Origin of the sequence: Aquamicrobium soli (genome assembly GCF_042646345.1) — a bacterium.
Lineage (GTDB): Bacteria > Pseudomonadota > Alphaproteobacteria > Rhizobiales > Rhizobiaceae > Mesorhizobium > Mesorhizobium soli_A.
This window is the reverse complement of the sequence record NZ_JBHRTK010000035.1, coordinates 1-54,917: the sequence shown is the minus strand read 5'-3', so window position 1 is coordinate 54,917 and position 54,917 is coordinate 1. Positions and strand designations below refer to the sequence as shown.

The window sequence follows — 54,917 nt, the reverse complement described above, 5'->3', positions numbered from 1 at the left end:
CCGCGTAGCGGTATGCCTCGACCGCCTGGTCCTTGTGGCCGTTCTTGTAGGCGGAAAAGCCGAACTGGAACACGGCCCACGGGCTCGACTGCGGCTTCACCCCGGTCTTGTCGTCAAACACCTTGTCGTCGAAGGCCGAGGCCTGCTGGACGGCGCAAAGGGTGGTCGCCGCCACTAGCATCGAACATGCCAACGATCTTGCCAAACCAGGGACGCGCATAAAACGGTACACGTTTCTCCAAGTGCCGTCGGCGGCGCCACCAGGACGCCGCCTCGCGATGCCCGCGACCGACGCACCGACACCGATCACGGTGGAGCGGGCGCCCATGGCCAAGCGGTCTTTGATCGAAATCTGCCTTGCCATTTGGTCCAAAGTACGGCCGGTCGGCGCAGGCGGAATCTCGCGCGGCAAACCGGTCAGGAACACTGTCTTGACGTCCATCTAAGCCCCTGCCGCGATCTTTGCGGCCCGCCTCTTCGCCGCGCCTTCATGGCGCGTGTCCGGAGACACCAATGTTGGTGCCCCCGGTTTATGGCGGGAAATGGGCAAATTCGACCCCGCTGGCGGGAGTGCGGCATGTTCGCAACAAACTGTGGCAGAAACACCACAGGGACATGTCACGGAGGGGGCGTTCCCTCAGGCGGAAACCCGGAGGGATTTGATCAGTTTGGCAAGCAATCTCAGGCGCTTACCACTTCAGGCTATAGCCGAGGTTAAATGCGAAAGCGTAGCCGGCCTTGACCGCTTGGTCACCGTGCCTCCCGTCGGGATCGCTATCGGTGATGTTCGGATCGGCGCCGTACTTGGTCTCGGCGGCGGAGGCCAGATAGGAGAGGCCGACCCCTCCCCGCAATTCACCGCCGATCCTGTCCTTCATCGTGACGCCGACCGCTGCGGTATAGACATCGCCTTGCAGGTCATAGCCGGTGCTGACGCCGCGATCCCAGGTCAGGCTGACGAGGCCGGAAAAGGTGTCGTTGAACTTGTGGCCGAGGCCGCCGGTAACGGTCCAGCCGTCGCGCCAGTAATATTCGTCCGACAGCAGCAGCATGTCGCCCTCGACGGAACGCACGTCGAGCCTGGTCAGCGAACTCCAGTCGGTCCATTTGACCGCGCCGAAAGCCAGCCAGTCGGGAGCGATGCCGGTCTGGAATTTCAGTTCCACGCTTTGCGGCAGGCTGCCCACCCCATAGGCGTCGAGTGGCGTGCTTTGGAGAGGATTGCCGCCGGCGAAGGGATTGAAGACGTCCGGAACGCCCTGATTCTTGAGCGCCAGATACAGGACGCCGCGCGGCGCGGTCGCCGTTCCCTCGGCGCCGTAGTCGGTTCCCGACCGATACATGATCTGTCCGCGAAGCGCGATTTCAGGGATTTCGTAGGCCGCGCCGATACGATAGCCGTATTTTTGTCCCTCGAGGTCGAGAACACCTTCGCCCAGACCGACCGCGGCGTAGGAATCCTTGCGAAGGTAGTCCAGGGTCTCGGCAAAACCGCCGCCCAGCACCCAGAGCCTGCCGGGGCCGACATCGAAACCGAGGCCGCAGGTCGCGGCCGTTTCGTAGGTCGTGAACTCCTCCAGCACCTTGCCGGAAGCCGTCGGAAACTCGTACTTCGCCGAGCCGCCAATGTTGTTGACGAAGGTTCCCGCGCAACGAAGGTTGTCGCTGAGGTTGATCTTGATCGCCGCCGACGGGATCACATAGTCTTCCGTGTATCGGGTGCCGACCAGTTGCGGATTGGGGTTGCGGCTGAACTCGCGGCGGGGGCTTACATAGGTGACGCCCGAGCGCATGTTGAAGTTGCCGTCCTCGTAGAGGATGTCCGTATCGGCGGTGCCGCGCGAAAAGCCGCCGGCATAGGCGGACCCGCCTATCGCCAACGACAGAAGTGCCGTCCCTGTCAGCGTTTTCAAACGCGCGTGCATTGGTCGGTCTCTCCCCGGAAAATCGACGGACCAAGCTAGAACCGGAGATGGTTAACGGGACAATAACGAAGATTACCCAACGTCACCCGCCGAGGCCTTTTCGGGGCGCATCCGCCCTCCGGAATCGACCCGAGAGGGGCGGGAATCGCGCAAAAGCACCCGCCGGCGGCCCCAAAAACCGCGTTTCCGGTGGGAAAACAGCCGATTTTCGTGGCCAAGTGCCGATTTTGTTACTTTAGCGCAACAATAATAAAGAAACTTACGCGCACGTCAGAAATCAGCGCGCAGAGGGCGGTTTCAGCCGCCGCGCGGGGCCGGAAAGCGGCCTCGCGCGGTTCGTGTTACGCAGAATCACCCGGCGTCTTGGACCCTTGCCAGGGCCACCGCGAGCTTCTCCTGCGCCGCGCGATACTCGGCGAGTTTCTCGCGCTCGGCGGCAACCACGTCCTCGGGCGCATTGGCGACGAACTTCTCGTTCGACAGCTTCTTGGCCAGGCGGGCGATTTCCTCGGTGACCTTGGCCACCTCCTTCTGCAGGCGGGCCGCCTCCGCCTTGAGGTCGATCAGGCTGCCGAGCGGCAGGCACACGGTCGCCTCGCCGAGCACGATCTGGGCGGCACCCTTGGGCGCGCTCTCGGCCAGCGAAACCTCGCCGACGCGCGCCAGGCGCTTGATCGCCGAATCGTGGCGCGCCAGACGCTCACGCGTCGTGGCATCGGCGCCGATCACCACCAGCGGTGCGATCGCCGCCGGCGGCACGTTCATTTCCGAACGCACCGAACGGATGCCGGTCACCAGGTCGACCAGCCAGTTGATGTCGGCGGCGGACTCGGCGTCCTCGAAATCCGGGTCCGGCCAAGCCGCATGGCAAAGCAGCGACGAGCGTTCCGCGCCCTCACCCGCCGTCTCGGCCCACAGTTCCTCGGTCATGAACGGCATGAACGGATGCAGGAGCTTGTAGATCTCGTCGAGAACGAAGGCGACGGCGGCGCGGCTTTCGGCCTTGGCGGCCTCGTCGTCGCCCATGAACACCGGCTTCAGCAGTTCCAGGTACCAGTCGCAGAACTGGTTCCAGACGAACTTGTAGGCAGCGGCGGCCGCTTCGTTGAAGCGGTAGCTGGTGATGCCATCGGTGACGGCGCGCGCGGTGCGCGTCAGTTCCGTCAGGATCCAGCGGTTGACCGCCAACCTGGCGTCGCCCAGCCAGAAATTGTCGTCGCGCGCAACCTCGTTCATCTCGGCGAAGCGGGTGGCGTTCCACAGCTTGGTGCCGAAATTGCGGTAGCCGGCGATGCGCGCCGGGTCGAGCTTCACGTCGCGCCCCTGCGCCGCCATGATCGCCAGCGTGAAGCGCAGCGCGTCCGCCCCATACTCGTCGATGAGGTCGAGCGGGTCGATGACGTTGCCCTTCGACTTCGACATCTTGGCGCCGTTCTTGTCGCGCACCAGCGCATGCACATAGACGGTGTGGAACGGCTCCTCGTCCATGAAGTGCAGGCCCATCATCATCATGCGGGCGACCCAGAAGAAGATGATGTCGAAGCCGGTCACCAGGACGTCCGTCTGGTAGTAGGTCTTCAGCTCCGGCGTCTGGTCGGGCCAGCCCAGTGTCGAGAATGGCCACAGCGCGGAGGAAAACCACGTGTCCAGCACGTCCTCGTCGCGGGTGAGGATGTCGCCCGGCTCGAAATTCTCCAGCCTCTCCTCGACCCAGGCCTTCCACGGCCCTTCATGGGCGAGATAGTGCTGGATGGCGGCGTCGAGCGCTTCTTCCTCGGACTTCTCCACGAAGATGGTGCCGTCGGGACCGTACCAGGCCGGAATCTGGTGACCCCACCAGAGCTGCCGCGAAATGCACCAGGGCTGGATGTTCTCCATCCAGTCGAAATAGGTCTTTTCCCAGTTCTTCGGGACGAAATTGGTGCGGCCCTCGCGCACCGAGGCCATGGCCGGCTTGGCCAGCTCGGCGGCGTTCACGTACCACTGGTCGGTCAGGTAGGGCTCGATCGGCACGCCGCCGCGGTCGCCGTGCGGCACCTGGTGGCGATGCGGCTCGATCTTGCCTAGGAAACCGCCCTCCTCCATCAGTTCGACGACGCGCTTGCGCGCCGCAAACCGGTCGAGGCCGTGCAGCGAATTCCACACCGCCTGCCGCTCCGGCGTCGAGTCAACGCCGGCGAGGAAGTCCTCGTTATCGTTGATGTATATCGCGGCCTCGACGGTCAGGACGTTGATCGCCGGCAGCTTGTGGCGCTTGCCGACCTCGAAGTCGTTGAAGTCGTGCGCGGGCGTGATCTTCACCGCGCCGGTACCCTTCTCGGGATCGGAATATTCGTCGGCGACGATCGGGATTTTCCGACCCACGATGGGCAGGATCACGTTCTTGCCGACGAGGTCCCTGTAGCGCTCGTCCTCGGGATGAACCGCGACCGCCGTATCGCCCAGCATCGTCTCCGGGCGCGTCGTCGCCACGGTGATGAAGGTCGTGGGGTCTTCGGCGTCGTAGGCGCGGCCTTCGATCGGATAGCGGAAATGCCAGAGATTGCCATCGACCTCCTTCTGCTCGACCTCGAGGTCGGAGATGGCGGTCAAGAGCTTGGGGTCCCAGTTCACAAGGCGCTTGTCCTTGTAGATCAGCCCTTCCTTGTAGAGCGTGACGAAAACCTCGAGCACCGCCTTCGACAGGCCTTCGTCCATGGTGAAGCGCTCGCGCGACCAGTCGGCCGAGGCGCCGAGGCGCTTCAACTGGTTGAAGATCGCGCCGCCGGATTCGGCCTTCCACTCCCAGACCTTCTCGACGAACTCTTCGCGCGTCAGGTCGCGGCGATGGATTTTCTTCTCCGCCAGCCTGCGCTCGACCACCATCTGCGTGGCAATGCCGGCATGGTCCATGCCGGGCTGCCACAGCACGTTCTTGCCGCGCATGCGCTCGAAGCGCACCAGGATGTCCTGCAGCGTGTTGTTGAGCGCATGGCCCATGTGCAGGGAGCCGGTGACGTTCGGCGGCGGAATGACGATGGTGAAGGCCTCCGCCCCCTCCTCCGAACCCGCCCCGGCGCGGAAGGCATCCGCCTCCTCCCAGATTTTGGCGATCTTCGGCTCGACGGCTTTGGCGTCGTAGGTTTTTTCAAGCATGGAAAAGGCGTCCGCACTGTCGGGATTTTGCGGTCACGGTAAATCGGATGGACCGCGGCAAGTCAACTGCATGTGGAATAGGCAACCCTATGTAGAGTTCGCCAGGCTCCTTAACAACGGCACCAGCGCCTGCGGCAGATCCTCGGCAATCAGGCCCGGCCCGAAGCTGCTGCCGGCCTCGGCGTGCAGCCAGACCGCCGCGCACGCCGCCTCGAACGCCGGCATGCCCTGCGCCAGAAGGCCGGCGACGACGCCGGCCAGCACGTCGCCCGAACCGGCGGTGGCCAGCCAAGGCGCGGCGTTGGCGTTGATGGCGGCGCGGCCGTCGGGCGCGGCGATCACCGTATCGGCGCCCTTGTAGATCATGACGGCATGCGAGCGGGCGGCGGCCTTGCGCGCCTTGTCCAGCTTAGACAGGCTGTCGTCGCCGGCAAGAGAGGAAAACAGCCGTGAAAACTCGCCTTCATGCGGCGTCATCACCAGTTTCGCCGCCCCCTTTGCCCCCGCCGTTATGAACAGCGAGGCCGGGTGGTCCTCGAAGGAGGTGATGCCGTCGGCGTCGAGCACCAGCCCTTCGACGCCGTTTTGCCGCCCCTGCCCGTCGCCGAGCACGGCCAGCGCGAAGTCGCGGGCTTTCTCGCCGACGCCGAAGCCGGGGCCGAGCACGAAGGCGGCAGGACGGCTGTCGTCCAGGATGGCGGCGAGGGTGGCGGTATCGTCCACCTTGCGCAACATGATCGAGGTCAGGTGCGCGGCGTTGACCTGCATGGCGTTGCCTGGCGACAGCACGGTGACGGCCCCGGCCCCGGCGCGTGCGGCGGCGAGCGCCGACAACCGTGCCGCACCGGTCGCCGAAGGTCCGCCCGAAAAGACGTTCACATGGCCGCGCCGGTATTTGTGCGTATCGGCGGCCGGCCGGGGAAATCCGGCCTGCCACAGCGCCGGCGTGTTCTCGAACGTCTTGATCCTGAGTTCGCCGATGACGGCATCGCCGATGCCGATATCGGCCAGCACGACCTCGCCGCACAGTTGCCGGCCCGGCAGCAGCAAATGCCCCGGTTTCTTGCGGGCAAAGGTGACGGTCACCTCGGCCTGGAAGGCACAGCCCAACACCCTGCCACTGTCGCCCGAAACGCCGGACGGCAGGTCGACCGCGATCACCGGCAGCTTTCTTTCGGTGGCGATGTCGACCGCGCGCGCCGCATCTCCCGCCAGCGGTTTCGACAGGCCCGCCCCGTAAAGCGCATCGATGACGACGGTTCCCGGACCGGCCTCGAAGCCGGCGAGTGCCTGCGGCGTCAGCGGGCATTCGGCCGCGGCAAGCGCGGCATCGCCGCCCGGCCGGGGCGCGCCGACTGCCCACAGCGACACCGCAGCGCCGCTTTCATGCAGGAGGCGCGCGGCCCCGTAGCCGTCGCCGCCATTGTTGCCCGGCCCGCACAGCACGTGGAAGCGTTCCGCCGCCGGATGGCGCGCCAGCGCGAGCGAGGCCACCGCCTGCCCGGCCCGGCGCATCAGGCCGATGCCGTCGAACGGGCCGGCGGCGATGGCGCGGCGGTCGGCTTCGGCCATTTCGGCAGGCGACAGAACTTCATTGCTCATGGCGCAAAACATCGACCAGTTTTTTCGCCAGCGCAACGCATCATCGCCGCTTCCGGCAGCGCACATCGTTCGAGACGATGGGGCCGCAGGTCCAGGCCTCGCCACTTTTGTGGGCAACCTGCCTAAAAAACAGGCATAATACCCCCACCAAGCATTCCCCCCTCGCCCTGGCATGCCTTGGAACCGGAGCCGACCCGCCATTCCTGGCGCAAAACGCAAACTGGCACGGTTCCTGCTTTAGATGGGCGAGCGGGCCGACAACCCGTCTTTTCGAACCGGAGGCCCACCCATGAAGAAGATCGAAGCCATCATCAAGCCCTTCAAGCTGGACGAAGTGAAGGAGGCCCTGCAGGAGGCCGGCCTGCAAGGCATCACCGTCACCGAGGCGAAGGGCTTCGGGCGCCAGAAAGGCCATACCGAGCTTTATCGCGGCGCCGAATATGTCGTCGACTTCCTGCCCAAGGTGAAGATCGAACTGGTGCTGGGCGACGACGCCGTGGAAACCGCGATCGAGGCGATCCGCAACGCGGCGCAAACCGGACGCATCGGCGACGGCAAGATCTTCGTCACCAACGTCGAGGAAGTCATCCGCATCCGTACCGGCGAGACCGGTCTGGACGCCATCTGAACCCCAACCCCAACATTTGAAAACGGCATAACAGGAAACAACACACCATGACGACCGCCGCCGACATCCTGAAGCAAATCGCCGACAACGACGTGAAGTTCGTCGACCTGCGCTTTACCGACCCGAAGGGCAAACTGCACCACGTCACCGTGGACGTTGGCGAAATCAACGAAGACATCTTCGCCGACGGCGTGATGTTCGACGGCTCGTCCATCCATGGCTGGAAGGCCATCAACGAGAGCGACATGGTGCTGATGCCCGACCCGGAATCGGCGCATATGGACCCGTTCTTCGCGCAGTCTACGATGGTGATCCTGTGCGACATCCTCGACCCGATCTCGGGCGAGGCCTATAACCGCGACCCGCGCGGCATCGCCAAGCGAGCGGAAGCCTACATGAAGGCCGAGGGCATCGGCGACACCATCTATGTCGGGCCGGAAGCCGAGTTCTTCATCTTCGACGACGTCAAGTTCAAGGCAGATCCCTACAACACCGGCTTCAAGCTGGATGCCTCGGAACTGCCGTCCAACGACGATTCCGACTATGAGACCGGCAACCTCGCCCACCGCCCGCGCGTCAAGGGCGGCTATTTCCCGGTCCCGCCGATCGATTCGTGCCAGGACATGCGCTCCGAAATGCTGTCGGTGATGCAGGAAATGGGCGTGCATGTCGAAAAGCACCACCACGAGGTGGCCGCCGCCCAGCACGAACTCGGCATCAAGTTCGACACGCTGGTGCGCAACGCCGACAAGATCCTGATCTACAAATACGTCGTGCACCAGGTCGCCAACGCCTACGGCAAGACCGCGACCTTCATGCCCAAGCCGATCTTCGGCGACAACGGCTCGGGCATGCATGTCAACATGTCGATCTGGAAGGGCGGCAAGCCGACCTTTGCCGGCAACGAATATTCCGGCCTGTCGGAAACCTGCCTGTTCTTCATCGGCGGCGTCATCAAGCATGCCAAGGCAATCAACGCCTTCACCAACCCGCTGACCAACTCCTACAAGCGGCTGGTGCCGGGCTACGAGGCGCCGGTGCTGCTCGCCTATTCGGCGCGCAACCGCTCGGCATCGTGCCGCATCCCCTTCGGCACCTCGCCGAAGTCGAAGCGGCTGGAAGTGCGCTTCCCCGATCCGGGCGCGAACCCCTACCTCGCCTTCGCCTCGCTGCTGATGGCCGGCCTCGACGGCATCAAGAACAAGATTCATCCCGGCCAGCCGATGGACAAGGATCTTTATGACCTGCCGCCGAAGGAACTGAAGAAAATCCCGACCGTGTGCGGCAGCCTGCGCGAGGCGCTGCAGAGCCTCGACAAGGACCGCGGCTTCCTCAAGGCAGGCGGCGTGTTCGACGACGACCTGATCGATTCCTACATCGAACTGAAGATGGCCGAGGTGATGCGCTTCGAAATGACGCCGCACCCGGTCGAGTACGACATGTACTACTCGGTGTAAGCTGCCCCATCCTCCAGGGAAAAAGGCCTGCCCCCGAATCTTCGGGGGCAGTTTTTTCTGCGGACCTAGCCGACCCGGAACTCCCGCTCAATGCCGACGGCGCTGAGAAACGCCGGATCGTGGCTGACGATCATCAGGGCGCCGTCGAAGGCGCTCAGCGCCTTTTCCAGGAGTTCCACCGATTCGATGTCGAGATGGTTGGTCGGCTCGTCGAGAATGAGCAGCCAGGGCGGACGCTCGCCGGCAAGCGTACAGGCAAGGCCGGCGCGCAGGCGCTCGCCGCCGGACAGCGTGCCGACGGCCTGGCGGGCGTCGCGATTGCGGAAGGCAAAGCGCGCGCAGGCGGCATAGGCTTCCTCCTCGCCGAATTCCGCGTTCAGCCGGCGGAAATTGTCCAGGATGCTGGTTTCGGGATCGAGTATCCCGACATGCTGGTCAAGCAGCGCGATGCGCCCTTCGGCCCTACGCACGCGACCCCCTGATGGGGCGAGCGCGCCGGCGGCGAGTTTCAGCAGTGTCGTCTTTCCCGTGCCGTTCGCCCCCATGACGGCCACGCGCTCCGGCCCGCAAAGGTCGAGGCTCCAGGGTCCGAAGCGGCGCTGCCCGACCTCGACCGTAACCCGATCCAGCGCGAGCAGTTGCACGCCAGTCGGCAGGCCGCTCGGCGGCAGGGAAATCGTCAGCGGCGCCAGCACCTCGACCCTGGAGCGGGCAGCTTCGGCGTTTGCCGTCGCCTCGCCGACGAGCCGCTCGCCCACTCGCCGGGCGCGGCCGCCGCTGTTTTCGGCCCGTTCGGCCCGCGCGCCAAGCAGGATCTTCGGTTCCGCCCCCTTGGCCGCGACCGCGCGGCCGGCCTTGTCGCGGCGCGCCTTGGCCTCCTGCTGGCGCTGGAACGCTTGCCGGGCCGCGCGCAGCGACGCCTGCGACCGCTCCAGTTCCAGCGCAGCCTGCGTCCGCTCGGCCTCGCGCAGCGCCACGAAGGCCGACCAGCCGCCGCCGACGATATGAACGCCGACCGGCGTCAGTTCGACGATGCGGTCCATGGCCTCCAGAAGCTCGCGGTCATGGCTGGCGACCAGCACGCCGCCCTTCCAGCCACGCACCAGCGCATGGATCGCCGCGCGGCCCGCCGCATCGAGATTATTGGTGGGCTCGTCCAGGAGCAGGAAATCCGGCCTGTCCACCAGAAGCCGAGCGATGCCGACGCGGGTGCGCTCGCCGCCCGACAGCGTCCCCATCCGGCGATCAAGCGGCATTGGCGGCAGGCCGACTTCGGCGAAGGCTTCCTCGATCCTTGCCTCGAGCGTCCAGTCGGCATGGTCGAAATCTTCGGCGCTGCCCTTGCCCGCAAGCACGCGCCGGACCACGGCAAGGGCATCGGCGGCGCCCAGCGCCCCCGCCAGCATGAGGTCTTCCGGCCAGTCCTGCACCAGCATGCCGATGCTGCCGGTACGGCGGATATCACCGGAAGCGGGCCCCGCCAGGCCGGCAACCATACGCAAAAGAGTGGATTTCCCGGAGCCGTTGCGGCCGACGAGGCCGACGCGCTCGCGGCCTATCGAAAGGCTGAGATCGCTGAAAAGAAGCTGGTGTTCAGGAGGCTGGGCAGAAACGGAATCGAGCGTGAGAAAGGCAGTCATGGGAACCCGTGCGATCGGATGAAACAAGGCGACTTGCGGTTTTCATCCGGTCGTTCATCGGGCCAACTCCTTCACGCGTAAGAGCCTCTACCTAGGCAACGAAGAAGCATAGTGCAACAGTGCGGGCGTCCCATTCGCCCCGCACCGACCTCCAGACCGACGCTCGCGCGCCAGCTTTTTTCCAATTCCAGAAATCTGGCGGCGGCCGGCCTGCCGTCAGCCCAGCGCTTGCAGCAGGCGGACAGCGGCCAGGAAATCACGGTGGCGGGCGTTGCGGCGGGCGACCGCCTCGGCGTCCTGCCCCCATTGCTCGATCTGCCAGTCCTCGTCGACATGGGCGGCGCGCCATGCGGCCTCGGCGTCCACTTCGCCCGCTTCCACCGCCAGCGCCAGCAGTGCCGAGCCGGTCAGCGAGGTCATCAGGTGCAGGGCCGCCAGCCGCATCGGCTCGCTGCGCTGCCTGAGATGCGCGCCGAGCACGGCGATCGATTCGCGCGGCTGCTCGACGTGGATCACCCCCTCGGCAAGATTAAAGCGCGCCCCGAGGGTCGAGCGCACCCAGTCGAGCACCGGGTCCCAGTGGGTGTTCTGGCGCTCCACCAACCCTTGCGGCGTATCGGCCCGGTAGCAGAGCATGTCGGTCGAGGCGAAGCGCAGGATGTCTTCCAGCACCGCCTGCGGCTCGTTGGCGACGCCGTCCAGCGCGGTGTTGACCAGCCGCATCACCGGCATCACCACCGGGTCGATCACCTCTTTCTGCGCCTCGAACTCCGCCGCCACCAGCGAAGCCGCTTCCTGCGTCGGCAGCGCCAGCAGGGCCTTGGCCGGCGTGCGCACCGGCCTGCCGTCGAGTTGGACGGCAAAGGCGTCCTCCACCGGCGCAACCGCAACGGCCTTGTAGAAGCGCTTGGGCAGATGCGTCTTCATCTGGATCTGCGCGCGGCGCACCGGATCGGGGTCGGACAAATGCGGGCCGTCTTCCAGATCGTTCAGAATCTCGCGCATGAGCGCCTCCTTTCAGACCGGAACCGTGCGGCGCGGCGGCCGGTTGACGACGATGAGGCCGGCGGCGATCAGCGCCAGCGCCAGGAAAAGCCGCGGCGTCAGGGGCTCGCCGAGAAACAGCGCTCCGCACAATACGCCGAAGGCTGGACTGAGGAAAGCGAAGCTCGCCAGGCCGGACGCCGGATAGCGGCCAAGCAGCCAGAACCACACGACGTAGGTGAAGGCGACGATGTAGGTGCCCTGGAACAGCAAGGCAAGGACCGGAACGGCCGCCACGTCCCGGATCGGAGGCCCCGAAAACGGCATCACCAGGATGCCGACCACTGCCGCGCCGGCCAGTTGATAGAGCAGCAGTTTCTCGGCGCTGGTGCGGGCAAGGCTGGTGGAGCGCTTGATGACGAGGTTGGACAGCGCCCACAGCACGCCGGCCCCGAGGCTGAGCACATCCCCGAGCAGGGTCGCCTCGCCGCCGCCGCTGCTCAGCTTGTCGGAAAACACGACGACCAGCCCGGCAAAGGCCAGCAGCAGCCCCGTCAGCTTTCGCAGGGTGAAATGCTCGCCCAGCAGGAAATGCGCGCCAAGCAGCATCCAGAACGGCATGGCATTGACCAGCAGCGTGTTGCGCACCACCGTGGTGCGTTCGAGGCCGATATAGAGCAGCAGGAACTCCAGCCCGAACAGGACGCCGACGACCATGCCGGCGACAAGCGTCCCGTCTCGCCGGAACAGCGGGATGCCGCGCCACAGGCACCAGAGGAAAACTAGCGAGCCGCCGATCGCCGAGCGGGCGATCGAGATGAACACCGGATCGAAGCCGATATAGGACAGCTTGGCCGCGACGTAGTTCAGCCCCCACGAAAAGGTCAGGCCGACCATGATGAGGGCGGCTGCCGTATCGACGGCGTCGCGGCGATCGAGCGCGGCGGAGGAATGGCTCATGGCTCGTGTCCCACCAGGGTCAGTCCTCGGCGCTCGCCTCGTCGAAGCCGAGCAGGTTCCAGCTCTGGCGCATGTGCGGCGGCATCGGCGCCGTCACGTCGATGACGCCCTTGTCCGGATGCGGAATGACGATGCGGCGCGCATGCAGGTGCAGGCGGTTCTGGATGCCACCCGGAAATTCCCAGTTGGTGTCGGCCTCGAAATATTTCGGATCGCCGATGATCGGGCAGCCAAGGAAGGCGGCATGGACGCGAAGCTGGTGGGTGCGGCCGGTATAGGGCTGCATTTCCAGCCAGGTCAGCGCCTGCGCCGCCTGCTCGACGATGCGGTAGAAGGAAATGGCATGGTCGGCGCCCTTTTCGCCATGCCTGGCGATGCGCATGCGGTCGCCGTCCAGGGTCTGCTCCTTGATCAGCCAGGTGGAAATCTTGTCCTCGCGCTTGGGCGGGACGCCCTTGACCAGCGCCCAGTAGGTCTTTTCCGTCTCGCGGGCGCGGAACGCCTCGGCGAGTTTCATCGCCGCAAGCCGCGTGCGGGCGACGACCAGCACGCCCGAGGTGTCGCGGTCGAGGCGGTGGACGAGGCGCGGCTTCTCGCCTTTCCTGTTGCGCCAGGCTTCCAGCATGTCGTCGACGTTGCGGGTAACGCCAGAGCCGCCCTGCACCGCCAGCCCGGCCGGCTTGTTGAGGACAAAAACCTTGTCGTCCTCGTGCAGCAGCATTTTCTGCAGCACGTCGGCATCGCCCTGGTTGCGGATCGAATGGCCGGTGAGGTTTTCGTCGGCCCCCTTCTTGTCGACGTCGAGCGGCGGGATGCGCACCACCTGCCCCGGCTCGACGCGCGTATCGGTCTTGGCGCGACCGCCGTCGATGCGCACCTGGCCGGAGCGCAGCAGCTTTTGCAGATGGCCGAAGCCGAGGCCCGGATAATGGGCCTTGAACCAGCGGTCGAGCCGCATGCCCGCCTCGCCGGCCTCCACCGTGATCTGTTCTACCCCTGCCATTCTTCTTTAAATCCGTTTCAAACATTTCCGGCCGGGCGGCCGCTGCCGCCCTGATGCCGGCGTCGCCTGTTCAGTGCTGCCTGGCCCGCACCAGATAGGCGTCGATGGTGGTTTCGCCCAGCCATTTCGCCGCCTCCAGCCGGTGCAGCCCCTCGACCAGGACGTAGCGCTTGCCGTCGTTGCGCACCTGGATCGGCATCTTCATGCCGTTTTCCAGAATGTCCTCCGCCAGATGCCGCACCGTTTCGGGATGCAGGGTCTTGCGGCGCGCCGTCGGCACATAGATGTCGTCGATCCTGACCTTCTCCACTCTCAGCATGCCGGCTCCGTCGAAGAGGGCTTGTTCCTGATAGGGTGTTTAACGTTGCTGCCGCAACATGGCGATGATGCGATGGACGCTTTCCAGCGTCTCGTCAATCTCGCTGGCCGTGTTGTAGTGCGCAATACCGATGCGCACGACGCCATCTTCAGCCGGAATACCGAGATGGTGGACGACCTCCCACGCGTAATTGTGGCCCGACCATACGAATATCCCTTCCGCATTCATCTGCCGCACGATGGTTTCCGGCACGATTCCCTCGACGGTGAAGGAAACGGTCGGAACCCGCTCGGCGATGCGCGCGGGGTCGGTGATGCCGTGGATGGTCAGCCCGGGTATGTCCGAAAGCCCGTCGATCAGACGCATCGCCAGTTCGTTCTCGTAGGCAATCGAGGCGGCGTAGGCGGCGGCGATCTTCTGCCGCCGCGACCCCATTTCGCCGGTTGCCGCGCCGAGTTTCTCGAAATGGCCCACGGCCGCCGACAGGCCAGCCAACAACTCGATCTGGAGCGTGCCGAGTTCGAACCGATCCGGCAGGGCGTCGGATGAACAACGGCACTTGTACGGCTGCAACGCCGCGACGACGTCGCGCCGGCCCCACAGCACGCCCATATGCGGCCCGAAGAACTTGTAGGCTGAGCAGGCGAGGAAATCGCAGCCGATATCCTGCACGTCGACGAGGCCGTGCGGCGCGAACTGCACCGAGTCGACATAGACCAGCGCGCCGGCCTTCTTGGCGATGGCCGTCAGCGCCTTCACCCGGTTGATCGAGCCGGTCAGGTTGCTGGCGTGGTTCAGCGCCACCAGCCGGGTCTTTTCGTTGAGCAATTCGGCGAGGGCCGCCTCCTCCACCTGCCACGTTTCCCGGTCGAACGGCAGGAAGCGCACGACCAGCCCCTTGTCCTCGGCCAGTTGCAGCCAGGGCGAGACGTTGCCCTCGTGGTCCATGCGGGTCAGGACGATCTCGTCGCCCGGCATGAAGCCGCGGCCGAGCGTGCGCGACATATGATAGGTCAGCGTCGTCATGTTGGGGCCGATGATCACTTCCTCGGGCGAGGCCGCTCCCAGGAAATCGGCCATCGCCTGATGGGCGTCGTCGACGATCTTTTGCGCGGCAAGCGTCGTGGTGAAGAAGCCGCCGAGATTGGCGTTGGTGGCAAGCAGGCAGTCCGATACGGCGTCAGCCACAGCGCGCGGCACCTGCGTGCCTGCGGGATTATCCAGATAGATGCGCCGGCGACCTTCGTCGTTGAGGCCAAGCGCCGGAAAATCCTTGCGCACGCTGTCGACGGGAAATGCCATGAAATACCCCTCAGTGATGGCCGGCGCCACGCGCCCCTGCCGCCTTCATAGCGCAGGAAGCGCCGGTCGAGCAGCCATGCCAGCGGGGATTTGCTTGTGGGACAGTTACCGGCGCTTAGCCGCCAGAGCCTTACGCCTGGCGTCGTCGATCAGCATGTTGGCGATCTGCATGCGCACCATGGCGCGTTGGCGCAGATGCGGCGCCACGCGGTCGGGATGGTTGGAAAACGCGAAGCTGCGGCGAAGCAGGCTGAAATCGACCGGCGTGGCGGCCCCGCCGAGCCCCAGTTCGGCGGCGATCGATTCGGCGTCGACCGGCGGCAGCTTTTCCTCGGGCTGGCCGGGCCCGGCCTCGGCGAAGGGCTGCATGCGGTCCAGGAAGGCGGCAAACTCGGACGCGAGGTCGGACATGGCCTGCGCATTCTCGCGGTATTCGGCATCCAGCCCGTCGGTGGAAACCGTTATGCGTCCCGAATGCAGTTCGTCGGCAACCGCCAGATAGTCCAGCCGCACGGACGGGCCGGCATCGGCCTGCTCGACCAGTTCGCGGGCCTGAAAAAGGCCGTCGAGGACGGCCGCGAAATTCTCACCCCTGCTGGCTATTCCAGCCTCCTCTTGCACCCCGCTGCGCCGGTGGCAGACGCACCCTCGCGACGGATAGAGCCTCGCCGTTAAGAATGGATACGCGGCCTTGCGAAAAATTTAACGATCGCGACCTATGCTGCACTGCACAATCGTCACAAAGCGCCTATATGCGAGGCACGGGAGGAACAACACGGAGCCTAGACATGGCGTTCCTCACTGAATTGTTTTCCCGCCCCCGCCCGCAGGACGAAGCGCGCTACCGCGCCGCCCTTGCGCTGCTGAACGCGATGAGCAACGCCGAGCGCACCGACATCCGGGTCAAGCCCGCCGATTTTCCGCGCATCGCCCGTGAAACGGCGATGCGCGGCTAGTGCTGGGGCAAGGGCTGCTCAACGCGTACCGAGATAGTCGCCCTTGCCGATCGGCACCCCGTTATGACGCAGGATGTCGTAGGCGGTGGTGACGTGGAAGTAGAAATTCGGCATCGCGACGTCGAGCAGGTAGCGCAGGCCGGTCAGGGTCATTTCCTGGCCACCGAGCTTGAGGCTGACCGACTTGCCGTCCGAACCGTCGATGTCCTTCGCCGAGAAGGTGGCCAGATGGGCAAGCGTCTTTTCGATGCGCGCCTGCAGGTCGGCGAAGGTGGTTTCGCTGTCCTCGTATTTCGGCACCTCGCGGCCGGCCAGCCGCGAGGGTGCGCCCTTGGCGTGGTCGGTCGCGATCTGCACCTGCCGTGCCAGCGCGAACATGTCGGGCGCCAGCCGAGCACCGATGAACACCTGCGGATCGATCTTGCGGTCGGCGGCATTCTTCTCGGCAATCGCCAGCACCTTCGAAAGGGCCTTCAGGCGGGTGGAAAATACAGGCACGCTGGCCTCGTACATGGAAATGGTCACGGTAATTTCTCCTGATGCGGCTTGCTTCGCCGCCGCCTCGTCGTAGCGCTTTGGGGCCTGATCCTTCAAGCGCCACGGCCACGCCGCAATCGGCATTACCATCGGACGGACACAGCGGAGATTCGCGATGAACAATCCCCTCGCCGCATCCTTGGCCACAGCGCTCGGCCTGATGGCGGCAACGCCAGTCCTGGCGGCCGAACTGCCCTATCTGGACGACCGCTCCACACCGGAGGCGGTGCTGAACTCGCTCTACAACGCGGTCAACCGCCACGAATACGCCCGCGCCTGGGACTATTTCGGCGAGGACAAGCCAGCCAAGGATTTCGACACCTACATCAAGGGGTTCGATGGCACCGACCATGTCGACATCAAGACCGGCGGCGAGGCCAGCGAGGGGGCGGCCGGCAGCATCTATTTCACCGTTCCGGTCGCCGTGCGCGCCGTCGCCTCCGACGGCAGCGAAAAGATATTCGCCGGCTGCTACACGCTGCGGCAGGTCAATGGCGAGATCCAGAGCCCGCCGTTCAACCCGATCCATATCGAAAAGGGCGAACTGAAGCCCTCGACCGCCGCCTTCGAGGACGCCGTCCCCACCACCTGCGGCGACGGGCCGCCGCTGCCCAAGAAGGATACGGTGCTGGAGCGCGCCAAGGCGATGTTTGCCATCGACTATGCCAGCCAGTGCGACGCGACACGGCCCGATGGTTCGGCCGCCGGCGAGCCCGAGGAACATGTCATCCACTACACCGACACCGCTGGCGACGGCAGCGGCAACGACGAGAAGGCGGCGCGCCTGTTCCGCTTCTTCTGCTCCATGGGCGCCTATAACGAAAGCGCCGTCTACTACCTCTCGACCGATGCCGACACCTTGCGGCAGGTGCAGTTCGCCACGCCGGAACTCGATATCCGCTATGAGAACCCCGACAATCAGGAAAAGGTCGAGTCGGTCGGCATCGTCGGCTTCCAGGCCGACGAGCGGCTGGTCAATTCCAGCTATGACGACGCCACCAGGTCGATCACCTCGAACAACAAATGGCGCGGCGTCGGCGATGCCGGGACCTCGGGTACCTGGCTGTTCAGAAACGGCCAGTTCTCGCTGGTGCAGTTCGACGTAGACGCCTCGTTCGACGGCCAGAACAACCCCGAAACCGTGCTCGACTACAATACCCCGCCCTGAGCCTCAGGGCGCGGCCGACAGCATCCAGTTCAGTGTCTCGCGCCAGTCGGTCATGCGGATCGGCGTGCCGTGCGTGCCGGTTTCGAACCGCACGAAGCGCGTCGGATAGGCTTTCGACTTCGCCAGAATGGAACGGAAGAAGGCTTCCTGGTTCTCGACCGGGAATACCGTGTCCTTGCTGCCCTGGCCGAAAAACACCGGCACCTTGCGCCTGAAGGCGGGGCTGGAAAAGAAGCTCTCGTCCCACAGCGAGCCGAGCAGCATCAGCCCGCTGATGCGGCCGCCGGTGTCTTTGCGCCCGGCGAGCTTCCAGCACAGCGCCCCGCCCATCGAGCCGCAGGCGACGATGATCTTCGCGCCGGGCGATTGCCCGGCATAGTGGTCGATGAGGGCGGCGATCTCGGCCGCGCCCTTGTCTCCGAAATCGGAAAAATCCGGCGACAGATAGAGCCCGCCGTTCGCCGCCATCAGGTTCTTGATGCGGTTGAAATTGCCGCCGAAGGTGAAGTCGTCCACGCCCTGCTTGCGCGAACCGCCCTGCCCGTGCAGGTAAAGCACGATGACGGCAGCCCCGGCGCTTTTGCCTACCGCGACGTGGCGGACGGCGCCCGAATCCGTGTTGAGGACAAGGTCCTTCTGCACCGAGCGTACGCCGGTATCGACATATTTCGCCCATGCCCGCCGCTCGGGGACCTGATCGCGCTCGTTGATGTCGCGCAACTCGCGATAGTCGATCACCCGATAGCGGCCGCTGTCGCCGCTCGACAGTTCCGCGGGATAGGCGAACAGGGCGTCCTTGAAGGGTTTTAGCGCTTCGGCCGAAGCCGGGGCGGCCGAGAATGCCAGCAGCGCGGACACGGCCAAGGCTGCGATCCTTCGCGCGCGCCGGCTGACTTGCCGGTTTTTGCCGGGCGAAAGTGTAGCTGCGCCGGTCCTTACCCCCACCCCTGCCCCCTCCCCACAAGGGGGAAGGGGAAGGCGCTGCGGCCCTACCGGTGCCGATTTGCGGGAATGGGCAACGGAAGACCGTACCGGATTCCCCGCCCCCTTGTGGGGAGGGGTCAGGGGTGGGGGTAAACTGCCGTCCACAAGGCCGCCAGAGCCGGAAACGAAAAAGCGCATGGCCAACGCATGCGTTGGCGGCGCGCGCTTGTCAACGCGCGAAGATCACCCTTGCAGTATGCCGCCGGCGCGGCTCATCGCCTCGGGCGTATCGACATCGACCGCCGCCGCCTCGCCGATCTCCACGTCGATGACGTCGAGCCCTTCCGCCTCGACCAGATGGCGCGCGCCGGTATCGCCTTCCAGATGCGCGACCGCGCCGAACAGGCTTCGCGGCAGGATGACGGGGTTGCCGCGCCGGCCCTCATGCGTGGCGCGCACCACCGACTTGCCCTCGCCCTTGGCGAAAGCGCGGATCAGCCGGTTGATGTCCATATCGGCGATGCCCGGCATGTCGCCGAGCACGATCATCGCCCCGGTGGCGTCCTGGGGCACATTGGCGATCCCCGCCTTCAGCGACGACGCCAGCCCGGTGGCGAAATCCGGATTGTAGGCGAAGCTCACGCCTAGCCCCGCCAGGGCTTCTTCCACCCGCTCGCGCTGGTGGCCGGTGACGACGACGACCCCCGCTGCCTTCGAAGCGAGCGCGGTCTCGGCCGCGCGGCGGACCAGCGGCTTGCCATCGAACGAGGCGAGCAGCTTGTTCGGCCCTCCCATGCGGCTGGAGCGGCCGGCGGCCAGCAGCACCACCGGCACCTGCGGGCGCAGCGGCACCGGCAGCGGCTCGCGCGGCTGCGGCCGGGTCGGAATTTCCATCAGCAGGCCGCCGACGCCCATGCCGGCGATATCGTCGGCGGTAAGGCCGAGGCGCGCGGTCAGGCGGTCCAGCACCCAGTCGAAGCCGTTGGCCTTGGGGCTTCGCGCGCAACCCGGCGCGCCCCAGACCGGCTTGCCCTCGCGCTCGCCCAGCACGAACAGGTTGCCCGGGTCGACCGGCATGCCGGAGCGGTAGACATGGCCGCCCGATGCCTTGATCGCGGCCGGGATGACGTCGTCCTCCGGGTCACTCATGGCGGAAGCGCCGAACACCAGCACCATGTCGCTTTGCGGCGCAAGCTCCTCGATGGCGCGGGCGACATCGGCGGCGGCATGCAGCGTACGCTTCTCAACAACGACCGAACTGCCGGAGCGCGCCAGCCTTTCCTCGGTCACCCGCAGCGTCTTGTCGAGCACGCTCGCCTTGATCGAGGGCAGCACCGTCTGCACCACCGCGACCGACAGCGGCCGGTAGGCGTGGACGGCGAAGGCCTGCCGGCCGCCGGCCAGTTCGAGCACCTTGTCCAGCACCGGCTGCTTGACGGCGAAGGGGATGATCTTCACCGTCGCCACCATCTGGCCGGCAACCACGGGCGCGAATTCGGCAAGCGTCGCCAACGTCACGTCCGGATCGACGCGGTTCACCGCATCGACCAGCGCCCGGTCCACGGTGAAGATGCCGTCGGTGTCGGCGAAGATGTTGACGCGGCCGGTGGCGGCCGGCTTGGCCGTCGCGCCGGAAAAGCTCAGGACCTCGGTCAAGCGATCGGCGGCGGCGTTCTCCTCGATGTCGTCGTCGTCGAGCACGGCGACGATGACCTCCTCGAACCCCGCCTCACGCAGGATTTCGACGTCCTCGGCGGTCAGCAGGTGCGCCTTGCGGTAGCGCTTGGCGCCGGCAACGGTGGAATGCGCGAGGATGGCGCCTTCGGCTTCCCCGACCGGCACTGGCCCGAACTTCATGCCGCTTCTCCCTTGGCCTCGCGCTGGCCGTCGAGGCCGCGCGTGCGCAGCGCCCGGATCGCCTGCGCCAGGACGGCGACCGCGATCTCGGCCGGGCTGGCGGCGCCGATGTCGAGCCCGATCGGCGCATGGATACGTTCGATCTGCTCGGCCGTGGCACCCATGGCGGTGAGGCGCGAAACCCGCTTGGCGTGGGTCTTGCGGCTACCGAGCGCACCGATATAGAAGCAGCCGGCATCAAGCCCGGCCTTCAGCGGAAAATCGTCGATCTTGGGGTCGTGGGTGACGAGAACCAGCCCGGTATAGGCATCGAGCGGCCGCTTTTCGAGCACATCCTGCGGCCATTCGGGATAGAGCGCGATGCCGGGGAACCGCTCCTCGCTGGCAAAGGCGGTGCGCGGATCGATGATCTCGACCGGATAGCCGGCGATCTCCGCCATCGGCGCCAGCGCTTGGCTGATATGCACCGCGCCGATGATGACGAGGCGCGCATGCGGCAGGTGCGCATTGAGGAAAAAGCTCTTGCCGTCGGCCTCGACCACGCCCGACTTGCCGCTGCGGAACGCACTTTTCACCGCTTCGCCGAGTTCGCCGGCAACCGTGTCGCCCTCGTGCACGATGCGGTCGCCGCCGTCGGTGAGGTCGGTCACCAGCACCACCGCGCGGCGGGCGCGGCGCTCCGCATTGACGGTTTTCAGTGTCGCAACATCCATCTCAACCTCCCGCAAAACGCACCCGGCAAAACCACCTGCCGGATCCTATCCCAGCCGCTCGACATAGACCTTGATGGTGCCGCCGCAGGAAAGCCCGACCTGGATGGCGGTTTCGTCGGCGACGCCGAATTCGAGCATGCGCGCCTTGCCGCTTTCCAGCACCTCCATCGCCTCGGTCACCACCGCGCCCTCGACGCAGCCGCCGGAAACCGAGCCCTCGAAATTGCCTTCGGCATCGATGACCAGATGCGAGCCGACCGGGCGCGGCGCCGAGCCCCAGGTCTGCACCACGGTAGCGATCGCCACCTGACGGCCGGCATCCAGCCAGTTCTCCGCGATCACCAGCGGATCGCGGGCTTCGTCCAGGGCTGCATTGTTTTCCATATCCGTTCTCCCAAAGGAAACAGCACTTTATGCCGCGAACCTCGCCGCAGGCTCCAGCCAGCGGCGGGGATCGACCGCCTGCGCCGAACGCTTGTCCAGCGAGGCGACGAGGTCGGCCAGCGCATCGAGATTGTGGACGGCGCGGAACTCGTCGACATGCGGCAGCATGGCGCGCACGCCGCGCGCTCGCGGCTCGAAGCCGTCGAAGCGCAGCAGCGGGTTCAGCCAGATCAGCCGCCGGCACGATTTGTGCAGCCGCTCCACCTCGCCGGCCAGCCCCTCGACATCGTCGCGCTCCAGCCCGTCGGTGATCAAAAGCACGATGGCGCCCTGCCCCAGCACGCGGCGCGACCACAGCCGGTTGAACTCGGCCAGCGCCTCGCCGATGCGGGTGCCGCCCGACCAGTCCTTGACCGCCAGCGCGCAGTCGGCCAGCGCCTCGTCCGGGTCGCGGTGGCGCATCTGGCGGCTGAGGTTGGTCAGCCGGGTGCCGAAGACGAAGGCGTGCACACGCCGCCGCTTTTCGGTGAGCGCGTGCAGGAAATGCAGGAAGATGCGGCTGTACTGGCTCATCGAGCCGGAAATGTCGGCCAGCACCACCAGCGGGGGATGCACCTGCCGGGTCGAGCGGAATTTCGGCAGGATCAGTTCGCCGCCCATTCGCGACGCCGAGCGCATCATGGCGCGCGGATCGACGCGGCGGCCATGCGGGTCCGGCTTGAAGCGCCGGGTCATGACCATGTCGAAGGGCAGCCGCAGTTCTGAGATCGCCTTCTTCGCCTGGGCGATCTCGGCGGCGCTCATCTGCGCGAAATCCTTGCCGCGCAGCACCTCGTCGCCCGAGACCGTAAAGCGCGCATCGACCTCGATCTCCGGCACCTCGCGCGGCGGCCGGTTTTTCTGCTGCCCCTCGAACAGCGCCTGGCTGACGCGGTTTTCGGCGGCGCGCGGCTTCACCCGCTCGCGCCTGTCGGGAGCGACCGGCGAAAACATCGCCAGCATCTTTTCGACCAGTTCGCGCGACTTCCAGTAAAGGCGAAACGCCTCGTCGAAGACGGCATGGTCCTCATGGCGCGAAACCAGCACGGAATGCAGCGTCCAGTAGAAATCGTCGCGGTCGCCGATGCCGGCCGCCAGCACCGCCTCGATGGCATCCTTGACGGAAGCCGGGCCGACCCGCATGCCGGCCTTGCGCAGCGCCCGCGCGAAATAGACGATGTTGTCGGCCATACGGCCTTCGGGATCGGGCCGTGCGACGGTGATGGGTGCAGCGCCTGTCATGCCCCTACCCCTAACCCCTCCCCACAAGGGAGAGAGAAATCGCAAGCGCCGCACCAGAATCCCCCTCCCCCTTGTAGGGAGGGGTCAAGGGTGGGGGTAACAGCCTGCCGCGAACCGGAGCCATGGCCTACTCCGCCGCCGCAAGCTCGGCCTTGACCTCGTCGAGGATGCGGTGGCCTTCGCCCTGGCCGATGCGGGCGATGTCGTCCTGGTATTTGAGCAGTACGCCGATGGTATCGGAGATGGTTTCGGGATCGAGCGCGATCTTGTCGAGTTCGGTCAGCGCACCAGCCCAGTCGATGGTCTCGGCGACGCCCGGCACCTTGAACAGGTCGATCTGGCGCAGCCTCTGCACGAAGGAAACCACCTGCGCCGACAGGCGGCTGTTTGCCTGCGGCACCTTGGCGCGCACGATTTCCAGTTCGCGCGCCGCATCGGGATAATCGACCCAGTGATAGAGACAGCGGCGCTTCAGGGCGTCGTGGATTTCGCGGGTGCGGTTGGTGGTGATGATGACGATCGGCGGTTCCTCCGCCCGGATGGTACCGAGTTCCGGCACGGTGACCTGGAAATCGGAGAGGATTTCAAGGAGAAACGCCTCGAACGCCTCGTCGGTACGGTCGAGTTCGTCGATCAGGAATACCGGGGCCGCACCTGCCTTGCCGGTCAGCGCGTCGAGGACGGGGCGGCGGATCAGGTATTTTTCGGAAAAGACGTTACGCTCCATGGCCGAGCGCTCGACCGCACCGGAGGCTTCCTCCATGCGGATCTCGATCATCTGCGCGGCGTAGTTCCACTCGTAGACGGCCGAGGAGACGTCGAGGCCCTCATAGCATTGCAGGCGGATCAGCCGGCGCCCCAGCGTCTCGGCCAGCACCTTAGCGATCTCCGTCTTGCCGACGCCGGCCTCGCCTTCGAGGAAAAGCGGCCGCTTCATGCGCAGGCTCAGGAACAGCACCGTCGCCAGCGCGCGATCCGCCACGTAGTTCGAGGCGGTCAGCAAATCGAGCGTTTCGTCGATGGATTGGGGTAGCCCGCGCGGCTTCAGTTCAGTCATCGTCTCTCCCGGGCGCCGTCCATGCTAGAGGACGTGATAATCCCGGCCATGGTAGATCAGCGGCTTGACGTTATCCCCGGTGCGCAGGCCTGTCACCTTGCCAAAAAGCACACGATGGGTGGCCAGGTCCTTGGTATCGATCACTTCGCAATCGAAGACCACCAGCGCATCGGCCAGCGTCGGCGCGCCGGTGGCGATGGTGTCCCAGCGGCCGAGTTCGAAGCGCTTTTCCATGCCGAGGCCGGTCAGGCCGGAAAAGGCGACCGACAGGGCCTTGTGATGCGAGGTGAGCGTGTTGAGCGCGAAGCGGCCGTTTTCGACGAACAGGTCGTTGCGGGGGTTCTCGCGGTTGAGGCACACCAGCACCGTCGGCGGCGTGTCCGACACCGAACAGGCTGCGATCACCGTGGTGCCGCGCCTGCCGGCGGGACCGTCGGTGGTCACGATGTGGACGTGTCCGGCAAACAGGCTCATCGCATCGCGATAGGCCTGCGGCCCAATGTCATTTTTTACCAGCACCGGTAATTTCCCGCTATACGCCGTACCCGTTATATACGGCGCGTACCCATCGGCTACAAGCACGGTGCCGTCGGCCACCGGAATTGGCGTGTTGCGCCAGACCCATCCAGCCGTTACCTCTTGCTGCAGGATAGCCAGTTCCGGCTAAAGGAATGTTACCCCGATGCATCTTGCCAAAGCCGTGACATCGGTGCTCGCCGGCCTTCTTCCAGGCATCGCGGCGGCACAGTCGGGCACGATCGGCGTGGCCGCGCCCCTGTCGGGACCGTCGGAACTGCTCGGCCGGCAGATCGAAGCCGGGGCCAGCCTCGCGGCCAATGCCAACGGCGCCACGCTCATGGTCGCCGACGACGCCTGCACGGCCGAGGGCGGAAGTGCTGCGGCGCAGAAATTCGCCGAGGCCAAGGCCAGCGTCGTCGTCGGCTTCCTCTGCACCGAGGCGATCGAGGCGGCGCTGCCGATCCTGAAGGAAGCCGGCATCCCGGTGATCACGGTCGGCGTGCGCACCGAAAGCCTGACCGACCAGCGCGAGAAGACCGGCTGGCCGCTGTTCCGGCTGGCGGCGCGCGGCGACGACGAGCGCAACGCCGCCGCCGCTATCGTGACCCGGCTATGGCGCGACGACCTGTTCGCGGTCATCGACGACGGCACCATCTATGGCCGCGAGCTTGCCGAAACCGTCCGCGCCACGGCCGAACAGGCGGCGCTGAAGCCGGCCTTCGTCGACACGTTCCGGCCGCAGATGGACAACCAGATCGGCCTCGTCGGACGGCTGAGGAAGGCCGGCGCGACGAAAGCCTTCGTCGGCGGCGACGGCAGCGACGTCGCCATCATGGGACGCGATGCGCAGCAACTTGGCGCCGACATCGTGTTTGCCGGCGGCGAGGCGCTGCGCGCTGCCCATGGCGACGTGCCCTACGCCACCGGAACGCTGATGATCGCGCAGCCGGAGTGGGCCGAGGTGGCCGACAAGATGGTGCTCGACGCCTTCGCCGCCGCCGAGATCGAGCCGGACGGCTATGCCTTGCCGGCCTATGCGGCGGTGCAGATCGCCGTCGCGGCCGAAGCGTCCGCGAACGGCAACCTCAGCGAAACGCTTTCCAGCAGCGACTTCTCCACGGCGATCGGCCCGGTCCGCTTCGACAAGAAGGGCGACCTCACCCAGAACCCCTACCGCGTCTACCGCTTCGACGGAACGCGCTTCGTGGCGATGGAGACGAACTGATGGTGCGCACGGGGCCGAAGAACCTGATTACCGACGTCGCTGGCCTTCGCGTCGGCAACGCCGCCGATGCCCGGCTGAAATCCGGCGTCACCGCCATCCTGTGCGACGAGCCGACGGTGGCTTCCGTGCAGGTGCTGGGCGGCGCGCCGGGCACGCGCGAGACCGACCTGCTTGCGCCGCACAACACGGTCGAGGCCGTGCATGCACTGGTGCTGTCGGGCGGATCGGCCTTCGGCCTCGACGCCGCTTCCGGCGTGCAGGCCTGGCTGCGCGAACAAGGTGTCGGCTTCGAGGTCGCCGGCTTTCGCGTGCCGATCGTGCCGGCCGCGATCCTGTTCGACCTCGCCAATGGCGGCGACAAGGCATGGGACCGCTATCCGCCCTATCGCGACCTTGGCTACGAGGCGGCCCGGAATGCCGTGACCGATTTCGCCATCGGCACGGAAGGCGCGGGAACGGGCGCGCTGACGGCCAGCCTCAAGGGCGGGCTGGGCTCGGCTTCGACGGTGCTGGAGAACGGCGTAACCATCGGCGCGCTGGTGGCCGCCAACCCGGTGGGGTCGGTGACCATTGGCGAGACGAGACATTTCTGGGCCGCCCCGTTCGAGGTCGGTGGTGAGTTCGGCGGCCTCTCCTACCCTTCGCCTATGCCGGACGACGCACGCACGCTTCGCACCAAGTTCAATGCCCGCCAGGCCGGGGCGAATACGACGATCGCCGTCATCGCCACCGACGCGGTGCTGCCCAAGGCGACGGCGAAGCGGCTCGCCATCGCCGCCCATGACGGCTTCGCGCGCGCCATCTGGCCGACGCACACGCCGTTCGACGGCGACCTCGTCTTCGCGCTGGCCACCGGCAAGAGCGGCGTGGCGCTGTCGGCCGAGGCCGCCATCCACCTCTATGCCGAAGCCGGCGCGACCATGGCCCGCGCCATCAGCCGCGGCGTCTTTGCCGCCACCCCGGCAGAAGGCGACCTTTTTCCAGCGTGGTCGTCGCTCTGACCCGGTCAGGTCGGATCGTTCTTTTCTTCCTCGAACTCATCGGCGACGACATCGGCGTTGGCCGACAGCCACACCTTGTCGCCGTCGACCTCCGCGATCAGGCTGGCGGGGATGTAATGGTGATGCCCCCGGTGCGAGCCCTGGCCGCTGTCCTTCTTCGTCAGCTTGATTCGGTCGCCTTCGATGCCGTCGACGGTGCCGAGATGGACGCCGTCGGCGCCGACTACTTCCATATGCTCGCGAATGCTCGATGTATCGGCCATGATCGTTCTCCGTTGGAATTTGCGTGTCACAACGGTTGAGCTAGTAATTGGATGCATCGGATCGAAGGACGCGCGCAACCATGACCCCAGCAAGAACCCCAGCAAGAACCAGGCACCTTCTCGCCCTGGCCGGAATCGCGGCTCTGATAGTGGCGAGCATGGGCGGCGCGGCCGGGGCCGGCGATGCGGCGGAGCTCGAAATCCTCGGCTTCAGCAAGGACGGCGGCGTCTTCGCCTTCGAGGAATACGGCATCCAGGACGGCTCGGGCTTTCCCTACGCCAACCGCTATTACATCGACACGGCCACCGACACCTTCGTGAAGGGAACGCCGATCCGCGTGCGCGTCGACGACGAGGCAGCCTCGCTTGCTGATGCGCGCAGGCAGGCCCGCGACAAGGGCGAGGCGGTGGTCAAACAGGCCGAGCTTGCGGCCAATCCGGGCTATACGGCCGGGTTTAACGCGATCACCGAACTGTCCGCCGACCCGTACCGCATGGCGGTCAACCCGCGGCCCGTCTTCCCCGCCATCGACAAGCCGCTCGAATTCCGGCTCGAAGTTCTATCCTTCGGCGAGGCCGAGCAATGCCACGGCATGGGCGAGGCCGCCGGCCTGCGCCTGCTGCGCGTGGACGCCAGCGACGGCGGCAGGACTGTGATCGTGCACGAGGACAAGGCGCTGCCGCAAAGCCGCAACTGCCCGACCGGCTATTCGATCGGGGCTATCCAGACCTTTTCGACGCAAAACCGGCTGAGCCACTATGCCGTTCTGATTGCCGTGCGACAGGTCGGCTTCGAGGGGCCGAACCATCGCTGGATGGCGGTGACCGGCAAATTCTGAGCCCGGCCCGTGCATGGAGCCCGCCAAGGGCCGCATCGCGCGTTGAGCATTGCCGCCCGCTCTGTTAGGAGGCAGGCGACTTTCCGACAAGCTTGAGGACGTAGAGATGATCCCGCGTTATTCCCGGCCCGAAATGGTTGCCATCTGGTCGCCGGAAACGCGTTTCCGCATCTGGTTCGAGATCGAGGCACATGCCTGCGACGCGCTGGCCGAACTGGGCGTGATCCCGAAGGAAGCGGCAAAGACGATCTGGGAAAAGGGTGGCGCGGCGACGTTCGACGTGGAGCGCATCGACGAGATCGAGCGCGTGACCAAGCATGACGTCATCGCCTTCCTCACCCATCTTGCCGAATTCGTCGGGCCCGACGCGCGCTTCATCCACCAGGGCATGACGTCCTCGGACGTGCTGGACACCTGCCTTGCCGTGCAGTTGACGCGCGCCAGCGACCTGCTGCTCGCCGACCTCGACGCGCTGCTCGCGGCGCTGAAGCGGCGCGCCTTCGAGCACAAGGACACCGTCACCATCGGCCGCAGCCACGGCATTCATGCCGAGCCGACCACCTTCGGCGTCAAGCTGGCGGAAGCCTATGCCGAGTTCTCGCGAGCCCGCGAACGGCTGGTGCACGCGCGCGAAGACATCGCCACCTGCGCGATCTCCGGCGCGGTCGGCACCTTCGCCAACATCGACCCGTACGTCGAAGAGCACGTCGCGAAAAAGCTCGGGCTGAAGCCGGAGCCGGTTTCCACGCAGGTCATCCCGCGCGACCGTCACGCCATGTTCTTCGCCACGCTCGGCGTCATCGCCTCATCCATCGAGCGGCTGTCGATCGAAATCCGCCATCTCCAGCGCACCGAAGTGCTCGAGGCGGAAGAGTATTTCTCGCCGGGCCAGAAGGGCTCGTCGGCGATGCCGCACAAGCGCAACCCGGTGCTAACCGAAAACCTGACCGGCCTCGCCCGCATGGTGCGCTCCTACGCCATGCCGGCGATGGAGAACGTGGCGCTGTGGCACGAACGCGACATCTCGCACTCCTCGGTCGAGCGCATGATCGGTCCAGACGCTACCGTCACGCTCGATTTCGCGCTGGCGCGGCTGACCGGCGTGGTCGACAAGCTGTTGGTCTACCCCGACAACATGCTGAAGAACATGAACAAGTTCCGCGGGCTCGTCCACTCGCAGCGCGTGCTGCTGGCGCTGACGCAGGCCGGCGTTTCGCGCGAGGATGCCTACCGGCTGGTCCAGCGCAACGCCATGAAGGTGTGGGAACAGGGCAAGGATTTCCTGGAGGAACTGCTGGCCGACAAGGAAGTCACCGCCGCACTTCCCGAAGCCGAAATCCGCGAGAAATTCGACCTCGGCTACCACACCAAGCACGTGGACACGATCTTCAAGCGCGTGTTCGGGTAGAGAAGGCAGCCGCCCGTTCTTCTCCCCGTTCGCGGGGAGAAGGTGGCTCGAAGGGCCGGATGAGGGGCAACGCCGGGATCCGGCAAGTGAGCGCCACCCCTCCCCTACCTGCCGGCATCCTCTCCCCGTAAATGGGGTGAGGAAAGCAACTCAAGCCGCGGCCACAGCTTTGTCCGCCACCGTCCTGATCACGGTACCCCAGGGGTCGCGCTTTTCGCCGGCGAGCGATGCATCGGCCGACCGCAACTCGACCCACGACAGGCCGCTGCGCGAGGGGTCGCGGGGTCCGGCGCCGGGGCTTTGCCAGATGTTGCCGGCGATGTGGTGGTGATAGCCGCCGGAGGACAGGAACACCGCCTGCTCGCCGTATTTCGCCACCGTGTCGAAGCCGAACGCCTGGTGCCAGAAGTTTTCCGCCTCGTTCGGGTTGCCGACGCGCAGGTGTACGTGGCCGACGACGGTGTTTTCCGGCGCGCCCTGCCAGCCGCTGTCGCCGGCGGGAATGGAGCCGACGACGCCCGGAACGTCCATGCGCGCGGTCGCCATCTCGACCATGCCGTCGTTCCAGGCCCAGCCTTCATGCGGCCGGTCGGCATAGATTTCGATGCCGTTGCCCTCCGGGTCGGTCAGGTAAAGCGCCTCGCTGACGATATGGTCCGAAGCGCCCTCGATGCGGATGCCGTCGGCGATCGCGTGGTTGATGAAGCGGCCGAGATCGGCGCGCGAAGGCAGCAGGAATGCCGTGTGGAACAGGCCGGCGCCGCGCGGATCGTCCGGCCTGGCGGCAGCGTCGCGCTCCAGCACCAGCAGCGGCCGGCCAGGCGAGCCCAGCGTGATCGTCTCGCCGTCGCGCGACAATTCCTGCAGGCCGACGACGGTCCGGTAGAAATTCGCGAGGCTGTCGGCATCGCGGGCCTTGAGCCCGACGCGGGCGACGCTGACGGGCGTGGTAGCGGCAAAAGGCAGTTGGCTCATGACGGGCTCCTTGGGCAGCACGCCCATTGCGCCACCCCCATGGGTAGCTCCTTGCCCCTTTAGATCGACCATCGCCAGCGTTCACACAAGATAGCTAAAAGCGAACATCGTGTTCACCTTTTTGCCATCCTCATCGAGACCGGCGTTGCGCGCCACCCATCGGGCGGCTACATGCGCGCCATGAAAGTCAAGGACGCAGACATCCTCATCGTGCCGGGCTACACCAATTCCGGCCCGGATCACTGGCAGACCCGTTGGCAAGGACGGCTCTCCACCGCGCGCCGCGTCGAGCAGGCCGAATGGTCGAAGCCCGTGGTCGCCGACTGGACGGCCAATGTAGCCAAGGCGGTGAACGAAGCCGTCAAGCCTGTGGTCGTCGTCGCCCATTCGCTCGGCGTGCCGGCAGTCATCCAGGCGCTGCCGCAACTCTCCAACGCCATCGCCGGCGCGTTGCTGGTGGCGCCGCCCGACGTCGCCAACCCGGCTATCCGGCCGCGCCACCTGATGACCTTCGGCCCCTACCCGCGCGGCAGGCTGCCGTTTCCGTCGATCATGATCGCCAGCCGCAACGATCCCTTCTGCGGCTTCGAGGTGGCGCACAACCTTTCGAAGGCGTGGGGATCGCTGTTCATCGATGCCGGCGAGGCCGGCCACATCAACACCGCCTCCGGCCACGGCCCATGGCCGGAAGGGTCGATGGTGTTCGCGCAATTCATGGCGCAACTGTAGCCGGCAGCGGCTTCTTCCGGCCGCCGGCCGCTATTTGCCGTTCACCGATTTCCTGACATCGGCCAGCAGCGTCCTGGCGCCGATCTCGATCAGCGTATGTTCCGCGCCCATGGCCAGCAGCCCATAGCCCATCTTCGCCATCCGGCCGGCAATCGCCGGGTTGACGATGTAGATCGCGGTGTATTTTTCGGCCGCCTTCGCCCGCGCGGCAATCGTGGCGACCGTCTCCATCATGGCTTCCAGCGTCGAATCGACGGTGCCGCCATTGGTCCAGGCGATGGACAGGTCGGACGGGCCGACGAAGATGCCGTCGATGCCCGGAACGGCGAGAATGTCGTCCAGCGCATCCAGAGCGGCGCGCGTCTCGATCATGGCGAAGGCCAGCGTGCGGTGGTTGCTTTCGTGCAGCCACTCGGCCTGGTCGCCCCGGCCGTGGCGCGGGAAGGCAAAGGTCGGCCCCCAGGAGCGCCCGCCGAGCGGCGGATATTTCATGGCGGCGGCGAGGGCCTGGGCATCGGCCACCGAATTCACCATCGGGGCGATCACCGCCTCGGCGCCGAAATCGAGCGCTCGGCTCGCCATGTCGAAGCGCCCGACCGGAATGCGCACCAGCACCGGCTTGCCCGCCGCCTGGAGCACCGGGACCGAACGCAGCACGCTGTCTTCGGTATGGCCGCCATGCTGCATGTCGAGGGTAATGGCATCAAACCCCTGCCGGGCGACGATTTCCACCGTCAGGGCATCGGGCACGCCCGACCAGGCCGTGTAAAGGGTTTCACCGGCCGCCAGCCGTGCTTTCAGCGTCATGTTCGTCTTCCTCGTGAGCCTGGCCTTCCTGAATTGATTCCAGTTTCGCCCGGAAAACCATGGAAAGGCAAAGAAAAACCGCCCGCTAGATGCGGGCGGTGATTGAGCCAGGCAACGACCGCCAGGCGGCCGGGCCGGTTCAGGCGTTCCTGATCTGCTCGACTGCGGTCGCCATCAGTTCCTCCATGGTGCGGCGGATCTGATGGTCCGACTGCGCGACCCCGGCGGCGTCGAAATCCTTGCGGATCTTGCGGAAGACGTCGTGATCGCCGGCTTCCTCGAAGTCGGAATTGATCACTTCCTTGGCGTAGGCGTCGGCTTCGGCGCCGCTCTTGCCAAGCTTTTCGGCGGCCCACAGGCCAAGCAGCTTGTTGCGCCGGGCGACAGCCCGGAATCTCTGTTCCTCGTCCAGCACGAACTTGCGCTCGAAACCCTCCTGGCGGTCTTTCATGTCGTTCATGATGCGGCACTCCAGCTGCTTGCGATTCGGTGACGATAGATATGGTGCTTCAATCAAAAACCAAAAGGCCGCCGATCGGTCAATACGCCCGTGGTGCGCGGTGTCTCGTCTTTGGCCACCGAAAGCGGTGCGTGGGCCCAATTGCCGATTGAGCAAACCGTGCGTTTGGGCTAGACCGCCGATTGAAATACGCCGCCGCATCCATATTTCATGCAAGGCGCCGTCCGTTCGGCGCCTGCCCAGACCTCAGAGACAATTATGAAAAATCGCCGCCGCATTTATGAAGGCAAGGCCAAGGTTCTCTATGAAGGACCCGAGCCGGGAACGCTTATCCAGTTCTTCAAGGACGACGCGACGGCTTTCAACGCCAAAAAGCACGAAATCGTCGACGGCAAGGGTGTGCTCAACAACCGCATTTCCGAGTACATCTTCAACCACCTCAACCGGATGGGCATCCCCACTCATTTCATCCGCCGCCTCAACATGCGCGAGCAGTTGATCAAGGAGGTGGAGATCATCCCGCTCGAAGTCGTGGTGCGTAACGTCGCCGCCGGCTCGCTGGCCAAGCGCCTCGGCATCGACGAGGGCACGATCCTGCCGCGCTCGATCATCGAGTTCTACTACAAGGCCGACGCGCTCGACGATCCGATGGTGTCGGAAGAGCATATCACCGCTTTCGGCTGGGCTTCCCCGCAGGAACTGGACGACATCATGGCGCTCGCCATCCGCGTCAACGACTTCCTCTCGGGGCTGTTCCTGGGCGTCGGCATCCAGCTCGTCGATTTCAAGATCGAATGCGGCCGGCTGTTCGAGGGCGACATGATGCGCATCGTCGTCGCCGACGAGATTTCGCCCGACTGCTGCCGCCTGTGGGACGTGGCGACGCAGGACAAGATGGACAAGGACCGCTTTCGCCGCGACATGGGCGGGCTGGTCGAGGCCTACCAGGAAGTGGCGCGCCGGCTCGGCATCATGAACGAGAACGAGCCGCCCCGCCCGGCCGGCCCGGTGCTGGTCTCGTCCAGCGACGCGCCGAAGGGCACCAAGCATTGAACGGCAACGCGACAGGAAAGTTGAACAGCGTGATCAAGGCCCGTGTCATCGTAACCCTCAAGAACGGCGTTCTCGACCCGCAGGGCAAGGCGATCGAGCACGCGCTGTCGGGCCTCGGGTTCGACGGCGTCGGCTCCGCCCGCCAGGGCAAGGTGTTCGACCTCGAGCTTTCCGGCACCGACAGGGCCAAGGCCGAGGCCGACCTCAAAGCCATGTGCGACAAGCTGCTGGCGAACACGGTCATCGAGAACTACGCGGTGGAGATAGCCTGAATTGAAATCAGCCGTCGTCCTCCTCCCCGGCCTCAATCGCGACCGCGACCTGATCGCGGCGCTGACCAAGATTTCCGGCACGCCGCCGGTCACCGTCTGGCAGACCGACACGGAAATTCCGGACGTGGACCTGATCGCCATCCCGGGCGGCTTCTCCTATGGCGACTACCTGCGCTGCGGGGCGATCGCGGCGCGCATGCCGGTGCTGAAAGCCGTCGCCGAGAAGGCGGCCAAGGGCGTCATGGTAATCGGCGTGTGCAACGGCTTCCAGATCCTGGTCGAGGCAGGCCTTTTGCCCGGCGCGCTGATGCGCAACGCCTCGCTCAAATTCGTCTGCCGGCAGGTGAAACTCCAGGTTGCCAACGCCAACACGGCCTTTACCCGCAACTACCAGCCCGGCCAGGTCATCCGCTGCCCGGTGGCGCACCATGACGGCAACTATTTCGCCGACGCCGAGACGCTGGCCCGCATCGAGGGCGAGGGCCAGGTCGTGTTCCGCTACGCCGAAGGCACCAACCCCAACGGCTCGATCAACGACATCGCCGGCATCGTCAACGCACGCGGCAACGTGCTCGGCCTGATGCCGCACCCCGAGAACCTCATCGAGCATGCCCATGGCGGCTCCGACGGGCGGGCGCTGTTCGAAGGCGCGCTGGGGATCGCGGCTTGAAGGCCATCATCGACAGCCAACGGCCCAGCGCGGGTGCAGCAATGAAGAAATCGCTTTTCGCCCTGCCGGCTGCCGCCGCGCTTGCCGCGCTCGCTCTCGCCGGCTGCCAGTCGAAGTCGAGCCACACGCCCGCCCCGCCTGGCAAGAGCGCCTCGCTGCGGGCCATGGAGCAGGTGGCGATCGCAGCGCACAAATGCTGGATCGCCTCCAAGGACCCGGCTTTCAAGGCCTACCAGATGGCCAACGAGCTGAACAATTTCGGCGGCACGCCGCGCTTCCTGCTGGTGCCGGCCAAGCACTATGGCGGCAAGCCGCTGCTGGTGGTGCAGGCGACGGGCGGCTCCAGCCGTGTCGAGGTGTTCGGACCCCTGATGTCCGAACCGCTCGGCGCGCGCATCGGCGCCGACATCGCCCGCTGGCAGGCCGGCGGCAGCGATTGCGGATCGAGCGCCTAGCCGATGTCGCGGGTGTTGCAGATCGCCGGACTGGCCGCGGGGCTGATCGGGCTCGTCCTGCAGTTCTTCATAACCATACCCATGTCGATGGACGCCGGACGCAGCCTTTCGGGTTCCGTCGTGTTCTATTTCAGCTTCTTCACCATCCTCACCAATATCGCCGCCGTCCTGGTCCATATGTCGCTGTTGTCGCCGGCCGGCTATGCCTGGCTTCCCGCCTTCGCCGGTCCGAAAGTTCGCGCCGGTACAGCGGTGTCGATCACGCTCGTGTTCATCGTCTATGTGACCATGCTGGCGCGGCTTTGGGCGCCCGAGGGGCTGTTCCTCGTCTGCGACATCCTGCTGCACTACGTCACGCCGCTGCTGTTCGTTCTGTGGTGGCTGCTTGACGGCACGGACGGCTCCACGCGCTGGGCCGACATTCCCTTTTGGATGCTTTATCCGGTCGCCTATCTCGTCTACGCACTGGCGCGAGGGAGAATAGCCGGTGAGGTGCCCTACCCGTTCCTCGACGTGGCAACCAACGGCGTTGCGGGCGTCGCGATCTCCGCTGCGCTGGTGACGGCGCTTTTTCTTGTGCTGTGCGTTCTCGCCGTCCTTGCGGACCGTGGCATTTCCCGCTTTAGGGCGGCCTAGGATCAAATGGAAAGTCCAATGACCGTTTCCAACACCGCTCCGATCACTCCCGAACTGATCGCCGCCCATGGGCTGAAGCCCGACGAATACCAGCGCATCCTCGACCTGGTCGGGCGCGAGCCGACCTTTACCGAGCTCGGCATCTTCTCGGCGATGTGGAACGAGCACTGTTCCTACAAGTCGTCGAAGAAGTGGCTGCGCACGCTGCCGACCACGGGCGACGTCGTCATCCAGGGGCCGGGCGAGAATGCCGGCGTGGTCGACATCGGCGACGGCGATTGCGTGGTCTTCAAGATGGAGAGCCACAACCACCCCTCATACATCGAGCCCTACCAGGGCGCGGCGACCGGCGTCGGCGGCATCCTGCGCGACGTGTTCACCATGGGCGCGCGCCCGATCGCGGCGATGAACGCGCTGCGCTTCGGCGCACCCGACCATCCCAAGACCCGGCATCTGGTGGCCGGCGTCGTCTCCGGCATCGGCGGCTACGGCAACGCCTTCGGCGTGCCGACGGTCGGCGGCGAGGTCAATTTCGATGCCCGCTATAACGGCAACATCCTGGTCAACGCCTTCGCGGCGGGACTGGCGAAAACCAACGCCATCTTCCTTTCGGAAGCCAAGGGCGTCGGCCTGCCGGTCGTCTATCTCGGGGCCAAGACCGGGCGCGACGGCGTCGGCGGCGCCACCATGGCCTCGGCCGAATTCGACGATTCGATCGACGAAAAGCGCCCGACCGTGCAGGTCGGCGATCCCTTCACCGAAAAGTGCTTGCTGGAAGCGAGCCTCGAACTGATGGCTTCCGGCGCGGTCATCGCCATCCAGGACATGGGGGCCGCCGGCCTTACCTGCTCGGCGGTGGAAATGGGCGCCAAGGGCAATCTCGGAATCCTGCTCGACCTCGACACCGTGCCGGTGCGCGAGGATCGCATGAGCGCCTATGAGATGATGCTCTCGGAAAGCCAGGAGCGCATGCTCATGGTGCTCTCCCCTGAAAAGGAGGCCGAGGCCAAGGCGATCTTCGTCAAGTGGGGCCTGGATTTCGCCATCGTCGGCAAGACCACGGACGACCTGCGCTTCCGCGTCGTGCACCAGGGCGAAGAGGTCGCCAACCTGCCGATCAAGGATCTGGGCGACAAGGCTCCCGAATATGACCGCCCCTGGGTCGAGCCGGCAAAGCCGCAATCGCTTGCCGCCGGCGACGTGCCGCAAGCCGATGTCGCCGACGCGCTGCTGAAGATGCTGAACGGGCCGGACCTGTCGTCGCGGCGCTGGGTGTGGGAACAGTATGACACGCTGATCCAGGGCAATTCGCTGCAACTGCCGGGCGGCGACGCCGGCGTGGTGCGCGTGGAAGGCCACGCCGCCAAGGCGCTCGCCTTCTCCTCCGACGTGACGCCGCGCTATTGCGAGGCCGATCCGTTCGAAGGCGGCAAGCAGGCGGTGGCCGAGTGCTGGCGCAACCTGACGGCGACGGGCGCCCTGCCCCTTGCCGCTACCGACAACCTCAATTTCGGCAATCCCGAGCGCCCCGAGATCATGGGCCAGCTGGTCGCGGCGATCCGCGGCATCGGCGAGGCCTGCCGCGCGCTCGATTTCCCGATCGTGTCGGGCAACGTCTCGCTCTATAACGAGACCAACGGCCAAGGCATCCTGCCGACCCCGACCATCGGCGGCGTCGGCCTGATCCCGGACTGGTCGAAGATGGCGCGCATCGGATTTACCGGCGAAGACCAGCCGATCCTGCTCGTCGGCGCGCCGGAGGGACGCTGGGGTTCGCATCTCGGCCAATCGATCTACATGCGCGATCTCCACGACCGGGGCGACGGCGCGCCGCCGCCGGTCGACCTCGCCCACGAAAAGAAGGTCGGCGATTTCGTGCGCGGCCTGATCCGCAACGGCGACACGGCGGCCGTGCACGACCTTTCCGACGGCGGGCTGGCGGTGGCGCTCGCCGAAATGGCGATGGCTTCCGGCATCGGCGCAACCATTAGCCAGCCGGAAGGAGGCGACGCGATCGCCGAATTCTTCGGCGAGGACCAGGGCCGCTACCTGGTGGCGTTGGCGTTCCCGACCTCGGACAGGCGCTTCGCCGATCTTGAAGCGCGCGCCAAAGAGTTGGGCATATCCGCCACCGTCATCGGCACCACCGGCGGCCGCGAATTGAAACTCGGCAAGGCGCATGCGATATCTCTGGGAGAACTGAGCACCGCTCACGAATCCTGGTTCCCCCGCTTCATGGGAAATTGATCGAGGAATAAACGCATGGCCATGGACGCGCGCGACATCGAAAAAATGATCAGGGAAGGCATTCCGGACGCCAAGGTGACGATCCGCGACCTTGCCGGCGATGGCGAGCACTACGCGGCGGAAGTAGTGGCCGAAAGCTTTCGCGGCAAGAGCCGCGTGCAGCAGCACCAGATGGTCTACGAGGCCCTGAAGGGCAACATGGGCGGCGCCCTGCACGCGCTCGCCCTGCAGACCAGCGCGCCGGACTGACAGCCAGCCTGCTCCAGCACGGCTCTGTTTTCACCAAGTGAGCAGAGCCGCGCTATCTCTTTGTTTTAGCCGTATTTCCAGGCGCAAGTCCGTTCACGCTTTTGCTGGAAACGCTTCAGCCGGAGAGGGCGGAGGTGACCTTTTGCGAGGGCGCCGGCGCTATCGAGCCGTCCGCTTCCAGCGGCGCAAGGTTATCGGCCGAGAACCTCGCGAAATCCTGCGCGGCGAAGGGGCCGGCGGTCATTAGGGTAAAATCATAGGTGGCGCGCCGATCCGGGCCGAGCACGTACTGGCGGTGCATGCGCAAGAAATCCCGCTTGATGCGGCGATAGCGCTCGGGCGTCACCATGTGCTTGAAGCGGATGAACAGGATTTTGGCCTGCGGCAGCGCCGCGAAGCCGGCCGCCTTCACAACTTCGGTCCTGTAGAAGCTGATGACGTCGGTCAGGCACTGCACCTCCAGCCAGAAGACGTCGGGACACTGCGCGATGACGCCGACGCGGCGGCGCAACTCGGTGGCCGGGCCCAGCAGCGAACATTGAAGCACCGCCCCGCCCAGCGTGGCGAACACGACCTTCTTGCCGGCAAGAAGCTGCGGCTCCCGCTCCAGCAGCATTCCGATGGCGTGCACGGCGACGGACGAGCCCATGCTGTGCGAGGTGACCACATATTCGTCCGCCTCTTCCTGGAACGCAGCGCGGGCAGCCGCCACGCATTCCTCCAGCCGGGCATTGGGCGGCGCGTCGTCCAGCCTGGCCAGCGAAACGGCGAGGCCCCAGTCGTCGAACTGGTGCAGGGTATGGATGTTTTCCGCAACCGGCAGAAACACCCGGAAGAACAGCAGCCCGGCCGCCGGCAGCGACCAGAGGAAATTCCACGCCGGAAAGCCAAGCAGCACCGGCAGCGACGCCAGCAACAGCAACGCTGCCGCCCCCAGCGCGACCAGCAGGAAGGGGAACAGGAAAAACAGGCCGAAGCGCCAGGCGTGACGGAAATAGCCGAACATGCCGCGATGCCAGATCACCTGCGCGGCACTCCGGTAGCCGGCGAGAACGCGTGCGAGCGGCGAGCGCGAGCGCAACGCCAGAATCAGCTCGTTATGGTCCAGCACATGGATCCGGCTTTCGGTCCGCCAGTTCGGGCCCGTCGCATCGACGCTGAAGGACGGCGCGAGCGGATTGCCGCCGAGCGGCGCGGTCTCCACGCGAAAGTTCCAGACCTGGGCGCTTTGCATGGCCGAGCGCGCGTAGCGGCTGCGATGGGCCTCGGCGTCCAGCGGCTCGAAGCCGGGAAAATGCAGGACGACCCGTTTCCTGATATGCGGCATGATGCCCCTTGGGTTGAACATCGACGCACAGCCCGTCGAGGCCTTCTTCCACTCTCCGGCGATTATCTGGTTCTTTTCCGCCTGGAAAGCAACGTATCTGTTCGCGCCTTGAAAATAGCGGCGAAAAGGGCGCGCGAGCGCCTTCCATCAGGGTTTTTGATCCGTCGAAAACCAAAATGCTATGGAATTACCGAGGCTACATGTTATCTAAGGGGCAATCATGCAACCCGGGCCTTGAACCCGGACGATCAAGGGATTCTGCCATGAGCGCCATCAGCGATTATATCGACAGCCAGGTGAAGAGCAGCGACGTCGTGCTGTTCATGAAGGGTACGCCGGGCTTCCCGCAGTGCGGCTTCTCGGGTCAGGTCGTCCAGATCCTCGACCACATCGGTGCCGACTACAAGGGCGTCAACGTTCTCGATTCGAACGAGCTGCGCCAGGGTATCAAGGAATATTCCAACTGGCCGACCATTCCGCAGCTCTACGTCAAGGGCGAGTTCGTCGGCGGCTGCGACATCGTGCGCGAGATGTTCCAGTCGGGTGAATTGCAGAGTTTTCTGACCGAAAAGGGTGTCAGCCTCAAGGGCGCGGCATAAGCAATCGATCGGGCGCCCCCACCCGATCTACGCTTCACTCCCCTTTCGGGACAGACGATGCGCCGGCCAACCGGCGCATTTTCATTTGAAGAATTGGACCGGTTATGGATCAGCGACCGCAAGCGCCGCAACAAGAGACGAGACTGCCTATTCCGCGCTGGGAATTCATCGCGCTGTGTGCGGCGCTGATGGCGCTCAACGCGCTGGCGATCGACATCATGCTTCCCGGCCTGCAACAGATCGGGGCCGCACTTGGCGTCGAGAACCCCAATCACCGGCAGTATGTCATCACCGCCTATATCATCGCCTTCGGCATCGCGCAGTTGGGCTTCGGGCCGATCTCGGACCGGTACGGCCGGCGCGGCCCGCTGCTGATCGGGCTCGGCATCTACATCCTGGCGGCGTTCGCGGCGGCCATATCGACCGACTTCTGGACCTTGCTGGCCTGCCGCTTCATGCAAGGGGCCGGTGCGGCGGCAACGCGGGTGATCGCCATCTCCGTCATCCGCGACTCCTTCGGCGGGCGGCGCATGGCCGAGATCATGTCGCTGGTGTTCATGGTGTTCATGGCCGTCCCCGTGGTCGCGCCCGGCCTGGGCCAGATCATCATGATCTTCTCTACCTGGCACCTGATCTTCGCCGCGATGGGCGGCGGCGCGCTCTTGATCACCTTGTGGACGTTCCTGCGGCTGCCCGAGACGCTGCACCCAGAGTTCCGGCGTGCGCTGACCGTGCAGGCCATCACCGGCGGCTTCGGCATCGTGCTCTCCGACCGGGCCGCGCTTTGCTACACGCTGGCCGGCATGTTCACCTTCGGCGCGCTGTTCGGCTTCATCAACTCCGCCCAGCAGGTCTATGTCGACATCTACGGGCTGGGCGCGTGGTTCCCGGTCATCTTCGCCGCCGTCGCCAGCCTGATGGCGGTCTCCAACTTCCTCAACTCGCGGCTGGTGGGGCGCTTCGGCATGCGCCGGCTGTCCCAGGGCGCGCTACTGGCCTTCATCGCCGTCAGCGCGCTGTGGTTCGTGCTTTCGCTCATCGGCCCGGTGCCGTTCCCGATCTTCATCACGCTGTTCACGCTCGACATGCTGCTGTTCGGCCTGCTCGGCTCGAACTTCAACGCGCTCGCCATGGAGCCGCTCGGCCATGTCGCCGGTACGGCTTCTTCTGTTCTGGGGTTCACGCAGACCTTCGGCGGCGGCGTCATCGGCACCTTCATCGGCCAGATGTTCGACGGCACCGTGATGCCGCTGGCGGCCGGCTTCTGCGGGGTTTCGATCGTGGCCTTCCTGATGGTCGTGCTCGCCGAGCGCGGAAAGCTGTTCCAGCCGCATAACCCCGCGGTCTGAGCCGCTGTCAGCCGGGCAATGCCAGCCCGGCGAAGTCGAACAGGCCTCGGTCGAGCAGATGCGAGGGCCGCACGTTGGTCAGCGCGCGGATCATCGTATCCTTGCGGCCCGGCATCTTCTTCTCGATGTCGTCCAGCATCGCCTTCATGATGTTGCGCTGCAAGCCGTCCTGCGAGCCGCACAGGTCGCAGGGGATGATCGGAAAGCGCATGGCCGCCGCGAGCCTAGCGAGATCGGCCTCCGCGCAATAGCTGAGCGGGCGCAGCACCATCACGTCGCCCTCGTCGTTCAGTAGCTTGGGCGGCATGGCGGCAAGCCGGCCGCCGTGAAACAGGTTCATGAAGAAGGTTTCGAGAATGTCCTCGCGATGGTGGCCGAGCACCAGCGCGGCACAGCCCTCCTCGCGGGCGATGCGGTAGAGATGGCCGCGCCGAAGCCGCGAGCAGAGCGAGCAATAGGTGGTGTTTTCCGCCAGCTTGTCGGTGACGATGGAATAGGTGTCCTGATACTCTATACGATGCGCGACCGCGTTTGCGTTCAGGTAATCGGGCAGGATGTGCTTGGGAAAATTGGGCTGTCCCTGGTCGAGGTTGCAGGCAAGCAGGTCTACCGGCAGCAGGCCGCGCCATTTGAGGTCGAGCAAAAGAGCGAGCAGCCCGTAGGAGTCCTTGCCGCCCGACAGCGCCACCAGCCAGCGCTCCCCCGGCCGCACCATGGCAAAATCTTCGAGCGCCTGGCGCACCTGCCTGAGCAGGCGCTTGCGCAGCTTGTTGAACTCTACCGAGGCCGGAGCCTGCGCAAACATCGGGTGAAAGCCGCCCTCCCCTTCAAGGATGCCTTCATGCTTCACCGTTCGTGCTCTCTCTTCTCGTGCTGAAATAGGCCAGGATCGCCAAGGCGGCAAAGATGGATATCCCCATTTCCAGCGTCTCTTCCACTTTTTCAAGGAATTCAGCATTCGCGACGCTGATCGGAAGGCCAATTCTCTCAAGAGTGCCATAGGCGCCGTCCAGGCCTTCCGACAGCAGGATCATGGCAATCGACAGTGCGGCGGCAACGCCTACCGGGTCGAACCGGCGCAGACGCGCGACGAAAGTCCGGCCATGCACGAAGATGACGTGGAGCACCGCCAGGCCGATCAAGGCCAGAGCAAGAAACGCCAGAACCTTCTCCTGGAGCGGCACGTCGCCGGACAGGAAAAAGCGCGTTTTGGTAATGCTCATCGTGGTGAAGCGTGTGTGGAAATCGAGTTCCCGCAACATCATCGCCAACAGCACCACCATCAGGCTGAGAGCCCGCGTGAAAGCGAACTTCACACCGCCCAGCGCGACGATCAGCACCATGCACAAGGCATAGCCGATCGGCGAAAGCGCTTCGATCGGTCCGCTTTCCCGGAACAGCGGATTGAGGTGGCCGCCGACATCCGAGGGATTCAGGATGATGATCAGCAACTGTACGGCCAACAGCCCCGCCATCAGGGCGAAGTAACGGCCCATGCCCTTATCCAGATTGTCCATTCGATTCAGAATCCTCGCCACCCGCAAACCGGGGCCAGCGACCATGTTTCAGATAAGCCGGCAACAAAATAGTCGATAGTCGACAGGCTTATAAACGACAAAAGCCGCCTTGCGGCGGCTTTTGCACTGGAACCCTATTCCAGCCGAAACGATCAGCGCGAATAGAATTCGACGACCAGGTTCGGCTCCATCTGCACCGCGAACGGCACGTCGGACAGGCTCGGCACGCGCGCATAGGTCGCGGTCATCTTGTTGTGGTCGGCTTCGATGTAGTCCGGCACGTCGCGCTCGGCGAGGCTGACGGCCTCGAGCACGATGGTCAGCTGCTTGGACTTCTCGCGGACCTCGATGACGTCGCCCGGCTTGCAGCGGTAGGAACCGATATTGGTGCGCTTGCCGTTGACGTTGACATGGCCGTGGTTGACGAACTGGCGCGCGGCGAAGATCGTCGGCACGAACTTGGCGCGGTAGACGATGGCGTCGAGACGCGACTCGAGCAGGCCGATCAGGTTCTCCGAGGTGTCGCCCTTGCGGCGGTTGGCCTCGTCATAGGCCTTGCGGAACTGCTTTTCCGACATGTCGCCGTAGTGGCCCTTCAGCTTCTGCTTGGCGCGCAGCTGCAGGCCGAAGTCGGAAAGCTTGCCCTTGCGGCGCTGGCCATGCTGGCCGGGGCCGTATTCACGCTTGTTGACCGGGGACTTCGGGCGGCCCCAGATGTTTTCGCCAAGACGGCGGTCAATCTTGTATTTCGCGGATTCGCGCTTGCTCATCGCATTCCCTTTTCAAAACGGTGCACCCGAAACCTCATGTTTCCGGGTGAAGGAAACGCGCCCTCCTCTGGCCTCCGTTTTCGAGACCTGACAGGGCTTTCACCGCGCGCAGCGGCCAAAACCCACGGGACACGTCAAAAGAAAGCGCCGAGCGCGATGGCCCGGTGCTGGCGGGTGGATAGACTGCCCGCCCGTTCGTGTCAAGCGTATCCGGCAGGTTCGGCAACCGCCGCGGGCGACCGGAATGGTCAGTCGTCCTTCTTCTTCTTCGGCAGCCCCTTGCGCTTGGTTTCGGCGAATTCCTCGAGCTGCTTTTCGCTCATGGATTCGTACATCTCGCGCGAGGCGCCTTTCAGTTCGCTCTTCTTGGTCTCGCCGCGCTTGGCGGAAAGGGCCGCGCCGGCGGCCATCTGCTGGGCCTTGGAGGTGGCAGGCATGGGTTTTCTCCCTTGCTGTTGAGCAAGGGAAACGCCCGGCCCCGTGTGACGTTCCGTGAAAATCAGGCCGGCTTCAACCCGAAGCCATGGATCAGCCGGCGGGTGGCGAAATCCAGCGTCCCCGAGGTGAAGACCGCGATGTCGTCGCCGGCATGGGAGATGCTGGTCGGGCGGCGGCCGCCGAGCAGCGACAGCGCGCGCCGCGCGATGGCTTCCGCCGGGTCCAGCCAGTCCACCGGCCAGGGCGCGGTCTTGCGCATGCGGTTGACGAGAAACGGATAATGCGTGCAGGCGAGCACGACGATGTCCGTGCGCCGCCCGTCCTGCTCGATGAAGCAGGGCGCGATTTCCTGCCGCACCAGATCCTCGTCGACGAAGCCGTCGCGCAGGTAGATCTCGGCAAGGCGGGCCAGGTTCTGGCTGCCGACCAGCCGGACATGGCATTTCGAGGCCCATTGCGTGATCAGGTCGCGCGTATACTGGCGCTTGACCGTGCCTGGCGTGGCCAGCACGGAAACCAGCCCGGAGCGCGTGCGCTCCGCCGCCGGCTTGATCGCCGGCACCGTGCCGACGAACGGCGTTGCCGGGTAGGCCTCGCGCACATCGGCCAGCACCAGCGTCGAGGCGGTGTTGCAGGGGATGACGAACAGCTCGGGGTCGTATTCGCCGATCAGTTCGCCGACCAGTTTCACGATCCGCGTCCGCAGCGCGCCTTCCTCCCAATCGCCATAGGGAAAGGCGGCGTCGTCGGCGACATAGACGAAGCGGCGATCCGGCATCAGCACCCGCGCCTCGCGCAGCACGGTGAGGCCGCCGACACCGGAATCGAACATCAGGATCGGCTTGTCAGCCACGGCTCTTGTCCTTCTCCCCGGAGGGCTCGCCGTCGCCACCGGCCCTGCGCCCGCCCACCGTGCCGCGCGGCGCGTTGGGCGAAAAGCGATCGAGCGAAGCGACGATGCCGTGCAGCACCTTCAGTTCCGGCTCGGCAAAGCCGGGGCGCGTCAGCACGGCGCGCAGGTTGTCCACCATCTTCGGTTTCTTGGTGGGCGGGCGGAAATAGCCGCGCGCATCGAGCGCGGCCTCCAGATGGTCGAACAGGCTGTGCAGTTGGGCCTTGGTGGCGGGCTGCATTTCGGGGGTGGCGAAATTGGTGTCCGTTTCGGTTTCGAGCCCGGCCTTGCGCCACTCATAGGACATCAACAGAACCGCCTGGGCGATGTTGAGCGAGGAAAAGCCGGGATCGACCGGAAAGGTGACGATCTCGTCGGCCAGCGCCACCTCTTCGTTATAGAGCCCGAAGCGCTCGCGCCCGAACAGGATGCCGGTGCGCTCCCCGGCCCTGTCATGGGCCCGCAGCATCCGCCCCGCCTCCACCGGCCCGCGCACTTCCTTGAAGCCGTCGCGCTGGCGCGCCGTGGTGGCGAAGACAAAGTTGAGGTCGGCCACCGCCGTTTCGAGATCCTCGAAAACCCGCGTGCCGTCGATGACATGATCGGCCCGGCTGGCGGAGGCGCGGGCCTTGTCGCTCGGCCAGCCGTCGCGCGGATTGACCAGCCGCAGTTCGGCCAGCCCGAAATTGGCCATGGCGCGCGCCACCATGCCGATGTTTTCGCCGAGTTGCGGCTCGACGAGGATGATGGCCGGTCCGGCGGCCGGCGTTTCAATGGAAGCTTCAGTGGCTGGCATGATGTTCAGAAGACTGCAAATTGCGGCGTTTCGACGTTCCCTGCCACATTCGGCCGTGAAAATGAAGCTTTTGCAAAAGCTGGCGCCCGTGGCCTGCCGGTCGTTCAAAATTTAGGCTGCCGAAGCGGCAAATCTTTACGGCTCGGCGATAGGACCGGGCCATGGCAGATGACATGACGAGCCCTGTCGCCTATCGCCGCCTGGCCCGGCCGTCGTGGCAGACCGGATTCGGTCCGTATCTGCTTGTCGAATCCATGCCCTGGCTTTTCCTGGCCATGACCATGCGAACGATCGCCGTCGCCCAACCGACCCCGGTAGCCTGGCTGCTTTTCATCGGAGCCCAGTTCGTGTTGCTGGTGGCGTTTTCGATCGCCAGCGGGCGAATGATCGCCATTGCGGGCGGCATCACCATGCTGCGCAGCCTTTCGATGCGCGAGCAGTGGCTACTTTCATGGGCCGTGGTCTGGCGCACGTTCGTGGTCGGGATGATCGCAAACTATATCGCGAGGCGGGCCGGCATGAACGTGAACGAGGCCGGACAGCTCGTGTTCGGCTTCGACGGAGTAGCCTTCAACAGGCATTTCGACGTGATGCTGTTGTGGAGCCCCGTGGTAGCTTCGCTCGCCTTCCTGCTGGTGGTCGAAAAAGGCATGGGCAGGCGGGCTACGCTTCGGGGCAGCCTGCGTTCGCTGCTGACGCGCTGGCGCCATATGCTGGCCGCCGTTTTAATCATCATACCCTGCGTTTTTATCCTCAACCTGCTGCAGCGTTTCGTCGGGCCTGGCGTCGGCCGATTCGTGAACGGGTTCCTGCCCGACAGGCTCATCGTCTTCGCCGTAATCTGTTTCCTGTTCGTGTTCGCCTTCGCACGGCTGTGGCTAACGGTCGCCCTGCTCACTTATGCCTTGCGCCGGTCCTACCGCGAAGCGGGCCGAGACAAGCCGGAACAATAGCGCCGCCCTCGCACTTCGTTGCGTTTGCGCCTGCCCGGACGCTTTGCTATAGGGGCCTCACCCTCGGTCAGCCCCTTCCCCGGAAAGACCGTTCCGTTCTCCTTTTTTCAGACAACGAGGCAATTTTTCATGGCGAAGATAAAGGTGGCGAACCCGGTCGTCGAACTCGACGGCGACGAGATGACCCGTATCATCTGGCAGCTCATCAAGGACAAGCTGATCCACCCCTATCTCGACATCAACCTCGACTATTACGACCTCAGCGTCGAGCATCGCGACGCCACCAACGACAAGGTCACCGTCGATGCGGCGCACGCCATCCAGAAACACGGCGTCGGCGTGAAATGCGCCACCATCACGCCGGACGAGGCGCGCGTGGAAGAGTTCAAGCTGAAGCAGATGTGGAAGTCGCCGAACGGCACCATCCGCAACATCCTCGGCGGCACCATCTTCCGCGAGCCGATCATCATGAAGAACGTGCCGCGGCTGGTGCCGGGCTGGACCAAGCCGATCATCGTCGGCCGCCACGCCTTCGGCGACCAATACAAGGCGACCGACTTCCGCTTCCCCGGCAAGGGCAAGCTCTCGATCAAGTTCGTCGGCGAGGACGGCAAGGTCATCGAGCACGATGTTTTCGACGCGCCCGGCGCCGGTGTGGCCATGGCCATGTACAACCTCGACGAATCGATCCGCGAATTCGCCCGCGCCTCGATGAACTACGGCCTGCTGCGCGGCTATCCGGTCTACCTTTCGACCAAGAACACCATCCTCAAGGCCTATGACGGCCGCTTCAAGGACCTGTTCCAAGAAGTCTACGACGCCGAGTTCAAGGCCGAGTTCGAGAAGCGCAAGCTGACCTACGAGCACCGGCTGATCGACGACATGGTGGCGTCGAGCCTGAAGTGGTCGGGCGGCTATGTGTGGGCCTGCAAGAACTACGACGGCGACGTGCAATCCGACACGGTGGCGCAGGGTTTCGGCTCGCTCGGCCTGATGACCTCGGTATTGATGACGCCGGACGGCAAGACCGTGGAGGCCGAGGCCGCGCACGGCACCGTGACCCGGCACTATCGCCAGCACCAGAAGGGCCAGGAGACCTCGACCAATTCGATCGCCTCGATCTTCGCCTGGACGCGCGGGCTCGCCCACCGCGCCAAGCTGGACGACAACGCCGACCTGAAGCGCTTCTCCGAGACACTGGAAAGGGTCTGTATCCAGACGGTCGAGGGCGGCTTCATGACCAAGGACCTGTCGCTGCTGATCGGCCCCGACCAGCCGTGGCTTTCCACCACCGGCTTCCTCGACAAGATCGACGAGAACCTACAGAAGGCCATGGCCTGACCGGCCGGCCTGGCCGCAACGCAAAGCCCCGGAGCGATCCGGGGCTTTTTTCATGAATAGAGCTTTGCTCTGTGAAGGCGCCGACCGGCCATGCGGGCAGCAGGATGCGCCGGCGCACCTCCATAGGTGTGCTTCCCGCCTGCCTCGACTCAGGGTAGCCTCCATAAGGTAAACCCGCCTTTGAGGAGGAAACATGCAAAAGAAGATAGCAGCCGAGTTTCTCGGCACTTTCTGGCTTGTGTTTTGTGGTTGCGGTAGCGCCGTTCTGGCAGCGGCGTTTCCTGATGTCGGCATCGGCCTTCTGGGTGTCGCGCTCGCCTTCGGCCTGACAGTGGTTACCATGGCGTACGCCGTCGGCGGCATTTCCGGCGGCCATTTCAATCCGGCCGTGTCGGTGGGCATGGTCGCGGGCGGGCGCATGCCGGCCGGCGAGCTTCCCGCCTACATCATCGCCCAGGTGGTCGGCGCCGTGGTGGCGGCCACCGTTCTCTATGTCATCGCCTCGGGCAAGGCCGACTTCAGCGCCGGCGGTTTCGCCTCGAACGGCTATGGCGATCTATCGCCGGGCAAATACTCGCTGCTGGCGGGCCTGATGATGGAAATCGTGATGACGGGTTTCTTCATCTTCGTCATCCTGGCGGTGACCAGCCCGCGTAACCCCTCCCCCGGCTTTGCCCCGCTGACGATCGGGCTCACGCTGACGCTTATCCACCTGGTGTCGATCCCGGTGACGAATACGTCGGTCAACCCGGCCCGCTCGACCGGCGTCGCCCTGTTCGCACAGACCGGCGCCGTGGGGCAGCTCTGGCTGTTCTGGCTCGCGCCGATCGTCGGCGCGATCATCGGCGCGCTGGTGTGGCGGTCAGTCTTCGACGATCCGGCCGAGGCCAGCCTGGGCGTCGCGCCGGCGGAATGAACGAGGCCGTTCCGCCAGAGCCAAACGATCTTAGGTCGAATCGACCTGAGATCTGAATCCGTCTCTGAAAGGATGCCCTGAACAAACCGGGAGGCGGCCTGCCGCCTCCCTTTTCTTTTTCAGGCCGACAACGCCGCCTTGACGGCATCGATGGCGGCCTGCGCCTTGGATGCATCGGGCCCGCCGGCCTGCGCCATGTCGGGCCGGCCGCCGCCGCCCTGGCCACCGAGCGCGGCGGACGCAAGCCGCACCAAGTCGACGGCGTTGAAGCGGCCGGTCAGGTCGGCGGTGACGCCGACCACGACGCTGGCCTTGCCTTCGGTATCGCCGACCAGCACGACCACGCCGGACCCCAGCTTGCCCTTGCCTTCGTCTGCGAGCGACTTCAGGTCCTTCGGCGCGACGCCGGAAACGGCCTTGCCGAGGAAACCGACGTCGCCGACCTTCTCGGTCTCCGCGCCGCCCTGTTCCGCGCTGCCACCGCCCATGGCGAGCTTCTTGCGGGCATCGGCAAGTTCGCGCTCCAGCCGCTTGCGCTCGTCCAGCAACGCCTCGACCCGCGCCGGCACCTCGGCCGGCGAAATCTTCAGCACCGCCGCCGTCTGCTTCAGCCGGCGCTCCTGTTCGTCGAGATGGTGGCGCGCGGCCTCGCCGGTCAGCGCCTCGATACGGCGTACGCCTGCGGCGACCGGGCTGTCGGAAACGATGCGCACCAGGCCGATATCGCCGGTGGCCGAGACATGGGTGCCGCCGCACAGCTCGATCGAGTAAGGCCGGTTGGCCTTGTCGCCATGGAGGGCCGTGCCCATCGACACCACGCGCACCTCGTCGCCGTATTTCTCGCCGAACAGCGCCATCGCCCCCTCGGCGCGCGCGTCGTCCACCGACATCAGCCGCGTGGTGACCGGGCCGTTCTGGACGACGATCTCGTTGGCGGTCTGCTCGACCTTTTCCATTTCCTCGGCCGAAATCGGCTTGTTGTGCGAAATGTCGAAGCGCAGCCGCTCCGGCGCCACCAGCGAGCCCTTCTGCGCCACATGGGTGCCCAGCACCTCGCGCAGCGCCTCGTGGATCAGGTGCGTGGCCGAATGGTTGGCCCGCAACCGCGAGCGGCGGGCGTGGTCGACTTCCAGCTCGACCGCCGCGCCAGCCTTCACCGTGCCGCTCACTACCTTGCCGAAATGAATGAACAGGCCGTCGGCCTTCTTCTGCGTGTCGGTGACCTCGATCGAAAAACCGTCGCCGGCGATGCGGCCCGTATCGCCCATCTGGCCGCCGGACTCGCCGTAGAACGGCGTCTGGTTGACGATGACGGCAACGGTGCCGCCGGCCGTGGCCGCGTCGACTTCCTTGCCGTCGCCGACCAGCGCCAGCACCACGCCTTCGGCCTTCTCGGTGTCGTAGCCGAGGAATTCGGTGGCGCCCAGCTTCTCGCGCAGAGCGAACCAGATCGTTTCCGTCGCCGCTTCGCCCGAGCCCGCCCAGTTGGCGCGGGCCTCGGCGCGCTGGCGCTGCATGGCATCGTTGAAGCCGTCGAGGTTGACGGAGATGCTACGCTGGCGCAGCGCATCCTGCGTCAGGTCGAGCGGGAAGCCGTAGGTGTCGTAGAGCTTGAACGCCGTCTCGCCGTCCAGCATCTCGCCGGCCGCCATGCCTTCGGACGCCTCTTCCAGCAAATGAAGGCCACGCGCCAGCGTCTTGCGGAAGCGCGTCTCCTCCAGCTTCAGCGTCTCGGTGATCAGCGCCTCGCCGCGCACCAGCTCGGGATAGGCCTGGCCCATTTCGCGCAGCAGCGCCGGCACCAGCTTCCACATCAGCGGCTCGCCGGCGCCCAGCAACTGGCCGTGGCGCATGGCGCGGCGCATGATGCGGCGCAATACGTAGCCCCTGCCCTCGTTGGACGGCAGCACCCCATCGGCGATGAGGAAGCAGGACGAGCGCAGGTGGTCGGCGATGACGCGGAACGACGCGGTGTTTTCCTTGTCCGGGCCGCGGCCGAGAGCGGAAGCCGTCGCGTCGATCAGGTGGCGGAAAAGGTCCGTCTCGAAAACGGCATCGACGCCCTGCATGATCGAAGCCATGCGCTCCAGCCCCATGCCGGTATCGATGGACGGACGCGGCAGGTCGACACGCTCCTCCTTCGTGACCTGCTCGTACTGCATGAAGACGAGGTTCCAGAACTCCAGGAAGCGGTCGCCGTCCTCCTCCGGGCTGCCGGGCGGGCCGCCCCAGATGTGCTCGCCGCGGTCGATGAAGATTTCCGAACAGGGGCCGCAAGGCCCGGTGTCGCCCATCGCCCAGAAATTGTCCGAGGTCGGGATGCGGATGATGCGGTCGTCGGAAAAGCCGGCGATCTTGTGCCAAAGGCGCGCGGCCTCGTCGTCGGTGTGGTAGACGGTGACCAGCAGCTTGTCCTTGGCGAGACCGAATTCCCGCGTGATCAGGTTCCAGGCGAGCTCGATCGCGCGTTCCTTGAAATAATCACCAAAGGAGAAATTGCCGAGCATCTCGAAATAGGTGAGATGGCGCGCGGTGTAGCCGACATTGTCGAGGTCGTTGTGCTTGCCACCGGCGCGAACGCATTTCTGCGCCGTGGTGGCGCGCGAATAGGCGCGCTTCTCAAGGCCGGTGAAGACGTTCTTGAATTGGACCATGCCGGCATTGGTGAACATCAATGTCGGGTCGTTGCGCGGCACCAGCGGGCTCGACGATACGACCTCGTGGCCTTCCTTGCGGAAATAGTCGAGGAAGGTCGACCGGATATCGTTCACGCCACTCATAAGATGCCGTCCTGTTCGAGAAACCGCCTTCAGCCGGCGGAAATGACAGGGCCTTTTAGCGGGCGCACCGCACCCTGTCCAGAAACACGAAACCGGCCGGCCCGACCGAGCGCAACGGATGCCGCAAAAGCAAACCGCCGACCAAGGCCGGCGGTGCGCACAGTGCAATCATCGGGGAAGGAGCCAGCCGGCAGGCGCTACATCGCGCCGGCATCTCCTTCAAAATCGTCGCCGTCGTCCCTCTCCGGCCCGCCGTTCTCCAGGAATTTTTCGGCGATCAGCCCGGCGTTCTGGCGGATGGCCAATTCGACCTCGCGCGCCGTGTCGGGATTGTCGCGCAGGAACTGCTTGGCGTTCTCGCGCCCCTGCCCCAACCGCTGAGAATTATAGGAGAACCAGGCGCCCGACTTCTCGACGATGCCGGCCTTGACGCCGAGGTCGATCAGTTCGCCGGTCTTGGAGACGCCCTCGCCATACATGATGTCGAACTCGATCACCTTGAAGGGCGGCGCCAGCTTGTTCTTGACCACCTTGACGCGGGTCTGGTTGCCGACGACCTCGTCGCGGTCCTTGATCGAGCCGATGCGGCGGATGTCGAGGCGCACCGAGGCGTAGAACTTCAGGGCGTTACCGCCCGTGGTGGTTTCGGGCGAGCCGAACATGACGCCGATCTTCATGCGGATCTGGTTGATGAAAATGACCATGGTGTTGGAGCGCGAGATGGAGGCGGTCAGCTTACGCAGCGCCTGGCTCATCAGGCGGGCCTGCAGGCCGGGCAGCGAATCGCCCATCTCGCCCTCGATTTCGGCGCGCGGCGTCAGCGCCGCCACCGAGTCCACCACCAGCACGTCGATGGCGCCGGAACGCACCAGCGTATCGCAAATCTCCAGAGCCTGCTCGCCGGTGTCCGGCTGCGAGATCAGGAGGTCCTCGAGATTGACGCCGAGCTTGCGGGCATAGACGGGGTCGAGCGCGTGTTCGGCATCGACGAAAGCGCAGATGCCTCCCTTCTTCTGGGCTTCAGCCACCGTATGCAGGGCAAGCGTCGTCTTGCCCGAGCTTTCCGGCCCGTAGATTTCAATGATGCGGCCGCGCGGCAGGCCGCCGACGCCGAGCGCGATGTCGAGACCCAGCGAGCCGGTCGGCACCGTCTCCACCTCGACGACCTCGTTGGCGCCGAGCCGCATGATCGAGCCCTTGCCGAATGCGCGCTCGATCTGCGACAGCGCCGCGTCCAGAGCCTTCGATTTGTCCACTGCTTTGTCCTCTACAAGCCGCAAAGTATTCTGAGCCATGATACATCACCCCGTGATCGTCAATGAAGGCCGGACAGCGCCGTGAACCTGCCTTTTATGTACTCTTTTTGTTCTCATCTGGCAAGAGATGCCAAGTCATTGATTTTGCATATTTATCAAGATTTGTTCTTTTTTTGTTTGCCGCAACTGCGGCCGATTGGCCGGGGAAGCGGGCGATGACGGCCATCCGAATCGCGTGCCATGCACCGCAGAATCGCTCGCGTGCCGAGGCCACCGAAGAGGCGTCGACGGCATGACAAGGTCCCCTCGCCTGCTGGCGTTCGGCGGCGCCCATATCGACCGGCGCGGCCGTGTGTCGGGCGCCTATGTGCCGGCCGCTTCCAATCCCGGCACGCTGCGCGAGGAGGTCGGCGGCGGCACGTTCAACGCGCTGCGCTGGGCCGTCCGGCGCGGGCTGGCGGCATCGCTCTGCTCGATACGGGGCGGCGACGATGCCGGCGATCGCGTGGCGCGCGCCATCGAGGCCGCAAGCATCCGCGACCTGTCGGCGGTCTTCCTCGATCGGACGACGCCGAGCTATACCGCCCTCATCGACGCCGAGGGCGAACTGATCGCCGGGCTTGCCGACATGGGGCTGTATGATCTCGCCTTCCCTAAGCAGATGCGGCGATCCAAGCTGAGGGAAGCGGCCGCGGGCGCGGATGCGCTGTTGTGCGACGCCAACCTGCCCACCGCCGCGCTGGAACGGTGCCTGGACCTCGCCGGCGGCAAGCCCTGTTTCGGTATTGCCATTTCTCCGGCCAAGATCGTCCGTTTCGTTCCCCTTCTCGACCGGCTGTCCATACTGTTCATGAACCGCCGGGAGGCAGCGGCCCTGACCGGGCAGGCTCTCGACACTCCGGGAGCGGAGTTGGTCGCGGCATTGCGCAAGCTCGATCTTGAGAGAGCCGTGGTCACCGGCGGCAGCGGGCCTCTGCTGGCATATGAGGCGGAAGGCGCTTTCACGATCACGCCGCCGGCGCTGCCCGCCATCGCCGACGTCACCGGTGCGGGCGACGCGCTGGCGGGAACCACGATTGCCGCGCTGATGCAGGGACAGGCCTTGCGCCCGGCCCTGCGCGAAGGCATTGCGGCGTCAATGCTCACGCTGGCGAGCACCGACGCTGCCCCGGGCTTTACCCCGGCTGCCTTTGCCAGGGCGCTCGCCCTTGTGCCCGAACCCGTGGAAGTGGCATGAAGGCGGCAGAACGGAGTTCCCATGGTCCCTGACACCGCACGCCCCTTCATCGATATTCTTGCCCCGGTAGCCGACGCGCTCGCCGCCGGCCGGCCGGTGGTGGCGCTGGAATCGACCATCATCACGCACGGAATGCCCTACCCCGACAACGCCGCCATGGCGGCGAGGGTCGAGGCAATCGTCGCGGAAGAAGGCGCGCTCGCCGCCACGATCGCGGTGGTGGACGGCCGCATCAAGATCGGCCTGTCGGACAGCGAGCGCGAGGCGCTGGCGAAGAGCCGCGACGCGATGAAACTGTCGCGCGCCGATCTCGGCTTCGCCGTCTCGCAGGGGCGCACCGGCGGAACCACCGTCGCCGCCACCATGATCTGCGCGGCGCTGGCCGGCATCAAGGTGTTCGCCACCGGCGGCATCGGCGGCGTCCACAAGGGGGCCGAGACCAGCTTCGACATTTCCGCCGACCTCGACGAATTGGCGCGAACGCCGGTGATCGTGGTTTCGGCAGGCGCCAAGGCGATCCTCGACATCGAAAAGACGCTGGAAGTGCTGGAAACGCGCGGCGTGCCGGTGATCGGCCACGGGACCGAGGTCATGCCGGCGTTCTGGTCGCGGCAGTCGCCCTATCGCGCCCCGCTGACGCTTCATTCGGCGAGGGAGATCGCTGACCTGTTCACGACCCGGCGGGCGCTGGGGCTGGAGGGCGGCATGCTGGTTGCCAACCCGGTGCCCGAGGCGGACGAGATTCCGGCTGCCGAAATGGCCGGCACCATCGCGGCCGCGCAGAAGGCGGCCGAGGAAGAGCACGTCGCCGGCAAGGCGGTGACACCGTTCCTCCTGTCGAAGATCCTCGAATTGACCGATGGCCGCAGCCTGAAAACCAACATCGCGCTGGTGGAAAACAACGCCCGGCTGGCGGCGCGGATCGCCAAGGCGCTGTAGCCGGAAGCAGGAGCGGCGCGGGACTTACGAACCCACGAAGACGCTGTCGGACAAGGAAATCTGCGAGTTCCGTGGGCTTCAGTACTCCCACCCCTCCCCACGAGGGGGCAGTGTTTACATTGGACTCGTGATGAGGTGTCTGTTGAAGAACAGGGCGAGGGTTATGT

56 protein-coding genes (1 of these 56 running past the window's edge) are annotated in these 54,917 nt (G+C 65.4%); 23 read left to right on the top strand and 33 right to left on the bottom strand.

Annotated elements, in window-relative coordinates:
• The 4 genes from ACFOHJ_RS24550 to ACFOHJ_RS24535 all read right to left on the bottom strand — a co-directional run.
• Positions 1-220 carry the beginning of a tetratricopeptide repeat protein gene (locus ACFOHJ_RS24550; RefSeq protein ID WP_378225779.1) on the bottom strand. The gene continues 602 nt to the left of window position 1, outside the view, so 220 of the gene's 822 nt are visible here — the first part of the coding sequence; its start codon is at positions 218-220; its stop codon lies off the left edge, out of view.
• A gap of 469 nt (positions 221-689) precedes the next feature.
• Positions 690-1,925 carry an outer membrane protein transport protein gene (locus ACFOHJ_RS24545; protein WP_378225732.1) on the bottom strand — a complete coding sequence of 412 codons (1,236 nt, stop codon included), beginning with the start codon at positions 1,923-1,925 and terminating at the stop codon, positions 690-692.
• A 351-nt stretch (positions 1,926-2,276) separates the two neighbouring features.
• Complete coding sequence (locus ACFOHJ_RS24540) at positions 2,277-5,060, bottom strand: valine--tRNA ligase (protein WP_378225730.1); 2,784 nt, start codon at positions 5,058-5,060, stop codon at positions 2,277-2,279.
• 87 nt (positions 5,061-5,147) lie between these two features.
• On the bottom strand, positions 5,148-6,662 hold the full coding sequence (locus ACFOHJ_RS24535) for an NAD(P)H-hydrate dehydratase (protein ID WP_378225728.1): 1,515 nt from the start codon (positions 6,660-6,662) through the stop codon (positions 5,148-5,150).
• Between the two features lie 289 nt (positions 6,663-6,951).
• On the opposite strand from ACFOHJ_RS24535, the gene ACFOHJ_RS24530 reads away from it, so the two are divergent.
• Both ACFOHJ_RS24530 and glnA read left to right on the top strand, forming a co-directional pair.
• Positions 6,952-7,290: a P-II family nitrogen regulator gene (locus ACFOHJ_RS24530; protein WP_378225726.1), complete on the top strand. Its 339-nt coding sequence runs from the start codon at positions 6,952-6,954 to the stop codon at positions 7,288-7,290.
• Positions 7,291-7,337: 47 nt separating this feature from the next.
• Positions 7,338-8,747 carry a type I glutamate--ammonia ligase gene (gene glnA / locus ACFOHJ_RS24525; protein ID WP_378225724.1) on the top strand — a complete coding sequence of 470 codons (1,410 nt, stop codon included), beginning with the start codon at positions 7,338-7,340 and terminating at the stop codon, positions 8,745-8,747.
• Between the two features lie 65 nt (positions 8,748-8,812).
• Here the strand turns inward: glnA and ACFOHJ_RS24520 are convergent, their stop codons facing one another.
• The 7 genes from ACFOHJ_RS24520 to ACFOHJ_RS24490 form a co-directional block, all read right to left on the bottom strand.
• Positions 8,813-10,387, bottom strand: a complete 1,575-nt coding sequence (locus tag ACFOHJ_RS24520; RefSeq protein ID WP_378225722.1) for an ABC-F family ATP-binding cassette domain-containing protein — start codon at positions 10,385-10,387, stop codon at positions 8,813-8,815.
• A 216-nt stretch (positions 10,388-10,603) separates the two neighbouring features.
• Positions 10,604-11,392 carry an ATP12 family chaperone protein gene (locus ACFOHJ_RS24515; RefSeq protein ID WP_378225720.1) on the bottom strand — a complete coding sequence of 263 codons (789 nt, stop codon included), beginning with the start codon at positions 11,390-11,392 and terminating at the stop codon, positions 10,604-10,606.
• A gap of 12 nt (positions 11,393-11,404) precedes the next feature.
• Positions 11,405-12,331 (bottom strand): DMT family transporter, encoded by a 927-nt coding sequence (locus tag ACFOHJ_RS24510; protein WP_378225719.1) that lies wholly within the window; start codon positions 12,329-12,331, stop codon positions 11,405-11,407.
• Between the two features lie 19 nt (positions 12,332-12,350).
• Positions 12,351-13,334: an RluA family pseudouridine synthase gene (locus tag ACFOHJ_RS24505; protein ID WP_378225717.1), complete on the bottom strand. Its 984-nt coding sequence runs from the start codon at positions 13,332-13,334 to the stop codon at positions 12,351-12,353.
• A gap of 70 nt (positions 13,335-13,404) precedes the next feature.
• The gene (locus ACFOHJ_RS24500; RefSeq protein ID WP_378225716.1) at positions 13,405-13,653 is read right to left on the bottom strand and encodes a ParB N-terminal domain-containing protein; all 249 of its coding nucleotides are present in this window, start codon (positions 13,651-13,653) and stop codon (positions 13,405-13,407) included.
• Between the two features lie 39 nt (positions 13,654-13,692).
• Positions 13,693-14,955 carry a cysteine desulfurase-like protein gene (locus ACFOHJ_RS24495; protein WP_378225714.1) on the bottom strand — a complete coding sequence of 421 codons (1,263 nt, stop codon included), beginning with the start codon at positions 14,953-14,955 and terminating at the stop codon, positions 13,693-13,695.
• A 105-nt stretch (positions 14,956-15,060) separates the two neighbouring features.
• On the bottom strand, positions 15,061-15,576 hold the full coding sequence (locus tag ACFOHJ_RS24490) for a hypothetical protein (protein WP_378225712.1): 516 nt from the start codon (positions 15,574-15,576) through the stop codon (positions 15,061-15,063).
• A 167-nt stretch (positions 15,577-15,743) separates the two neighbouring features.
• On the opposite strand from ACFOHJ_RS24490, the gene ACFOHJ_RS24485 reads away from it, so the two are divergent.
• Entirely contained in the window at positions 15,744-15,911 is a 168-nt protein-coding gene (locus ACFOHJ_RS24485) for a hypothetical protein (protein WP_378225711.1), read from the top strand.
• Between the two features lie 18 nt (positions 15,912-15,929).
• Here ACFOHJ_RS24485 and ACFOHJ_RS24480 read toward each other — a convergent pair whose 3' ends face one another.
• Entirely contained in the window at positions 15,930-16,436 is a 507-nt protein-coding gene (locus tag ACFOHJ_RS24480; protein ID WP_378225709.1) for a DUF1993 domain-containing protein, read from the bottom strand.
• Positions 16,437-16,563: 127 nt separating this feature from the next.
• Between ACFOHJ_RS24480 and ACFOHJ_RS24475 the strand changes: the two genes are divergently transcribed.
• Positions 16,564-17,616: a DUF1176 domain-containing protein gene (locus ACFOHJ_RS24475; protein ID WP_378225707.1), complete on the top strand. Its 1,053-nt coding sequence runs from the start codon at positions 16,564-16,566 to the stop codon at positions 17,614-17,616.
• A 3-nt stretch (positions 17,617-17,619) separates the two neighbouring features.
• On the opposite strand, the gene ACFOHJ_RS24470 is transcribed toward ACFOHJ_RS24475, so the two are convergent.
• The 7 genes from ACFOHJ_RS24470 to ACFOHJ_RS24440 form a co-directional block, all read right to left on the bottom strand.
• Entirely contained in the window at positions 17,620-18,480 is an 861-nt protein-coding gene (locus ACFOHJ_RS24470; RefSeq protein WP_378225705.1) for an alpha/beta hydrolase family protein, read from the bottom strand.
• A 303-nt stretch (positions 18,481-18,783) separates the two neighbouring features.
• Positions 18,784-20,397, bottom strand: coding sequence for an NTP transferase domain-containing protein (locus tag ACFOHJ_RS24465; RefSeq protein ID WP_378225703.1), 1,614 nt, complete (start codon positions 20,395-20,397; stop codon positions 18,784-18,786).
• Positions 20,394-21,110 carry an XdhC family protein gene (locus ACFOHJ_RS24460; RefSeq protein ID WP_378225701.1) on the bottom strand — a complete coding sequence of 239 codons (717 nt, stop codon included), beginning with the start codon at positions 21,108-21,110 and terminating at the stop codon, positions 20,394-20,396. Before ACFOHJ_RS24460 ends, ACFOHJ_RS24465 begins: the two co-directional genes overlap by 4 nt.
• Positions 21,111-21,155: 45 nt before the next feature.
• Positions 21,156-21,494 carry an XdhC family protein gene (locus tag ACFOHJ_RS24455; protein ID WP_378225700.1) on the bottom strand — a complete coding sequence of 113 codons (339 nt, stop codon included), beginning with the start codon at positions 21,492-21,494 and terminating at the stop codon, positions 21,156-21,158.
• A gap of 27 nt (positions 21,495-21,521) precedes the next feature.
• Complete coding sequence (locus ACFOHJ_RS24450) at positions 21,522-22,775, bottom strand: vWA domain-containing protein (protein WP_378225698.1); 1,254 nt, start codon at positions 22,773-22,775, stop codon at positions 21,522-21,524.
• Between the two features lie 127 nt (positions 22,776-22,902).
• Complete coding sequence (locus tag ACFOHJ_RS24445) at positions 22,903-23,832, bottom strand: AAA family ATPase (protein WP_378225696.1); 930 nt, start codon at positions 23,830-23,832, stop codon at positions 22,903-22,905.
• A 24-nt stretch (positions 23,833-23,856) separates the two neighbouring features.
• Positions 23,857-24,351, bottom strand: a complete 495-nt coding sequence (locus ACFOHJ_RS24440; RefSeq protein WP_378225694.1) for a flavin reductase — start codon at positions 24,349-24,351, stop codon at positions 23,857-23,859.
• 163 nt (positions 24,352-24,514) lie between these two features.
• On the opposite strand from ACFOHJ_RS24440, the gene ACFOHJ_RS24435 reads away from it, so the two are divergent.
• A complete protein-coding gene (locus ACFOHJ_RS24435) occupies positions 24,515-25,576 on the top strand; it encodes a branched-chain amino acid ABC transporter substrate-binding protein (RefSeq protein ID WP_378225692.1) in 1,062 nt (353 codons plus the stop codon).
• Positions 25,576-26,577: a P1 family peptidase gene (locus ACFOHJ_RS24430; RefSeq protein WP_378225691.1), complete on the top strand. Its 1,002-nt coding sequence runs from the start codon at positions 25,576-25,578 to the stop codon at positions 26,575-26,577. Before ACFOHJ_RS24435 ends, ACFOHJ_RS24430 begins: the two co-directional genes overlap by 1 nt.
• A 5-nt stretch (positions 26,578-26,582) precedes the next feature.
• Here ACFOHJ_RS24430 and ACFOHJ_RS24425 read toward each other — a convergent pair whose 3' ends face one another.
• Positions 26,583-26,840 carry a DUF2171 domain-containing protein gene (locus ACFOHJ_RS24425; RefSeq protein WP_378225689.1) on the bottom strand — a complete coding sequence of 86 codons (258 nt, stop codon included), beginning with the start codon at positions 26,838-26,840 and terminating at the stop codon, positions 26,583-26,585.
• A gap of 80 nt (positions 26,841-26,920) precedes the next feature.
• Here ACFOHJ_RS24425 and ACFOHJ_RS24420 point away from each other — a divergent pair, with 80 nt between their 5' ends.
• Positions 26,921-27,679 carry a DUF2259 domain-containing protein gene (locus tag ACFOHJ_RS24420; protein ID WP_378225688.1) on the top strand — a complete coding sequence of 253 codons (759 nt, stop codon included), beginning with the start codon at positions 26,921-26,923 and terminating at the stop codon, positions 27,677-27,679.
• A 106-nt stretch (positions 27,680-27,785) separates the two neighbouring features.
• Entirely contained in the window at positions 27,786-29,087 is a 1,302-nt protein-coding gene (purB, locus tag ACFOHJ_RS24415; protein ID WP_378225687.1) for an adenylosuccinate lyase, read from the top strand.
• A 150-nt stretch (positions 29,088-29,237) separates the two neighbouring features.
• Here the strand turns inward: purB and ACFOHJ_RS24410 are convergent, their stop codons facing one another.
• Complete coding sequence (locus tag ACFOHJ_RS24410) at positions 29,238-30,062, bottom strand: VOC family protein (protein WP_378225685.1); 825 nt, start codon at positions 30,060-30,062, stop codon at positions 29,238-29,240.
• 180 nt (positions 30,063-30,242) lie between these two features.
• On the opposite strand from ACFOHJ_RS24410, the gene ACFOHJ_RS24405 reads away from it, so the two are divergent.
• Positions 30,243-30,791, top strand: a complete 549-nt coding sequence (locus tag ACFOHJ_RS24405; RefSeq protein WP_378225777.1) for an RBBP9/YdeN family alpha/beta hydrolase — start codon at positions 30,243-30,245, stop codon at positions 30,789-30,791.
• Positions 30,792-30,821: 30 nt separating this feature from the next.
• Here ACFOHJ_RS24405 and ACFOHJ_RS24400 read toward each other — a convergent pair whose 3' ends face one another.
• Positions 30,822-31,598: an HpcH/HpaI aldolase family protein gene (locus ACFOHJ_RS24400; RefSeq protein ID WP_378225683.1), complete on the bottom strand. Its 777-nt coding sequence runs from the start codon at positions 31,596-31,598 to the stop codon at positions 30,822-30,824.
• A gap of 139 nt (positions 31,599-31,737) precedes the next feature.
• On the bottom strand, positions 31,738-32,058 hold the full coding sequence (locus ACFOHJ_RS24395) for a DUF1476 domain-containing protein (RefSeq protein WP_378225682.1): 321 nt from the start codon (positions 32,056-32,058) through the stop codon (positions 31,738-31,740).
• 258 nt (positions 32,059-32,316) lie between these two features.
• On the opposite strand from ACFOHJ_RS24395, the gene purC reads away from it, so the two are divergent.
• The 7 genes from purC to ACFOHJ_RS24360 are packed head-to-tail and all read left to right on the top strand — an operon-like array spanning position 32,317 to position 37,640.
• A complete protein-coding gene (gene purC, locus ACFOHJ_RS24390; RefSeq protein WP_378225680.1) occupies positions 32,317-33,111 on the top strand; it encodes a phosphoribosylaminoimidazolesuccinocarboxamide synthase in 795 nt (264 codons plus the stop codon).
• Between the two features lie 29 nt (positions 33,112-33,140).
• Positions 33,141-33,383: a phosphoribosylformylglycinamidine synthase subunit PurS gene (gene purS, locus ACFOHJ_RS24385; RefSeq protein ID WP_378225678.1), complete on the top strand. Its 243-nt coding sequence runs from the start codon at positions 33,141-33,143 to the stop codon at positions 33,381-33,383.
• 1 nt (position 33,384) lies between these two features.
• Entirely contained in the window at positions 33,385-34,053 is a 669-nt protein-coding gene (gene purQ, locus ACFOHJ_RS24380) for a phosphoribosylformylglycinamidine synthase subunit PurQ (RefSeq protein WP_378225676.1), read from the top strand.
• 41 nt (positions 34,054-34,094) lie between these two features.
• Positions 34,095-34,508, top strand: coding sequence for a hypothetical protein (locus tag ACFOHJ_RS24375; RefSeq protein WP_378225675.1), 414 nt, complete (start codon positions 34,095-34,097; stop codon positions 34,506-34,508).
• 3 nt (positions 34,509-34,511) lie between these two features.
• Complete coding sequence (locus ACFOHJ_RS24370; RefSeq protein WP_378225673.1) at positions 34,512-35,144, top strand: Pr6Pr family membrane protein; 633 nt, start codon at positions 34,512-34,514, stop codon at positions 35,142-35,144.
• Positions 35,145-35,162: 18 nt separating this feature from the next.
• Complete coding sequence (gene purL, locus ACFOHJ_RS24365; protein ID WP_378225671.1) at positions 35,163-37,391, top strand: phosphoribosylformylglycinamidine synthase subunit PurL; 2,229 nt, start codon at positions 35,163-35,165, stop codon at positions 37,389-37,391.
• A gap of 15 nt (positions 37,392-37,406) precedes the next feature.
• Complete coding sequence (locus tag ACFOHJ_RS24360) at positions 37,407-37,640, top strand: BolA/IbaG family iron-sulfur metabolism protein (protein WP_378225670.1); 234 nt, start codon at positions 37,407-37,409, stop codon at positions 37,638-37,640.
• A gap of 115 nt (positions 37,641-37,755) precedes the next feature.
• Here the strand turns inward: ACFOHJ_RS24360 and ACFOHJ_RS24355 are convergent, their stop codons facing one another.
• Complete coding sequence (locus tag ACFOHJ_RS24355; protein WP_378225775.1) at positions 37,756-38,967, bottom strand: hypothetical protein; 1,212 nt, start codon at positions 38,965-38,967, stop codon at positions 37,756-37,758.
• A 263-nt stretch (positions 38,968-39,230) separates the two neighbouring features.
• On the opposite strand from ACFOHJ_RS24355, the gene grxD reads away from it, so the two are divergent.
• Positions 39,231-39,566, top strand: a complete 336-nt coding sequence (grxD, locus tag ACFOHJ_RS24350; RefSeq protein ID WP_378225668.1) for a Grx4 family monothiol glutaredoxin — start codon at positions 39,231-39,233, stop codon at positions 39,564-39,566.
• 104 nt (positions 39,567-39,670) lie between these two features.
• A complete protein-coding gene (locus ACFOHJ_RS24345; RefSeq protein ID WP_378225666.1) occupies positions 39,671-40,915 on the top strand; it encodes a multidrug effflux MFS transporter in 1,245 nt (414 codons plus the stop codon).
• Positions 40,916-40,922: 7 nt separating this feature from the next.
• Here ACFOHJ_RS24345 and ttcA read toward each other — a convergent pair whose 3' ends face one another.
• From ttcA to ACFOHJ_RS24315, 6 genes are all read right to left on the bottom strand, one after another.
• Positions 40,923-41,720, bottom strand: a complete 798-nt coding sequence (ttcA, locus tag ACFOHJ_RS24340) for a tRNA 2-thiocytidine(32) synthetase TtcA (RefSeq protein ID WP_378225773.1) — start codon at positions 41,718-41,720, stop codon at positions 40,923-40,925.
• A gap of 34 nt (positions 41,721-41,754) precedes the next feature.
• Positions 41,755-42,432 (bottom strand): hypothetical protein, encoded by a 678-nt coding sequence (locus tag ACFOHJ_RS24335; RefSeq protein ID WP_378225665.1) that lies wholly within the window; start codon positions 42,430-42,432, stop codon positions 41,755-41,757.
• 152 nt (positions 42,433-42,584) lie between these two features.
• Entirely contained in the window at positions 42,585-43,202 is a 618-nt protein-coding gene (gene rpsD / locus ACFOHJ_RS24330) for a 30S ribosomal protein S4 (RefSeq protein WP_378225663.1), read from the bottom strand.
• A 248-nt stretch (positions 43,203-43,450) separates the two neighbouring features.
• A complete protein-coding gene (locus ACFOHJ_RS24325) occupies positions 43,451-43,639 on the bottom strand; it encodes a DUF3008 family protein (protein ID WP_378225661.1) in 189 nt (62 codons plus the stop codon).
• Positions 43,640-43,701: 62 nt separating this feature from the next.
• Positions 43,702-44,493 carry a glutamate racemase gene (gene murI, locus ACFOHJ_RS24320; protein WP_378225659.1) on the bottom strand — a complete coding sequence of 264 codons (792 nt, stop codon included), beginning with the start codon at positions 44,491-44,493 and terminating at the stop codon, positions 43,702-43,704.
• Complete coding sequence (locus tag ACFOHJ_RS24315; protein WP_378225657.1) at positions 44,486-45,328, bottom strand: RNA methyltransferase; 843 nt, start codon at positions 45,326-45,328, stop codon at positions 44,486-44,488. Before ACFOHJ_RS24315 ends, murI begins: the two co-directional genes overlap by 8 nt.
• Positions 45,329-45,609: 281 nt before the next feature.
• On the opposite strand from ACFOHJ_RS24315, the gene ACFOHJ_RS24310 reads away from it, so the two are divergent.
• The 3 genes from ACFOHJ_RS24310 (at position 45,610) to aqpZ (ending at position 48,538) form a co-directional block, all read left to right on the top strand.
• Positions 45,610-46,281, top strand: coding sequence for a hypothetical protein (locus ACFOHJ_RS24310; protein WP_378225656.1), 672 nt, complete (start codon positions 45,610-45,612; stop codon positions 46,279-46,281).
• Positions 46,282-46,410: 129 nt separating this feature from the next.
• Positions 46,411-47,622: an NADP-dependent isocitrate dehydrogenase gene (locus ACFOHJ_RS24305; protein WP_378225655.1), complete on the top strand. Its 1,212-nt coding sequence runs from the start codon at positions 46,411-46,413 to the stop codon at positions 47,620-47,622.
• Positions 47,623-47,815: 193 nt separating this feature from the next.
• Positions 47,816-48,538 (top strand): aquaporin Z, encoded by a 723-nt coding sequence (gene aqpZ / locus ACFOHJ_RS24300; protein WP_378225653.1) that lies wholly within the window; start codon positions 47,816-47,818, stop codon positions 48,536-48,538.
• Between the two features lie 119 nt (positions 48,539-48,657).
• Here aqpZ and alaS read toward each other — a convergent pair whose 3' ends face one another.
• The 3 genes from alaS to ACFOHJ_RS24285 all read right to left on the bottom strand — a co-directional run bounded on the left by alaS (position 48,658) and on the right by ACFOHJ_RS24285 (position 52,800).
• The gene (gene alaS, locus ACFOHJ_RS24295; protein WP_378225652.1) at positions 48,658-51,318 is read right to left on the bottom strand and encodes an alanine--tRNA ligase; all 2,661 of its coding nucleotides are present in this window, start codon (positions 51,316-51,318) and stop codon (positions 48,658-48,660) included.
• A 197-nt stretch (positions 51,319-51,515) separates the two neighbouring features.
• Complete coding sequence (recA, locus tag ACFOHJ_RS24290) at positions 51,516-52,613, bottom strand: recombinase RecA (protein ID WP_378225650.1); 1,098 nt, start codon at positions 52,611-52,613, stop codon at positions 51,516-51,518.
• Between the two features lie 55 nt (positions 52,614-52,668).
• Positions 52,669-52,800, bottom strand: coding sequence for a hypothetical protein (locus tag ACFOHJ_RS24285; protein WP_378225648.1), 132 nt, complete (start codon positions 52,798-52,800; stop codon positions 52,669-52,671).
• Between the two features lie 66 nt (positions 52,801-52,866).
• On the opposite strand from ACFOHJ_RS24285, the gene ACFOHJ_RS24280 reads away from it, so the two are divergent.
• Together ACFOHJ_RS24280 and ACFOHJ_RS24275 are read left to right on the top strand one after the other, a co-directional pair.
• On the top strand, positions 52,867-53,811 hold the full coding sequence (locus ACFOHJ_RS24280; protein WP_378225646.1) for a carbohydrate kinase family protein: 945 nt from the start codon (positions 52,867-52,869) through the stop codon (positions 53,809-53,811).
• Positions 53,812-53,832: 21 nt separating this feature from the next.
• Positions 53,833-54,750 carry a pseudouridine-5'-phosphate glycosidase gene (locus ACFOHJ_RS24275; RefSeq protein WP_378225644.1) on the top strand — a complete coding sequence of 306 codons (918 nt, stop codon included), beginning with the start codon at positions 53,833-53,835 and terminating at the stop codon, positions 54,748-54,750.
• The last annotated feature ends 167 nt before the right edge of the window (positions 54,751-54,917 follow it).

Bases quoted from the DNA above. Each gene is read 5' to 3' on its own strand.
- ACFOHJ_RS24445 (WP_378225696.1), bottom strand. From the start codon at position 23,832: ATGACTGAACTGAAGCCGCGCGGGCTACCCCAATCCATCGACGAAACG.
- aqpZ (WP_378225653.1), top strand. From the start codon at position 47,816: ATGCAAAAGAAGATAGCAGCCGAGTTTCTCGGCACTTTCTGGCTTGTG.
- ACFOHJ_RS24345 (WP_378225666.1), top strand. From the start codon at position 39,671: ATGGATCAGCGACCGCAAGCGCCGCAACAAGAGACGAGACTGCCTATT.
- ACFOHJ_RS24435 (WP_378225692.1), top strand. From the start codon at position 24,515: ATGCATCTTGCCAAAGCCGTGACATCGGTGCTCGCCGGCCTTCTTCCA.
- ACFOHJ_RS24375 (WP_378225675.1), top strand. From the start codon at position 34,095: ATGAAGAAATCGCTTTTCGCCCTGCCGGCTGCCGCCGCGCTTGCCGCG.
- rpsD (WP_378225663.1), bottom strand. From the start codon at position 43,202: ATGAGCAAGCGCGAATCCGCGAAATACAAGATTGACCGCCGTCTTGGC.
- ACFOHJ_RS24465 (WP_378225703.1), bottom strand. From the start codon at position 20,397: ATGAAGTTCGGGCCAGTGCCGGTCGGGGAAGCCGAAGGCGCCATCCTC.
- ACFOHJ_RS24515 (WP_378225720.1), bottom strand. From the start codon at position 11,392: ATGCGCGAGATTCTGAACGATCTGGAAGACGGCCCGCATTTGTCCGAC.
- ACFOHJ_RS24360 (WP_378225670.1), top strand. From the start codon at position 37,407: ATGGCCATGGACGCGCGCGACATCGAAAAAATGATCAGGGAAGGCATT.
- ACFOHJ_RS24405 (WP_378225777.1), top strand. From the start codon at position 30,243: ATGAAAGTCAAGGACGCAGACATCCTCATCGTGCCGGGCTACACCAAT.
- ACFOHJ_RS24420 (WP_378225688.1), top strand. From the start codon at position 26,921: ATGACCCCAGCAAGAACCCCAGCAAGAACCAGGCACCTTCTCGCCCTG.
- ACFOHJ_RS24485 (WP_378225711.1), top strand. From the start codon at position 15,744: ATGGCGTTCCTCACTGAATTGTTTTCCCGCCCCCGCCCGCAGGACGAA.
- ACFOHJ_RS24395 (WP_378225682.1), bottom strand. From the start codon at position 32,058: ATGAACGACATGAAAGACCGCCAGGAGGGTTTCGAGCGCAAGTTCGTG.
- ACFOHJ_RS24505 (WP_378225717.1), bottom strand. From the start codon at position 13,334: ATGGCAGGGGTAGAACAGATCACGGTGGAGGCCGGCGAGGCGGGCATG.
- ACFOHJ_RS24520 (WP_378225722.1), bottom strand. From the start codon at position 10,387: ATGACTGCCTTTCTCACGCTCGATTCCGTTTCTGCCCAGCCTCCTGAA.
- ACFOHJ_RS24305 (WP_378225655.1), top strand. From the start codon at position 46,411: ATGGCGAAGATAAAGGTGGCGAACCCGGTCGTCGAACTCGACGGCGAC.
- ACFOHJ_RS24455 (WP_378225700.1), bottom strand. From the start codon at position 21,494: ATGGAAAACAATGCAGCCCTGGACGAAGCCCGCGATCCGCTGGTGATC.
- ACFOHJ_RS24400 (WP_378225683.1), bottom strand. From the start codon at position 31,598: ATGACGCTGAAAGCACGGCTGGCGGCCGGTGAAACCCTTTACACGGCC.
- purB (WP_378225687.1), top strand. From the start codon at position 27,786: ATGATCCCGCGTTATTCCCGGCCCGAAATGGTTGCCATCTGGTCGCCG.
- ACFOHJ_RS24495 (WP_378225714.1), bottom strand. From the start codon at position 14,955: ATGGCATTTCCCGTCGACAGCGTGCGCAAGGATTTTCCGGCGCTTGGC.
- ACFOHJ_RS24410 (WP_378225685.1), bottom strand. From the start codon at position 30,062: ATGAGCCAACTGCCTTTTGCCGCTACCACGCCCGTCAGCGTCGCCCGC.
- recA (WP_378225650.1), bottom strand. From the start codon at position 52,613: ATGGCTCAGAATACTTTGCGGCTTGTAGAGGACAAAGCAGTGGACAAA.
- purL (WP_378225671.1), top strand. From the start codon at position 35,163: ATGACCGTTTCCAACACCGCTCCGATCACTCCCGAACTGATCGCCGCC.
- ACFOHJ_RS24510 (WP_378225719.1), bottom strand. From the start codon at position 12,331: ATGAGCCATTCCTCCGCCGCGCTCGATCGCCGCGACGCCGTCGATACG.
- ACFOHJ_RS24475 (WP_378225707.1), top strand. From the start codon at position 16,564: ATGAACAATCCCCTCGCCGCATCCTTGGCCACAGCGCTCGGCCTGATG.
- ACFOHJ_RS24460 (WP_378225701.1), bottom strand. From the start codon at position 21,110: ATGGATGTTGCGACACTGAAAACCGTCAATGCGGAGCGCCGCGCCCGC.
- glnA (WP_378225724.1), top strand. From the start codon at position 7,338: ATGACGACCGCCGCCGACATCCTGAAGCAAATCGCCGACAACGACGTG.
- ACFOHJ_RS24450 (WP_378225698.1), bottom strand. From the start codon at position 22,775: ATGACAGGCGCTGCACCCATCACCGTCGCACGGCCCGATCCCGAAGGC.
- ACFOHJ_RS24335 (WP_378225665.1), bottom strand. From the start codon at position 42,432: ATGGACAATCTGGATAAGGGCATGGGCCGTTACTTCGCCCTGATGGCG.
- ACFOHJ_RS24355 (WP_378225775.1), bottom strand. From the start codon at position 38,967: ATGCCGCATATCAGGAAACGGGTCGTCCTGCATTTTCCCGGCTTCGAG.
- ACFOHJ_RS24285 (WP_378225648.1), bottom strand. From the start codon at position 52,800: ATGGCCGTCATCGCCCGCTTCCCCGGCCAATCGGCCGCAGTTGCGGCA.
- ACFOHJ_RS24535 (WP_378225728.1), bottom strand. From the start codon at position 6,662: ATGAGCAATGAAGTTCTGTCGCCTGCCGAAATGGCCGAAGCCGACCGC.
- ACFOHJ_RS24430 (WP_378225691.1), top strand. From the start codon at position 25,576: ATGGTGCGCACGGGGCCGAAGAACCTGATTACCGACGTCGCTGGCCTT.
- ACFOHJ_RS24540 (WP_378225730.1), bottom strand. From the start codon at position 5,060: ATGCTTGAAAAAACCTACGACGCCAAAGCCGTCGAGCCGAAGATCGCC.
- purC (WP_378225680.1), top strand. From the start codon at position 32,317: ATGAAAAATCGCCGCCGCATTTATGAAGGCAAGGCCAAGGTTCTCTAT.
- alaS (WP_378225652.1), bottom strand. From the start codon at position 51,318: ATGAGTGGCGTGAACGATATCCGGTCGACCTTCCTCGACTATTTCCGC.
- ACFOHJ_RS24310 (WP_378225656.1), top strand. From the start codon at position 45,610: ATGCGAACGATCGCCGTCGCCCAACCGACCCCGGTAGCCTGGCTGCTT.
- ACFOHJ_RS24325 (WP_378225661.1), bottom strand. From the start codon at position 43,639: ATGCCTGCCACCTCCAAGGCCCAGCAGATGGCCGCCGGCGCGGCCCTT.
- ttcA (WP_378225773.1), bottom strand. From the start codon at position 41,720: ATGTTTGCGCAGGCTCCGGCCTCGGTAGAGTTCAACAAGCTGCGCAAG.
- ACFOHJ_RS24315 (WP_378225657.1), bottom strand. From the start codon at position 45,328: ATGCCAGCCACTGAAGCTTCCATTGAAACGCCGGCCGCCGGACCGGCC.
- ACFOHJ_RS24500 (WP_378225716.1), bottom strand. From the start codon at position 13,653: ATGCTGAGAGTGGAGAAGGTCAGGATCGACGACATCTATGTGCCGACG.
- ACFOHJ_RS24275 (WP_378225644.1), top strand. From the start codon at position 53,833: ATGGTCCCTGACACCGCACGCCCCTTCATCGATATTCTTGCCCCGGTA.
- ACFOHJ_RS24545 (WP_378225732.1), bottom strand. From the start codon at position 1,925: ATGCACGCGCGTTTGAAAACGCTGACAGGGACGGCACTTCTGTCGTTG.
- ACFOHJ_RS24530 (WP_378225726.1), top strand. From the start codon at position 6,952: ATGAAGAAGATCGAAGCCATCATCAAGCCCTTCAAGCTGGACGAAGTG.
- grxD (WP_378225668.1), top strand. From the start codon at position 39,231: ATGAGCGCCATCAGCGATTATATCGACAGCCAGGTGAAGAGCAGCGAC.
- ACFOHJ_RS24280 (WP_378225646.1), top strand. From the start codon at position 52,867: ATGACAAGGTCCCCTCGCCTGCTGGCGTTCGGCGGCGCCCATATCGAC.
- ACFOHJ_RS24425 (WP_378225689.1), bottom strand. From the start codon at position 26,840: ATGGCCGATACATCGAGCATTCGCGAGCATATGGAAGTAGTCGGCGCC.
- ACFOHJ_RS24370 (WP_378225673.1), top strand. From the start codon at position 34,512: ATGTCGCGGGTGTTGCAGATCGCCGGACTGGCCGCGGGGCTGATCGGG.